Source organism: Chryseobacterium sp., from assembly GCF_041914225.1.
Classification (GTDB): Bacteria; Bacteroidota; Bacteroidia; order Flavobacteriales; family Weeksellaceae; genus Chryseobacterium.
This window is the reverse complement of sequence record NZ_JAYSDT010000031.1, coordinates 1-50,869: the sequence shown is the minus strand read 5'-3', so window position 1 is coordinate 50,869 and position 50,869 is coordinate 1. Positions and strand designations below refer to the sequence as shown.

Here is a 50,869-nt window from a genome sequence, read left to right as displayed (position 1 = left end):
AAACTTCTTTATTTTTAATATTTTTGAGGATTAAATCTAATTCTTTCATCTTATTAATGGAACTTCCAAAACTGAATTTTCAGGAAACTTTTGATTTTAAATTCAAGAAAGACAAAGATAAGTTTTTTATTTATGATTTGGTCCGCAAAACTTATCTTCTGCTCACTCCTGAGGAATGGGTCAGACAGCACTGGATTCATTATTACCTTACTGTAAAATCTTATTCCACTTCTGCCCTGATCACGGAAAAAAAGATTATTCTGAATGGTCTTACCAAACGTATTGACCTCCTTATCACTGAAAAAACAGAACCTGTAATTCTGATCGAATGTAAAGCACCCCAAATCAGATTAACGGAAAAAACATTTGAGCAAACCGCCAGATACAATTCAATTATCGGAGCAAAAGAAATTATTTTAACAAACGGTTTACAGCACATCAATGCCTATTATGAAAATGAGCAATACCAGTTTTACAGACCCGAGTAAGGCTTACAATATCAGATAATTTCTGAAAAGATTTAAATAATATTCTATTAATACTCTTTCTGAGTTATTTTTATTAATTTCGATAAGGTTTTCTTTAAACACTAATATCACAAATTGCTACACGAATTACACAATTGATATGTGTTGTATTTGTGAAAAGCATTAGTGTAAATTTGTGCTAAAATAAATTACAAAGTATGATACGTTCCATCTTTTTAACCGCAATGCTTATGGCTTCAGGAACCCTTTTCAGTCAAAAACTTAAACCTGTTTCCTACCAGGACGGTTCCCAGAAACTCAATGGCTTAATTAGCTCCAACGCAGGAAAAAAGCTTCCGGGAGTTCTGATCCTTCCAGCCTGGAAAGGTATTGATGAAGAAGCTAAAACGGCAGCTCTTGAACTTGAAAAGCAAGGTTATATTGCTTTTATCGCTGATATTTATGGTGAAGGAAAAATTCCTGCAGACAATGAATCCGCTGCAAAAAGCTCAGGATATTACAAACAGAATTATCAGGAATATCAGAAAAGAATATCTCTGGCATTAGAACAGCTAAAGAAAAACGGGGCCGTTCCTGACAAAATCGCTGTGATCGGATATTGTTTCGGAGGTACCGGTGCCCTGGAATCTGCAAGAGGCCACTTACCTGTTGCCGGTGTGGTTTCTATCCACGGAAGCCTGGCAAAGGATCAAACCAGAAAAAATGAAGCTTTAACGGCTAAAATTCTTGTTGAAAACCCTGCAGATGATAAAAGCGTTACCCCTGATGATTATAATAACCTCATCAAAGAGATGAATGAAGGAAACGCCGACTGGCAAATCATCACCTATGCACACTCAAAGCATACTTTTACAGACCCGAAATCTCCGGATTATAACGAAACCATGGCTAAAAGAGCATGGAATCATACTCTGATGTTTCTGAAAGAAATTTTGAAATAAACATAAAAAGGCAAACTCATATATCAATGAATTTGCCTTTATTTTTTTACCTGGATCAGTTATTATGGTTTAGCTTCCAGCTCAACGTCATATTTTTTGGGAGAATATTTGGTCAGTGATCCTGTTGCAGCATCAATTCCGACACCTATTGCTCCTCCAAGAATAATATTCAATAAAGTTACAGCATTAAAATTTTTCGTAAGTTTTACTTCTTTTTTCTCAAATCCTTCTTTTTCGAATGTAACCGTCTGCTTACTCAGAGATCTTGGGATCTTAGCTGTACAAGGTGTAGTACATTTTTCAATTCCTTTGTGAAATACTTTTGCTCCTTCGGGATTGGAAGAAAAAGCTATCGGATCCTGAGTTCCTGTAAAGATGGTTGCACATGAAGTGGTAGAAAGTGCAATACTCAGTGAAAGCACAACTGATAATTTGTTTTTCATGATTACTTAGTTCATTTTTTTAAGTCCGCGAACTTACGAAATAATTCAAAAATCAGAACTATCAATAGGAGCAAATATTCTAAAAAACATAATATTGATCAATGTTTTCATTACCTGCATCCTAAAATCCGACCTCAAAACACTCAATAACATAAGGTTACATTATTCTTTGAAAATTGAAAAAAAAAGCAAACCCGCTGATATGCAGATTTGCTTTATATTTTTTAATAGCTTTTTTAGTCTACGCCTTCCTCTTCCCTGTGCACCAGCTCCATAGAGAATGCGGGAAGACAGATTGCAAGGTATTCGCAAGGTTCAGAAAATGGATTGCTGTAGCGGATCCTTGCCCCTTTTTCAATAAGGATACTCTGACCTTTTTCCAGCGTAACAATCTCACCATCGATCTCAAATTGCTTTTTCCCGGAAATGATATAGGTAAATTCATCAAACTCGGGAGTCTGATGCGGCTCACTCCAGTCAGGAGGTGCTACCATATGAGCAATGGAAACATTTGAATTTCCGGTAGAATTCCCCCAGTGTTCTTCAATCAGTTTTCCATCTGTTGTGGGAACGATAAATGGAGATTGCTGAATTTTATATTTTTTCATAACCAGTCTTCTTTTTTGATTTCATAAACAAAATTAGTTCTTGTGGGTTCTGCAAAATAAGCCACTTCCTCTTCAGCAATTTTCTTTCCGCCAAGTCTTTCCATAGCCTTTTGAGAACGGAAATTTTCTTTTCCGACATGGAAATGAACTTTATCTACAAACTGAAAGATATAATCCAGCATCAGTTTCTTAACCTGCGGATTAATGCCTTTTCCCCATGACTTTGTTCCATAGAAAGTATAGCCTATGAAAATATGATTGTCTTTTTCATCAAAATCATAATAACGGCTGCTTCCCAATACATCTCCGGTCGCTTTCTCAACAATTTTGAATGCTCCCTTACTCTCTATAGCTCCCCTGAAAAAGTTTTCAAAAACCTCTTTTTTGTAACGGTCCTTATTCGGATGCTGTTCCCAAACCTCAGGATCGGAAGCTACTTCATATAAAGATTCAAAATCCCCTTGCTGTAAGGGGATTAATTGAAATTTTTCATTCTCTAAAACGGGCTGAACAGAAAAATTCATTGTTTAGCTTTTTTTAGCAGAATCTGATTCTATCTTTTTGATTTCTTTCAGCTTGTCGGAAATCTTAATTACTGTATCTAATTTTGAAGGCTTCAAAGGAACTTCTGCCTGTGCCATATCCCACTTGATCACCAGATTCCCTGAGTTTTCATCTGTAGGATTCAGGGTAATTTCAAACCATTCCTGCTTATCTGCCAGTTTGTTAACCGGTACCGTAACGTCTACAACATCTTGTTTTGGATCGTAAGTATAGGCACCCCACTGCTGGAAGTCTTTATTCAGGATCACTTTCCATTCTTTTTCTGTAGGAACGATAAATAATCCGTAAGTCCCGGCAGGAACTATTTTCCCTCCGAAACTAACCGATTGTCCAAAAGTAATTTTCGTAGATGAGTTCGCTCCTGCTCTCCAAACCTGGCCATAAGGAACCAATTCTCCGAAAATCTTACGTCCTTTCACTCCCGGTCTTCCATAATCAATGGTAATTTTAGACATTGAAAACTGCTGCTCTACCTTCTGACGCGGACTTACTGCCGGTACAGAATAATCCTGAGCAAAACTGAATGCTGAAACTGAAATGCAAACTGCTATTATTAACTTTTTCACGTGTAAATTTTTGTTTAAAATTACAAAAATCAAAACGAAATAACTTTCCCAAACTTCGTTAAATTTTGTTCTACCGATATTTTTCTATTAACATATTTTTAACTCGAATTCTTTTTCACCGATGAATTTGACCTCCATTTTTATCATAAAGGGGGAAAAAATTCTTAAAATAAAATAGCTTTTTCCAGTTCCAGTAATTTTTGTTTTCTCCATATTCCTCCTCCATATCCTGTTAACTGTCCATTGCTACCGATCACCCGGTGGCAAGGTATCAGAATGGATATTTTATTCAATCCATTAGCATTTGCCACAGCTCTTACGGATTTAGGATTGCCGAGAATATCAGCCTGTTCCTGGTAGCTTCTGGTAGCACCATAGGGAATTTGTTGTAAAATATTCCAGACTTCTTTCTGAAAAGCTGTTCCTACCGGAGAAAGGGGAACTGTAAATTCTGTTCTTCTCCCTTCGAAATATTCGGAAAGCTGCTTTTCCAGGGTTTCAAAATGAGCGTTTTCACCTTGAATAATATTGGCTTTACAATGAGCTGCAATGCTTTTCAGTTCGGTAGGAAGTGCTTTCCTGTCAGAAAATTCCAGAAGGCAGATTCCATTTTCATCAGCACAGGCGATCATGGTTCCCAGCATGGTTTCAATTCTCTTCAGATCAATAATTTTCTCCATGGTATTATTTTTAGGAGATACTCCAAAAATATTTTTAAAACTGTCGTTAAAACCACTGAGACTTTCATATCCTGTGTCAAATGCAACCTCTGTAACCGACTCTCCCTGCTGAAGTTTTTTAAATGCGGTATTAAGTTTAGACATTCTCTGAAAGGCATGAAATGTTATTCCATGGTGTTTCAGAAACCATCTGCGGACCGTCGCCGGTTCAAGTCCTCTTTTTACAAGATCATAATCTTTGAGCTTCAAGGCAGGATCATCCGCAATTTCTTTAAGCAGTTCTTTAATATATTGTGGGGTTACATTGAGGTTTTCCAAAGGCCTGCATACTTTACACGGACGGTAACCTTTCAGCATCGCATCTTTGGTACTGGAGAAAAACTCTACATTTTCAAATTTGGGTTTCCTGGCCGTACAGGTTGGTCTGCAGAATATTCCTGTGGTTTTTACACCCATCCAGAATATTCCTTCAAATGAAACATCCTTGGTAAAAGATGCCTCATACATTATTTTTCCTGTGAGTTCCATACTTAAACAAAAAGGGTTGAAAAGCTTTTCTCATTTGTAATCTTCTGACCCGTTTTTTCCAGCTCTTTATAAATGTGTCTGTACATAAAAGCGCCTGAAGTAATTCTGTTAACACCTAATTTTTTAAGCGTGTCAAAATCCGGTAAATCAGGAAGGCTCATCACATTTACAGGAAGATCAGTAGACGCCGTAATTGTTCTGATATCGTTTTCGGAAGTCACTCCGGGAATGAAAACGCCATCAGCTTTGAGTTCTTCAAAGAGTTTAATCCTCTCCAGGGTTTCCTCCAGCGCATTCTCCATATTCAGTAAAAAAGGATCTGTCCGTACATTGATAAATATCTTGTCTCTGTTTTCTCCTAATTTGATGAAAATTTCTTTCAATCTTTCGTAGAAGGTATCCTTGTCTGTTAGTTTTCTCTCTCCTTCAATCACATAAGTATCTTCAATATTGATTCCGGATACTCCTATTTCTAAAAGTTTCAGAATATTGGATACGACGGTATCATTTTCACTGCCATATCCTGATTCCTGATCTACAGAAAGAGGAATTGAAACTGAAGCTTTAATTCTTTTGATGATATAAAAATATTCTTCGAAAGACATCTGCTCTCCGTCCTCATATCCTAAACTCAGTGCAACTGCCGAGCTTGAGGTTGCCACTGCCTTATACCCTAGTTTTTCGTATACTCTGGCACTTTCTACATTCCATACATTACCCAAAAGTAATGGCTCTTCACCATGATGTAACTGTTTAAAACTGATCATATTTTTTTTATTCAAAAGTAGAGAGATTACAGAGTGTTATACAACCGAAAAATGAACACCTCTTTTTTAATAACTTTAAAGTGAAGCTCAGGTGTTAAAATAAAATAGCTTTTTCCAGTTCCAGTAATTTTTGTTTTCTCCAGATTCCTCCGGCATATCCTACCAGCTCTCCATTGGAACCTATCACACGATGGCATGGAATTAAAATGGCAATTTTATTGATTCCGTTCGCTGTTCCTACGGCACGTATTGCCTTGGGATTTCCCAGTATCTCCGACTGCTGTTTGTAGGTTCTTATTTCTCCCATTGGAATTTCACGCAGAAGCTGCCATACTTTTTCCTGAAATGCTGTTCCCGTGGTAAACAACGGAACTTCAAAATGACTTCTTTTTCCTTCAAAATATTCTTTCAGCTCTTCTTCCAGCTGTGCAAAATGAGGATGGTCTTTTTCTATGACATCTGCTTTCAAAGCCTTTGACAAGGCTTTCAGCTGTTTTTCAATATTCTTTCGGTCTGTAAATTCAAGCAGGCAGATTCCCTGATCTACAGCACAGGCAATCATTTCTCCCAGCGGGGTTGGTATGTTTTTTTGCGATATAATTTCCATTAGCTTAAAATTAAGCTTTTTAAGAGATTTTTCTTTCTTTTTTGTGCATTAAAATTCTTTTTAACCGTTCAAAATCTTCAGGAACTTATTCCGTCTGAATTTTTCTTCTCCCAATGGATTCCGCTTTGAAGCAGTTTTTCAACCATTTCATTTTATTTATTTGCTTTTCCAAAGATAATGGGTAATTTTAAAGTTCTAAAACACTAATCACGATAATGCTCAAAAGAACAGTCCTTTTCACACTGCTTTCTGCAGGATTCTGTACCATGAAAGCTCAGCAGACCATTCCCTTCAGGATTACAAAGCATAATAATATCATTGTGAAAACCCTTGTCAACCAAAAGGATTCGCTGGATCTGATGTTCCAGATTGCTATGAAAGATTATGCAATCTCTCCTGAACGAAAGCGGAAAGCCGATCATATCATTTTCAACAAGGAAGAACTCAGTGACCATAATACGGTTGAGATCGGAAAAATCACACAAAAGAATGTACGCTTTTTTAATAATCAGTTAGCAGGGCATGAAGCTGACGGAAAAATAGGAACCGGAATTTTTGAGGGTAAAGCTTTTAAAATTGATTATGACAACAATCAGTTTGTGATGTATGATACAATACCTGATGTGAACGGTTATCAGCCCATCAGTATTATCTTAGATCATGATGGATTTTATCTGGCAGCGGATAATATTATTGAAGGCGATCAACAACAGGAAGCTTATTTTGTACTGCAATCCGGATTCTCCGGAGCCATTCTGTACAGTAATGAATTTGCTGAAGAAAAGCATCTGGAGAAAAAACTGAAAGTAACGGGAGAAAAAACACTGAAAAATTCTGAAGGAAAAACTTTAACTACCAAACAGGCTGTTCTCCCCTATTTTAAATTGGGAAACAGTGTATTCAAAGATGTATCTGTAGGATTCTTTGCAGGAGAGCTGAAAACACAAAATGTAAGCTATCTCGGTGCTGATATGCTCCGCAGATTTATATGGATATTTGATGCCGACAGGAAAACGGCTTACATCAAACCCAGCAAATATTTCTCAGAACCTTATTACAAAATGAATTAGAAAATGATAAACACTTTAATGCTAAAAAAAATTATGAAACCCAAAACGGCTGCTGCTCTTTTGCTTTTATCATTGGCTGTTGTAAGCTGCAAGAAAGAAGAGAAAAAAACAGCTGCCACAGAAACAAAAATCAAGAATGACTCTATAAAAACGACAAAAGCAGAGGAGAAAATAGATTACTCGGATTTCAATATTTTTAATCTATCTGTCTTTTCATCAGCTGAAAAAGATTCTGATATAGATATTTTTATTTCGGTTTCGGATATTTATAAAGGGGTTCAGCCTGTTCCTGAAAATATTATAAAAAACCATAAGCAGATGACTTATGAAGAACTCCAGCATTTTGATCTGGATGCTCCCAGCAGAAAAAAACTGCTCAACGGAATTCAGCTTACCGAAAATGATTCCCTTTATATTTATGAGTATTGGTCTAATAAACTTCAGAGAATACCGGTAAGCCGATTAAAGGCGGTGGCTTATTTAAGTCCTTATTCAGATAGTGAAGATTTGGATCCGGATGCTTATATGATGGGATTTCAGGTAGCAACGCACCAAAAAACAACAGAGTATGACCGGTACGTTAACGCCATCGCTTATTTTGGAAATAAAAATCCTTTCGTAGCGAATAAAATGAAGGCTGTAAAATGGCAAAAAACAGGTACTGATGTTTCCAAAAAATACTTTAGCCATTCAAAACTTACTCAGGGAAATACCTACCAGGCAAAGTATGAAAACATGACCTATTATCTGCAGGATTATCTTGAAGAAGGAAATACGGTGGAACGCAGACTTGCAGTCATTAATGACCACCAGGAAAAGATTGCAGAAAAAACATTCAGCCTTGCAGAAAGTGATGGCGGGGAATTCCTTCCTCTTTATGGAATAGATACCGATGAAGCTAACATATTCCAATATACAGGCTACCTTTTTAAAGGAAAACCTCCGGTTATTTTCGGATTCATTGCACAGTCTTTTGGCTGTCCTTCCATTAGTTTTTTAGATAAAAACGAGAAAGATTTTTGGATCAACTGTGATAACAGGCATTAAGGGATAAAACAGAATTATAAAATGCGGTTTTGAACTTACCGTACATTATGAAAATACATTATCAGGAGCAGATTAACAGCAGACCACTACATGTATTTTCATAGTGTTCATCAATTATACAACTGCCGGAGCAATCATCGACATGTAATAATTGGCACAATGCAATGCATTGATCAGTAATATTTCTTTAGCCGGATACATTTCGAATTTTTCTGTGGTGGTAATCTGATATTCATAGTTCATGGAACTCCACTTCAGATGCGGTTTCATCACGAAAAGTTCATTTCCCTGCTGATCGGCAAGAACGAATGATTCTTTGAAAATTCCCCGGTGCTTAAAAAGAAAGCCTTCTTTTATGCTGTCAAAATACGTCTGTATTACAATTTCACCATTCCAGTTCATCCGAAACTTAAGGAGTACTTTTTCATTGTCTTTAAGTTCAATGGTGGTTCCCCAGAAACCTTTGGGTTCAATCAGATAATAACGGTTGGCAATTTCAATCTCAGCATTAAACTTAAACCAGCTTTCATAAATAAGCCTGCCTATAATCTGGCTTTCTTTGGTGATTTCAAAGGATAAAGAGTTGTGTGATTTTGCGTAATATTCTGCCATGGCTGTATTTTGGTTTGGTGAATTTTATTAGTTTTTCAAATAGTAATAACGGCCTGAATTTTAACGCTCTAATTTATAAATAATTCGGTAAACATAATGTATTTTTAAAAGTGATCTGATAAAAAACGATTAATTATTAACCATGGCCGTTTTTTTCCAGATTTCAATTGAAAAATGTTGAAAATTATTTCATAATTAGATTCAAACCTAACAGGCTTCTAAAACCTGTTAGGTTTAGCAGTTTAAATGATATTCCAAAAAAACACCCCGCAAGAAAACTTGCAGGGTGTATATCATTATTTTTTCGAAAATTACATCGTCTCCATTTTGAAGCTCATGCTTTCGATTACTTTTAAGATGGCTTCTACCGTATCCATTGAAGTTAAACAAGGAACACCATTTTCCACACTCATTCTTCTGATCTGGAATCCGTCTCTTTCTGCCTGTTTACCTTTTGTAGTGGTATTTACAACATACTGAACTTTCCCTTTCTGGATCAGGTCGATAAGGTTTACATCTTCTTCTCCTATTTTGTATCCGATCTTGCAAGGGATACCTTTTTCTTCGAAGAATTTTGCAGTTCCTTCCGTAGCCCAGATTCTGAACCCTACTTCATGGAATCTCGCTGCAAGCGCTGCTGCTTCTTCCTTGTGCTTATCTGCTACTGTGAACAGGATTGAACCGTGCATAGGAACTTTTCTTCCTGCTGCTACCAATCCTTTATATAATGCTTTTTCAAGGGTCGTATCTTTCCCCATAACTTCTCCTGTAGACTTCATTTCAGGGCCTAAAGAGATATCAACTTTCGTTAGTTTAGAGAAAGAGAATACCGGCACTTTTACAAAAACTCCTTCTTTGTTTGGAACTAATCCGTTTTCGTATCCTAAATCTTTCAGCTTTTGTCCTAAGATTGCCTTTGTTGCAAGGTTAGCCATCGGAACGTCTGTAATTTTAGATAAGAAAGGAACTGTTCTCGAAGAACGAGGGTTTACTTCGATTACATATACATTTCCCTCGAAAAGAACGTACTGGATATTCATCAATCCGATAACGTTCAGTCCTTTTGCCAGTCTCTTCGTGTAGTCTACCAAGGTATCGACTTCACTCTGAGAGATGTTTTGTGGCGGATATACTGCGATAGAGTCTCCGGAGTGAACCCCTGCTCTTTCAATGTGCTCCATAATTCCTGGAATCACTACTGTTTCACCGTCGCAGATGGCATCTACTTCGATTTCCTTTCCTACCATATACTTATCTACCAGTACAGGGTGCTCAGGGCTTGCATCTACAGCATGCTCCATGTAATGAGCCAGTTCTGATTCTGCATATACAATTTCCATCGCTCTACCTCCAAGAACGTAGCTTGGACGTACCAATACCGGGTAACCGATTTCGTTGGCAATTTTTATGGCTTCTTCTTTCGAAGTTGAAGTTCTTCCTTTTGGCTGAGGAATTCCAAGCTCCTGAAGTGCTTTTTCAAATTTATCTCTGTTTTCAGCCCTGTCAAGATCTTCCAGGGAAGTTCCCAGGATCTGTACTCCGTGAGCAGCTAGCTTATCTGCAAGGTTGATGGCAGTCTGTCCTCCGAACTGTACCACTACTCCTTTAGGTTTTTCAAGCTCGATGATGTTCATTACATCTTCTTCCGTAAGTGGCTCGAAGTATAGTTTATCAGAAATAGAGAAGTCTGTAGAAACTGTTTCAGGGTTGTTGTTGATGATAATTGCTTCGTAGCCCATTTCTTTGATTGCCCAAACTGAGTGAACGGTCGCATAGTCAAACTCAACTCCCTGCCCGATTCTGATTGGTCCCGAACCTAAAACGATGATCTTTTCTTTATCAGACACTACACTTTCATTTTCTTCTTCGTAAGTTCCGTAGAAGTATGGTGTTTCACTTTCAAACTCAGCAGCACAGGTATCTACCATTTTGTAAACCGGCATTACCCCGTTTTCTTTTCTGAAATTGAATACTTCACGTTCTGTCACATCCCAAAGAACTGCGATATTGACATCTGCAAAACCTAATCTTTTAGCTTCGATTAATGTTTCCTTATCAAATTTGTTGGCAGCGATTACTTTTTCGAAATCAACCAGCTTTTTCAGTTTCCAGATAAAGAATTTATCGATCTTACTCCATTCTACGATCTGCTCCCAGTCATACCCTCTTCTTAAAGCATCTCCGATGATGAATAATCTCTCATCATCACACACTCTGATTCTTCTTTCGATTTCCTCTGCAGTAAGTGCCTGAGCCTGTTTTGTCTTTAATCCTAAATGTCTGATTCCTGTTTCTAATGAACGGATGGCTTTCTGTAAAGACTCTTCAAGATTTCTTCCGATCGCCATTACCTCACCGGTTGCTTTCATCTGAGTGGAAAGTCTTCTGTCTGCCGTTTCGAATTTATCGAATGGGAATCTTGGGAATTTTGTTACCACATAGTCAAGAGCAGGCTCGAAACATGCATACGTTTTTCCGGTTACCGGGTTCATGATTTCATCCAGCGTTAATCCTACAGCGATCTTTGCAGCAATCTTTGCAATCGGATATCCTGTTGCCTTACTTGCCAATGCCGATGAACGGGAAACCCTAGGGTTTACCTCGATGATATAATAGTTGAATGAGTGTGGATCTAAAGCTAATTGTACGTTACATCCTCCTTCAATTCCTAAGGCTCTGATGATTTTCAGTGAAGCGTTTCTCAGTAACTGATACTCTCTGTCTGAAAGCGTCTGAGAAGGTGCTACTACGATAGAGTCTCCTGTGTGAACTCCTACCGGGTCTATATTTTCCATGTTACAAACCACAATGGCGTTGTCGTTTGCATCACGCATTACTTCGTATTCAATTTCTTTGAAACCTGCAATTGATTTTTCAATAAGACACTGTGTAACCGGGCTGTGCTTTAATCCCAGTTCAGCAATCTCTTTCAATTCAGCTTCTGTGGAAGCGATACCACCTCCGGTTCCTCCCATTGTGAAGGCAGGACGAACAATTACAGGATACCCGATTTCATCTGCGAAAGCAAGGGCTCCTTCTACCGTATTTACAATATCAGATTCCGGTACCGGCTCGTTCAGTTCTCTCATCAGCTCACGGAAAAGGTCTCTGTCTTCTGCTCTGTTGATCGCAGAAAGCTTAGTTCCCAGTACTTCCACTTTGCATTCTTCAAGAATTCCTGATTTCTCCAGTTCTACCGCCATGTTAAGACCTGTCTGTCCTCCCAATGTTGGTAATAATGCATCCGGACGTTCTTTTCTGATGATGTGGCTTACAAACTGTAATGAAATCGGCTCGATATATACTTTATCCGCGATTTCCACATCCGTCATGATCGTTGCAGGGTTTGAGTTGATCAAAATTACCTTGTAGCCTTCTTCTTTCAGAGACAGACAAGCCTGCGTTCCTGCGTAATCAAATTCAGCTGCCTGACCGATGATGATAGGTCCTGAACCGATTACTAAAATTGTTTTTATATCTGTACGTTTTGCCATTTTTCTTTTTTAATTGGGGTTAAGAATCAAATTCTTAAACTTCGTATTTTTTTACTTTATTAAGACTTACGATTGTACTTTGTCATTCCGTAGAATCTAACTCACTATAGTTGAGATTCTTCATTACGCTGCTGCTTCATTCAGAATGACAGGTTAAGCTCTTTGTATTTTGTCATTACGAGGAATCTTGTTTTGCTGTTGAGGTTCTTCACTCCGCTATTGCTTCATTCTGAATGACAAAAAGCCGTCTTATTTCTTAAAGTCTTCCATCATCTGAATGAACTCATCAAACAGGTAGTTTGCATCTTCCGGGCCCGGGCTCGCTTCAGGGTGATACTGAACTGAGAAACAAGGGTGGATTTTGTGTTTTAAACCTTCGTTTGTTCTGTCATTCAGTGCGATGTGCGTTTCGATAAGATCTGTTCCTTTTAAACTTTCCTGATCTACAGCATATCCGTGGTTCTGAGAAGTAATGGCTACTGTATTTTTCTCAAGGTCTAACACCGGGTGGTTTCCTCCTCTGTGTCCGAATTTCAGCTTGAACGTTTTCGCTCCGCAGGCAAGACCAATTAACTGGTGGCCTAAACAGATTCCGAAGATCGGAACTTTTCCTAATAATCCTCTGATCATATCTAAAGCGTGCGGTACATCTTCAGGGTCACCAGGACCGTTTGACAGCATGATTCCGTCCGGGTTCATCAACAGGATTTCTTCTGCTGTAGTATCCTGAGAAACCACAATAATGTCACAGTTTCTTTGGGATAATTCTCTGATAATTCCCAGTTTGGCACCGAAATCTACCAATACAACCTTGAAACCTCTGTTAGGGTTGGCATAAGGTGTTTTTGTAGAAACTTCCTCTACCTGATTGGTTGGGAAAACTGTTGATTTCAACTCTGAAGCTACAGTAGTTTCATCAGCATCAGCGTTTACAATTTTTCCTTTCACTACTCCGTGGTTACGAAGAACTCTGGTCAGTCTTCTGGTGTCGATTCCTGAAATTCCTGAAAGGTTTTTCTTTTTAAATAATTCATCTAAAGTAATCTGAGTACGGAAGTTGGAAGGAAGATCGCAAAGTTCTTTTACGATAAGCCCTTTGATTGCCGGCTCAATACTTTCATAATCATCACGGTTAATACCATAATTCCCGATAAGCGGATAGGTCATACAAACTATCTGACCGCAATACGACGGGTCAGAAATCAATTCCTGATATCCTGTCATTCCGGTATTGAAAACTACTTCCCCTGCAGTTTCCAATTCTGCTCCGAAACCTTCTCCATGAAACACTTCACCGGACTCCAGTATTAATTTTTTCTTCATTTTAAACTTTTATCTCTTATTATTTTATTTATATGTCATTAACAGGTCGCCCTTATGGGGTTTCTTTACCTTTTAACTTCTTACTTTTATCCTGGCTCTTTTATCTTGCCTACTTATTTAAAGGTGTACCCTTTGCTTTCCAGCGCATCTTTCAGAATAGCCATTCTTGCGAATACGCCGTTTTGCATCTGCTTGAAGACTCTTGATCTTTCGCATTCTACAAGTTCAGAGTCAATTTCTACACCTCTGTTAATTGGAGCCGGGTGCATGATGATCGCTTCTTTTTTCATCGCATGCTCTCTTTCTTTAGTCAGGCCGTACCTTTTATGGTATTCCGAAGCGGTGAAACTCATTGCAGAATCATGTCTTTCATGTTGTATTCTCAACAGCATCAGAACATCCACTTCACCAATCAGTTCATCTACTGACATATAAGTTCCGTTGATCAGGGCTCCTTCGTCAAACCACTGTTCCGGTCCTGAGAAGTATACTTTAGCGCCCAATCTTCTTAACGCCTCTGCATTTGAGTTGGCTACGCGGCTGTGTTTTACATCTCCTACAATTCCCACTTTCAGTCCTTCAAACTTCCCGAATTCCTGATAGATGGTCAGCAGATCCAGCATACATTGTGAAGGGTGGTTTCCTGTTCCGTCTCCTCCGTTGATTACAGGAATATTAATATTTTTCAGCTCCTCGAAGTATCTGTCTTTTTTATCGCGGATCACCACAAGGTTTACTCCTATGCTTTCAATAGTCTTTACTGTATCATAAAGACTTTCTCCTTTGTTTACCGAACTGTGTGATGCATCAAAGGGAACTACCTGAAGTCCCAGTTTTCTTTCTGCAAGGTCAAAACTTGTTTTCGTTCTTGTGCTGTCTTCGAAGAAAAGGTTTGAGCAAAAAACTTCTCCTTCAATTTTAGCAGTTTTACCGTTTGCAAAAGCCATTGCTTCTGTCAGTATACTGTTGATTCTCTCGGTGCTTAGTTCTGTAATCGTAAACATAATTCTTATTTTTTGGCATAAAAAAAAGCGAAGACAACTATCTTCGCTTAATAACAATAAATATCGTAAAGGGCGCTTTCGCCCGGTAAATCTAATGATATAAATGCTTTTTTATTCATTAGGTGCAAAGATACAACAATTTTATGAACCTACAAAAATTATGTTCAAAATAAATTAAAAACTTCCGTCCTTCCTTATTCTCATTAAAAATTAATATTTTTGTTATCACTCAAATATATTCTATGGATTTAAAAGACAAAATGATTCTCAGTATTATTCAGGAAGATTCTACACTATCGGTAAAGGAAATTTCCGAAAAGATAGGTCTTACCTTTACTCCTACGTATGAGCGCATCAAACAACTGGAGAAACAGGGGATCATTCAGAAGTATGTGGGGCTTTTAAACCGTGAAAAACTGGGTTTAAATATTGTAGTCTACTGTAATGTCCGTCTCAAGGAACAATCCAAGAAAGTATTGGAAACTTTTGAGAAACATATCGGGAAATATGATGAAGTGCAGGAAATCATCAGCCTTTCCGGGGAGTATGACTATATGCTGAAGATTATTGCCAAGGACATCAATTCTTATAACGAATTCGCTGTTAATGTTATTTCAAACATTCCCAATATCGGGCAGTACCACAGTTCTATCGTACTTCACGAGGTAAAAAAATCTACCAAATTCAAAATTGATCTGGAATAATCCTTCCATTTTTTAAACCATTAAGAACTTTTAAGAGGTGAAGAATAATTAAGGAATCCGCTTGCGGATTTGAAGCTATGTTGCTAAAAAATCGCAGATTTTCTTAACTTACCTTAAAGTCTTCATCTGCCTTAATGGTTCAGTTTATCAATCATCAAATTCAAAGAGCGGAATAAAATCAAACCATTAAGGTCACTTAAGCAGATAAGATTTATTAAGATTAAGGTTTCCACAATGAAAAGACAGCAGGCTAAAATAATTTAGAAATTCCACTGATTTTTGCTTAAGTTCTGATGACCTTAATGGTTTAGACTCTAACCCAATAATTTATTTTTCAGTTTATTGAACTGATATTCTATTTTGTCCAGACAAAGGTTTCCGATACTTCCCTGGTGAGTATGTTCAAGATTACCAGGTTCAAATTCAAATTCATTGTTTTCAATCTCCTGTCCCACTTTCACATACGCGTCACGGAATGAGCTTCCGTTTTTCACCTCTTCATTGATCTTTTCCACACTGAAAAGGTATTTATATTTCTCATCCTCCAGAATTCCGTCTTTTACCTGGATATTCGGTAAGGTATAGCTTAAGATTTCCAGACATTCTTTCAAAGAATCTATCGCAGGGAAAAGGATTTCTTTCGTCAGCTGTACATCTCTGTGATATCCTGAAGGCAGATTGCTTGTTAAAAGAATCAGTTCGTTCGGAAGAGACTGAATTCTGTTGCAACGCGCACGGACCAGCTCAAATATATCCGGGTTCTTTTTGTGAGGCATAATGCTGCTTCCTGTAGTAAATTCCTTTGGAAAACTGATAAAGTCGAAATTCTGGCTCAGGTACAGACATACGTCGTAAGCAAACTTCCCAAGCGTTCCTGCTAAAGTAGCCATAGCCATAGCAAGCATTTTCTCTGACTTCCCGCGGGTCATCTGAGCGTATACCGAATTATAATTCATCGACTGAAATCCAAGGTTATAAGTGGTACTTTCACGATTAACCGGGAATGAAGAACCGTAACCAGCTGCTGACCCCAATGGATTTTTATTAATGATATTCTTTACCGAAAACAACATTTCCACATCATCCAAAAGTGCTTCTGCATAAGCCCCAAACCACAATCCGAATGATGAAGGCATCGCAATCTGTAAATGGGTATAACCCGGAAGCAGCACATTTTTATGCTGATCTGCCAGTTGAATTAAAATCTGGAAAAACTCATCTGTAAGCGATGTTATTTCACGGATTTCATCCAGCAAATACAATTTGATATCTAATAAAACCTGATCATTTCTTGATCTTGCGGTATGGATTTTCTTTCCTGCATCTCCTAATTCTTCAATGAGGATTGCTTCTACCTGAGAATGGATATCCTCAGCATCTTTATCAATCTCAAAACTACCTTCTTCAATTTTAAATAAAATACTGTTTAAAACAGATAGCATCTGTTCTGATTCTTCCTGAGTGATAATCCCGGTTTCTGCCAGCATTTTGCAATGCGCCATAGAACCTTTGACATCATATTTGGCTAAACGTTCGTCAAAGTCAAGATCTTTACCGACTGTAAAGTTATTGACTAATATATTGGTGGCAAGGTCATCCTTCTGCCATATTTTTTTCATGATAATATCTGATTTAAATATTTGTTGGTTTTGACATGCCCGGCAAGGCAATCCTTATTACTATTAACTATAAAAAAACATTTCCTTATGTAAAGCCTTCATTTCTAATTTTCTTTTTGCATAAATCTTATTAAAAACTAAACTTCTAGCGCCTGCCGGACGGAGTCAAAACATATATTGAGCTGGAAGCCTGAGGCTGGAGGCTGGAAGCTAATAACATACTGCAATAACTTCCCTCTTCCTACACCCATCTTCCATTTTTATAACACTTTTTCTAAAATGCTGATGTAGATTTCTATTCCTTCTTCTATTTCATGGATATAGATAAACTCATCTGCCGTGTGGGAGCGCCTACTGTCTCCAGGTCCTATTTTCACTGATGTACATGGAATAATCGCCTGATCTGAGGAAGTCGGTGATCCGTAAGTAGTCCTTCCGATTTCAATTCCTGCTTTTACAAACGGGTGATCCATTTCGATCTTTGAGGAATTCAGCCTGAAAGATCTGGCAGTCAGTGTAGATTTCATCTGGGACTGGATAATTTCAAAAGCCTCCTGATTGGAATATTCATCCGTTACCCTCACATCCAGTGTAAAATTGCATGATTCCGGAACAACATTATGCTGTACCCCTGCATGAATTCCTGATAAGGTAACTTTAACTTCACCCAGATATTCCGAAACCTTTGGAAATTTAAAGGCAAGAATATTCTGCAGATCATCCATACATTTTATAATTGAGTTATCATCATTAGGATGAGCGGCGTGAGAAGGAGTACCTTTCATTTCTCCATCAATCACAAGAAGTCCTTTTTCTGCAATCGCCAGGTTCATCTGCGTGGGTTCTCCTACAATGGCGAGTTCTACATTGGGTAGCTGCGGAAATAAGGCCTCGATTCCATCAAATCCTGAAATCTCCTCCTCTGCCGTCAAAGCAATAACTAAATTATATTTTAAATCTTCTTTATCATAAAAATGTAAAAAAACCTGTGCCATAGCAACCAGGGAAGCTCCGGCATCATTGCTTCCCAAACCGAACAGTTTACCTTCTTTTTCAATGGGTACGAACGGATCAAGGGTGTAAGCTTTGTTAGGCTTTACCGTATCATGATGGGTATTCAGTAAAACGGAAGGCTTAAATACATCAAAATGCTTGTTCACCGCCCAGATATTGTTTTTAAAACGCTTGGTAGGAATCTGGTGCTTTTTGAAAAAATTCTCGATTTCTACGGATGTATTGAATTCATCTTTACTGAATGAAGGAATTTCAATCAAATTCTTAAGCAATCCGACCGCATTATTCAACAGTTCTTCTTTATTATAAACAGATTTCAGTTCCTGCATGATGATTTTCTATATGGTTTTTCAGTTCTGTTTCTTTGATCAGAAACACTTTATTTACATTATTCTTTATCGCCCCGAGAGCATTTTCAAGTTTGGGTAAAATCCCTTTATGAAGTTTCCCTTTTTCTTTTAATACAGTGAATTCTTCCTCATTTACACTTTTGATCACAGATTCCGGGTCGTTTACATCCTCCAGCACTCCTTCTTTATCAAAACAATACAACAGTTCAACTTCATATTTCTCAGAAAGCGCCTGTGCGATCACAGAAGCAATGGTATCTGCATTGGTATTGAAAAGATTTCCTTTTCTGTCATGGGTAATTGCAGAAAATACAGGAACAAGATCCAGCTTGATTAATTTTGAAACCAGCTTCCTGTTCACACTTTTCTTGGTAATATCCCCCACAAATCCAAAGTCTATTTCAGGATGTTCTCTTTTCTTAGCTTTGATCAGATTTCCGTCTGCTCCGGAAAATCCTATGGCATTGCATTTTTTCTGCTGCAGCTTTTCAACAATGTTCTTATTGATCCCTCCTGCATATACCATCGTGACAATATCCAATGTTTCTTTATCCGTAATCCTCCTTCCGTTGATCATTTTCTGTTCTATGCCCAGTTTATCAGCCAACGTTGTAGCCAGCTTTCCACCACCATGAACAAGAATTTTCTTTTCATTAATTTCGGAAAACTGTTCTAAAAACTGATCCAGCAATTGTTCATCATCAATGAGTGCTCCGCCTATTTTTATGATGTATATTTTCTGTTTCATTAGAAAGGATTAAATATTAAAATTATCGGGTGTATTACTACTTATTAATATCATTTAAAATTTCACTGAACACTGCCTGTGCAGAGAAAATACGGTTTTTAGCCTGCTGATAAATGATCGAATGTTCTCCATCCATTACCTCATCACTCAGCTCCACATTACGGCGAACCGGAAGGCAGTGCATTACTTTTGCATTATTGGTACCGGCTAGTTTCTCATTGGTAAGCATCCAGTCACCTTTCACTTCAGGCATTGCAGCATAGTCATCAAAAGAAGACCAGTTCTTCACATAGATAAAATCTGCGTTTTTCAAAGCTTCATCCTGATCATGGACTACTTTTACATCTTTTGTAAAGTTTTTATCTAAATCATACCCTTCGGGATTGGCAATGACCAACTCAACATCCATTTCCTGCATCCACTCGGCGAAAGAGTTTCCAACAGCGTGCGCAATAGGTTTAATATGTGGCGCCCATGTCAATACCACTTTCGGCTTGTGATCTTTTTTCCAGTTTTCTGTAATCGTGATACAGTCAGCCAGACTTTGCAGCGGATGACGAGTTGCAGATTCCAATGAAACGACAGGCACTTTTGCATGCTTTTCAAACTGGCTTAAGATGCTTTCATTCACATCATCTTCCTTGCTCTTCATTCCTGCAAAGCAACGTACCGCAATGATATCGCAATATTGATTCAACACTTCAATGGCATCTTTGATATGCTCTACAGTATCACCATTCATGACGGCACCGTCAGCAAATTCAAGATTCCAGGCTTCCTGCGCCGCATTTAACGTCAATACATTTAATCCCAGATTCTGAGCGGCAATCTGACTGCTCAGACGGGTTCTCAAACTTGAATTTAAAAATACAAGTCCTATTGTTTTTCCCTTTCCTTTTTCTGTTTCAGTAAGGGGATCTTCTTTTATCTGTAAAGCTTTTTTTATGATTTCCTGTAAGTTTTCCACATCACTTACAGAGGTAAATTTTTTCATTTTGAATTGATTTTAAAGGTTACTACCTATTAATTGTTAATTTAACCACAAAAGACACAAAAGTTTTATTTAAAACACTTTAGAAGACTTAAGTAAGTTTAAAATGAAACTGTATATTAAAGAAGAAAATCAAAGATTTTCGAAAACTTAAGTGTACTCCTTAAGCGTTTAGTAGTTTCTTAATATCATTTAAATACTTAACTCTTTTATGACTCTTGTGGTTAAAAGATTTTGAAAGCCAGTTACTCGGTTTAGATTCCTACGGAATGAAAATACTGCATTAAAATTTTATTTTCCTTCTCATTTTGCACTGTACCCTCTTAATCTTTTTAATTTTCGATGCTTTCCAATACCGTTTTCAAAGCATTGATGAAAAGATCCGTTTCCTCTTTTTTGATATTGAGTGCAGGAAGAATCCTCAACACTGTTTTATCATTCGAGTTTCCGGTGAAAATATGATGATCAAAAAGGAGCTCTTTCCTTACTTCTGAACAGTCCCTGTCGAGTTCTATTCCGATCATCAATCCTTTCCTTCGGATGGACTTAATATGTGGTAAATCTTTAATTTCATTTTCAATATACTCACCCATTTCCTGAGCATTTTTGATAAGATTTTCATCTTTCATCACATCCAGCACAGCAATGGAAGCAGCACAGGCAAGGTGATTTCCTCCAAATGTAGTTCCGAGCAAACCGTTGCTCGCCTGGAATTTTGGATGGATCAAAACTCCGCCCACAGGAAATCCGTTCCCCATCCCTTTTGCCGTAGTAATGATATCTGCCTCAACTCCGAACTCCTGATGTGCAAAGAAATATCCACTTCTTCCGTATCCTGACTGCACTTCATCCAAAATAAGAACAGCATCATATTTTTCGCACAGTTCTTTGATTTTAGATAAAAATTCCGGTGTTGGAATCATAATACCTCCTACTCCCTGAATTCCTTCGATGATCACAGAAGAGATTTCATTTCCAAACTTCTCAAAAGTCTCTTCAAGCTGCTGTACATCATTCCATTCTGATTTAATAAATCTTTCTGAAAAGTTAACCGGAGCAACAATTTTCGGATTATCGGTTACCGAAACTGCTGCAGAAGTTCTCCCATGGAATGAACCTGAAAAATACAGCACCTTGCTTTTTCCATTATGAAATGAAGCCAGTTTCAAAGCGTTTTCATTGGCTTCAGCTCCCGAATTACATAAAAAAAGGTTATAATCTTCATACCCAGAAAGCTTTCCTAGTTTTTCTGCCAGTTCAGTCTGCAATTCATTCTGAACAGAGTTGGAATAAAAAGATATTTTTTCCAGCTGATCTTTAAGCTTATTCTGATAATACGGATGGTTGTGGCCGATAGAAATCACAGCATGACCTCCGTAAAAATCAAGATATTTTTCTCCTTTGTCATCCCAAAGAAAAGATCCCTGAGCTTTCACCGGATTGATGTTGAATAATGGATATACGTTGAATAAATTCATGTCTTTTTATAAATGATAATTGATAAATGTTTAATGATACGGGATTCGAGATTTTGCGTTCCCGTACATTTTACTTGTACCTTAGAATGCTATCGGCTTCAAATTCAATCCTGCATTTTCTTCCCAGTTCATGGCCAGATTCATATTCTGGACCGCCTGTCCCGATGCACCTTTTAACAAATTGTCAATCGCTGAGTGAACAACGACAACATTTCCACTCTTTTCGATCTGAATCACACAGCGATTTGTATTGACAACCTGCTTTAAATCAACTGCCTTCCTGCTTACAGTAACGAAAGGCTCCTCCGCATAAAAATCCTGATACAATTGTTCTATTTCCTCCAGCTCCAGGTCCGTCTTCATGGTGGAACTTGTAAAAATTCCTCTTGCAAAATCTCCTCTCCAAGGAACAAAATTCAGGTTTACTTCTTTATTATTGAATGAAATCAGCTGCTTCAAAATCTCACCTACATGCTGATGAGTTAATGTTTTGTACGCTGATACATTATCGTTTCTCCAGGTAAAATGAGTTGTAGCCTGCAAGGACTGTCCGGCTCCTGTAGAACCTGTAATCCCTGTGGTAAAAACTTCATTTAACATTCCTTTTTCTGCCAATGGCAATAAGGCCAATTGAATTGCTGTTGCAAAACATCCCGGGTTGGCAATGCTTTTGGCACCTGCCAGTTGTTCTTTATTGATTTCCGGTAATCCGTAGATAAAATTTCTGTTTCCGAAATTTCCTTCTAAACGGAAATCATTTCCAAGATCAATTACCAGTGTTTCCTCTTTAACAGGATTCTGAGTTAACCAGTTTTGACTTTCTTTATGAGGAAGGCACAGAAAAAGAATATCCACTTCTTCAGGTTTATCCGTCAAAACCATTTCACAAACCGTCGTTAAATCCGGGTACAGATCTGAAATTTTTGTTCCCGAATTCGAACGACTATATAAAAAACTCAATGTCACATAGGGATGAAAAGCGAGTAAGCGTATCAGCTCACTTCCTGTATAACCGTTGGCACCAATGATTCCTACTGTTTTCTTCATTTTGATTCTGACAGAATATTGTTCTGCCTTTCATTAAATTGTCCCTTCGGAACTAGTTGATATTCTGGTTAATCTGGTGGTATATATTTAAAGAATTGCTGACAATCTTAGTATATCCTTTTACATCTTCCCCTGTCCATGCTCTGTTGGCTTCGCCATAGCTTCCGAATTTGTCGGACATCAGGTCATGGTCAGATTCAATTCCATTGAGAATAAATCTGTAGGGATAAAGCGTTACAAATACTTTTCCGCTCACTGTTTTCTGAGAGTCAGTCAGGAAAGACTCAATATTTCTCATCACAGGATCTAAGAAAAGCGCTTCATGAAGCCAGTTTCCATACCAGTCGGATAACTGTGACTTCATCATTTGCTGATATTTTGAAAGGGTATGTTTTTCTAATAAATGATGTGCTTTGATAATCACCGATGCTGCCGCCGCTTCAAATCCTACCCGTCCTTTAATCCCGACAATCGTATCGCCTACGTGAATATCACGGCCGATTCCATATGCTGAAGCAAGTTCTTCTATTTTTTGAATGGCATATACAGAATGTTCAAAACTTTCTCCATTTACTCCTACTACTTCACCTTTTTTAAACTCGATCTCCAGTTCTGAAGGCTGGGTTACTTTGATCTGAGACGGGAAAGCTTCTTCCGGCAGGTAATTTCTTGAAGTTAAAGTTTCTTTACCGCCCACAGAAGTTCCCCAAAGTCCTTTATTGACAGAATATTGCGCTTTCTGAAATTCCATTTTATAGCCATGTTCCTTTAAAAACTCAATCTCTTCTTCACGGGATAAAGCCATATCACGGATAGGCGTAATAATTTCAATATTCGGACACATTACCTGGAAGATCAGATCAAAACGAACCTGGTCATTTCCAGCTCCTGTACTGCCGTGAGCAATAGCATCTGCCTGTATTTCAATGGCATATTTTGCAATTTCCTGCGCCTGAATCGTACGCTCAGCGCTTACAGAAAGTGGATAGGTATTATTTTTCAGTACATTCCCGAAAATCAGATATTTCACACATGAATTGTAATAGTCTTCCTGAGCGTCTACACACCTGTATTCTTTTACCCCAAGGTTTAAAGCTTTTCTTTCCAGTTCTTTTTCTTCTTCTTTCGAAAAACCTCCGGTATTTACAGTGACTGCATACACATCATATCCCAGTGTTTCACTAAGATATTTAGCACAGTAGGAAGTATCCAAACCTCCGCTAAACGCTAAGATGACTTTCTTTTTCATCTGGATTTTTTTTATTTTTATTAATTGCCGCATTGTATTCCCCAACAGTATCCTGTACAGAATATTTTAAATCTGCCGGGTTCATTTCATTATATTTATTTTCCGGGCGGTCATTTACCGCCTCATCTTTTTTTATATTGTCAGGAACAAACAACATTGCTGTACATAAACAGTTTTTACGTTCCTTCATCATTAAGATTTCATAGTTCACACAGTTTTTACAGCCGTTCCAGAATTCCTCATCCTGAGTCAGTTCCGAATAGATCACCGGCTTATATCCTAAATCACTATTGATTTTCATTACTGCCAAACCTGTTGTTAAACCGAATACTTTCGCATCGGGATATTTATCTCTAGATAACTGGAAAACTTTCTGCTTAATCTGAGTCGCTACTCCTCCGTTCCTGAATTTCGGCGACACAATCAGTCCCGAATTGGCCACAAACTTCCCATGTGACCAGGTCTCTATATAACAGAAACCTACCCACTCACCGTTTTCAGTGGCTACCACAGCATTGCCCTCTGAAATCTTCTTGCTCAAATATTCTATGGAACGTTTTGCGATTCCCGTTCCTCTACGCTGTGCAGAATCATACATTTCCTGCTGTATTTCACTCACATACACTAGATGTTCGCATGAGGAAATTTCTATTTCCATTTATTTATCTAAATTTTTTGGCAAATTTAAAATATAATTTCTTTTATATCCAAATAAAAAAGATATTTTTTTTTGTTTTAAAACTTTAAACAGGTAAAATTATCTTTAAACAAAATTATACATTTGCTAATTTATTATATATTTGCTAAAATAATATAGCTATGGAAAATGCCTGTCCCAAATGCAAGAGTACCAAAGTGGTAAAAAGCGGCATTATCAATGACAAACAACGCTTTCACTGCAAAGACTGCAATTATTATTTTACCGTTAAAAAACTGGGGAAACAAATTGATGATTACTACGTCACCAAGGCCCTTCAGCTTTATTTGGAAGGGTTAAGTTACCGTGAAATTGAAAGAATCATCGGAGTTTCTCATGTTACCATAAGTTCATGGATTAAAAAATACAACATTACCAGACCTCCACACTCCGAATTCCATCCTGTATATAAAATATTAAAACAGAATGAGCTGATTGAGTATATTGCTCAGGAAGAAAACATTAAAAATTCCGGGATTATCATCACCCAATTTGCGGATAAGTATATGCTGATCAAGTGGGAAAGATTTAAGAAGTAGAGCGGGATGCGAGATTCGGGTTACGGGTTACGGGTTACGGTGAGAAATATCAAGTCTATGATTTAATACAATATTAAATATCAACTACTTACAAACTGTTTAAATTAAAACCCGGATCACGAAACCCGAAACTTATAACATAACGCCAACTATAACTATACCATTACCAATAATATATATTAAATTTTCATAAATAAATTATTAATTACAATTTGGCATTCACAAAAAACAACGCCAAAAATTGATAATTTATGAAGAAATTACTTACATTTATTGGAGTAGCCTTAATCAGCAGTTCTCTATACTCACAAGGTTCTCCTGATTATGGCAGCGGCTTAAAAATCAACCTTAATCCTGATGGTGATAAATTTGTCAGATTTATTTTATGGGACCAGCTTTGGTTAAGAAACACTTCAATGAACCCGGGAAGTATGGTAGGCGGTGAGCCTACAGACAATTCCTGGAGCATAGGAAACAGACGATTACGTGCTCTTACTTACGCACAGATCTCTAAAAGATACATGATTCTCCTTCACTTTGGAATCAATAACCAGACCTTTATCAATGGCGGAGCTACAGGCACTTCCGGGACAGGAGGTTACGGAAACGGAAAGAAAACCCAGTTGTTTTTCCATGATGCCTGGAATGAATATGCAGTTATTTTACCTGGAGAAGCAGGAAAATTCAGTTTATCTTTGGGAGCAGGGCTTCATTACTACATGGGACTTTCCCGTATGACCATGGCTTCTACCCTTAATTTCCTTACATTGGACTCCCCCGTTTTTTCATGGCCGTTAATTGATAATTCCGATCAGTTTGCAAGACAACTGGGAATGTTTGCCAAAGGAAAATACGGAAAACTTGAATACCGCTTCAGCTTAAATAAACCATTTGCTACGGATCTCGTTCCTGTGAATGTAACAGATCCTTCAAAAGCAGTGGCCGTTGACAATAATGGAAATCCCAGTTTTTCAAAGGCAGGATATGTGGAGTATCAGTTCCTTGATGAGGAGTCTAATACACTTCCATACAAAGTGGGATCTTATCTGGGAACGAAGAAAGTCTTCAATGTAGGAGCAGGTTTCTATCATCAGGCAGACGGTACGAGAACTTCCGTCAATTCCAATATTGAAAAACACGATATAACGCTTTTTGCAGTAGATGCCTTCGCGGATATTCCTTTGGGAGAAGCAAAAAATAAAATGGCTGTATCTGCATATGCAGGATATTATAACTACAATTTCGGTCCTAACTATGTAAGAAATCTGGGAACGATGAATATTGCAGCATCTGACCCTAATTTTATCGGGAATAAAGCCATCGCAGGACCCGGGAATCTGCAATCGACAATTGGAACAGATAATATTATCTACGCACAGGCAGGTTTACTCTTACCAAGTCAGGCAGAAAAGCCAAAGATCAGAATACAGCCTTTTGCAGCTTATACCCACAAAAATTTTGAGGCCTTTGATAAATCATCCTCTCAGTTTGATGTCGGAGCCAATTGGTTTATAGACGGACATCATGCGAAAATAACAACACAATATTCAACAAGACCGGTTTACACAAGTCCTACGGAAAGCCCATCTTCAAAAGGGGAATTTATTGTGCAGTTTCAAATCTACCTTTAAAATTTGAACCATTAAGAATAGTAAAGAATTTAAGATAAGTTCCATCAAAGATGGATAAAAAGAATACCGCTGAATAAAATAACTTAGATATAATCTTAATTATTCTTAACGCCTTAAAACCCTTAATGGTTCAAAAATTCAAATTAATAATCCTATTCCACTAACATCAAAAACTAATCAATATGAGCGAAAATCATCACGAAAGCTACGAAAATATGACCGACAGGCAGAAAAACCGCACCATATGGAGCGTAATCACAGCCTCTTCTCTCGGGACATTGATAGAATGGTACGACTTTTACATCTTCGGAAGTCTGGCCGTTGTTCTGGCTACTAAATTTTTCCCTGCAGACAATCCCACAGCAGCATTCTTATCTACCCTGGCAACTTTTGCAGCCGGATTTGTTGTAAGACCTTTCGGGGCCTTATTTTTCGGAAGACTGGGAGATCTCATCGGAAGAAAATATACTTTTCTTGTGACACTGCTGATCATGGGGTTTTCCACTTTCCTGATCGGTTGTATTCCAAGCTATGAAACCATTGGGTTTCTGGCACCGGTCTTAGTTTTAATTTTAAGATTGCTTCAGGGGCTTGCTCTTGGAGGTGAATACGGAGGTGCTGCTACTTACGTTGCAGAATACGCTCAACCTCACCGAAGAGGCTACTGGACATCATGGATCCAGACTACTGCAACAGCCGGGCTTTTCATTTCACTGATCGTTATTTTAATTACCAAAACCACTCTTTCTGCAGAAGAATTTGACACCTGGGGATGGAGGGTGCCTTTCTGGATTTCCATTCTGATGGTTGCCGTATCTTACATCATCAGAAAGAATATGAAAGAATCTCCCCTTTTTGCGAAAGCTAAAAGCGAGGGAAAAACGTCTAAAAACCCCTTAAAGGAAAGTTTCGGAAACAAATACAACTTCAAGTTTGTACTGTTGGCTTTATTCGGAGCTGCGATGGGGCAAGGGGTAATCTGGTACACAGGGCAATTCTACACAATGAGCTTCCTTCAGAAAGTAATGAATGTAGAATCTGCACAGGTAGATTCATTAATGGCCACCGCTTTATTCTTAGGAACACCTTTCTTTGTGTTTTTCGGATGGCTGTCTGATAAAATCGGAAGAAAGGCAGTGATGATGACCGGAATGCTGGTTGCCATTTTAGCATACAGGCCTATTTATGACAGTATGTTCAAAAGTGTGAGCCTTGAAAATAAAACTGTTGCCGCTAATGGAATTACTGAAAAAAGAACAGCAAAAATCCACAATGATATTGCAACAGACAGTCTGGTTACTTTCCACAAAGAAACACTTTATACAGATGGAACCCTGATCAAAAAAGACAGTATCGTTCACTGGTCACCTTCAGGGGTTGTTATGAAAGACGGAAAAGCCGAAGAGCCTAAAGTTTCCCAAAGCTTAAAATTAAGTGACAACACCAAATGGTACCTGGTCTTCCTTGTATTCATCCAGGTGATCTTTGTAACCATGGTATACGGACCTATCGCGGCATTCCTTGTTGAAATGTTCCCTGTAAGAATCCGATATACCTCAATGTCACTACCTTATCATATCGGAAACGGAGTATTCGGAGGGCTTCTTCCGGCCGTGGCAACTTATCTTGTAACCACCGGAAAAGAAGCAGGACATGCAACATGGTATCTTGAAGGATTATGGTATCCGATCGGAGTGGCTACAGTATGTCTCATCATCGGATTGTTTTATCTTAAAAATAAGAACAATAATCTTCACGATTAAGTACTGAATCACTCAAATTTTTATTAATTTTAAAACTACTAAAATGAACGGACTAAAAAAAATATTAGGCATTCTCTGGATCGCAATAGCGGTAATTGTAGGCTATTTCGGAATTACCGTACTAGGAATCCCGAAAATAACTTCCGGAAAACAGGAAGACCTGGTTTTTGGCATCATCATTCTCTTTGTGCTGATGCCGATTATCTCAGGTGGAATGGCTGTTTTCGGATATTACGCCTTAAAAGGAGAATATTCTGACGACAAAATTTAAAGCAATATAAAAAACAGATAATTGATGGATGCCGCATTCATCAATTATCTTTTATCAAAGAATCATTTATGAAAAAAAGACACGAGCAAAAACTTATCATACTGAGCATAGGGCTTATGATTGCTTTCAGTATTCCTATTTCACTGCTTTTCAATAGTGACAGGGAGGTTTTGGGCTATCCTATGATTCTTATTTATATGTTCGTGGTATGGATGATTTCCATTATCATTTCTTTTGTAATTGTAAAAAGATATGATGAGTAGTTTCGCCTTATTTTTTGTGGTTTTGTTTTATCTGGCTCTTCTGTTCTTAGTTGCTTATCTGGCAGAGAAGAAAAGAAGTAAGATCTGGATCAACAACCCCTATATTTATGCTTTGTCTCTTACAGTTTATTGTACTGCATGGACGTATTATGGAAGCATAGGCGTTGCTGCAACAAGCGGATTAAATTATCTTCCGATCTACATTGCCCCTATCATGATTATTCCGGCATGGATCTATATTAATACGAGGATTGTAAGAATTTCAAGAGTCAACAAAATAAGCAGCCTTGCTGATTTTATTTCATTGAGATACGGGAACAGCAGAAGCCTGAGTGCTATTATCACGGTAGTTTGTCTGCTGGCCATTGTTCCTTATATCGGACTGCAGATCAAAGCTATTTCTGAAACCTTCCATCTGGTAACGGAAACTCCGATGTCTAATGATATCCTGACCGATAATGCAACTTTTGTGGTAGTTTTAATTGCCTTATTTTCATCCTATTACGGAACTAGATATGTGGATGCTTCAGAAAAACGGCTGGGTATTATCTCAGCAATTGCATTGGAAAGCTTTTTAAAACTATTTTTTATCATCATTCTCGGTTTTTTTGTCATTTACTATGTCTTTGACGGATTCTCAGATATTTATGAAAAAGCCAGCAAATTTGCAGATTTTAAAGAAAAAAATACCTTTAACGGAATTGAAGGTGCCATGAACTGGATGGTTCTTTGTATGATTTCCGCTACAGCCATATGCATTTTACCAAGGCAGTTTCACACTGCGATTGTTGAAAACAGACAGGAAAAGCACATCAGAACAGCCATTTGGTTTTTCCCACTTTATCTTTTGATCTTCACCGTATTTATTTTTCCCATTGCCTGGGGCGGCAGGTTGATTTTTGACGGACAAAAAGTAAATCCTGAGTTCTACTCTATCCTGATTCCACAGCATTTTGACAACACCTTAATCACGGTATTTGTATTTCTGGGAGGATTGAGCTCATGCATTTCCATGATCATTATTTCTGCCATTACTCTATCTATCATGCTTTCCAATAACCTCATCATTCCTTATGGATTATTGGGAAAACTAAAATCTGAAAACGAGGAGCAAAATACCAGAAGCATCACCAATATCAGAAAATTCAGCATTTTTGCTTTGGTCATCATGGCTTTTGCTTTCTATAAATATTTCATTCTGAAAACTTCACTGGATTCTGTAGGACTGATCTCATTTGTGGTCATTGCACAGCTAGCTCCGGCATTTTTCGGGGCTTTATTCTGGAGAAGAGGAAGTTATAAAGGTGCCGTTACAGGACTTATAGCCGGATTAATAATCTGTTATTTCGGGTTGATTATTCCCCAGTATTATTTTTCTTACAACCAGGAGTTCAAAGGTGTGCTGAGAGATATGTATAATGCTTTCGGTTTTTTCACGATTCCTTATCTGGGAAGAATTCCACAGATTTTTTTCTGGTCGATGCTGGTAAATACCGGCTTGTTTACCATTATTTCCGTAAGCTCAAAAGGGAATTACCGAGAAAGGAACTTTGCTGAACTCTACGTTGATATTGACAAATACATTCAGAATCATGAAAATGCTTTCATCTGGCGCGGTACAGCCTATATTTCGGATATCCGGAATATCCTTGAACGTTTTTTAGGCAAAAATAAAACAGAACAGGCATTAAGAATTTTTAATTTAAAATATAACATCGATTCCAATACTGAGACTGCTGATTCAAGGTTTATCAAATTCTCAGAAAATCTTTTGGCAGGAAGAATCGGAACTGCTTCCGCAAAAATATTGATTGAAGGCGTCACCAAAGAAGATAAAATATCTTTAAAAGAAGTACTGAATATCCTTGAAGAATCCAAAGAAAATATCACCTTAAACAAAAAGCTTACAGAACAGTCTGAAGAACTGCAGAAACTTTCTGATGACTTAAGAAATGCCAACGAAAGTCTTATCATTAAAGACCGACAGAAAGATGATTTCCTGGATTCCGTTGCTCATGAGCTGAGAACCCCGATTACAGCCATCCGCTCTGCGGGAGAAATTTTAGCGGACGATGATGATATTCCTTTTGACATTAAACAGGAATTTTTAAACAACATCATTACAGAATCTGACAGATTAAGTGAAATCATCAACGATATCCTTTACCTGGACAAACTGCAGCATGGTGAAATCTCTTTACATATTCAGGAAAACAACATTCTTGAGACTTATAAAAAAGCATTAAATCCGCTTCTTCATCTGATACAGCAGAAAAACATTCATTTAAGTGAAGTAAATCTCCTGAATCAGTTTATATTTGAATATGATGAAGCGAGAATGATTCAACTGTTTCAGAACATCTGGGGAAATGCTTTAAAATTTACAGATGAACAAGGCACTATCCAGACCAAGTTATTTGAAAAAGACGAACAGCTGGTGATTACCATTTTACATATTCCCGAAGAGGATCTGGAAATGATTTTTGACAAGTTTTATCAGTCAAAGAATCAGAATATTTTAAAACCTACGGGAAGCGGACTGGGACTGGCCATTTCCAAAAAAATAGTACAGGCACTTGGAGGAAGTATAAAAGCAGAAAACAGCGGACTGGGCGTAACTTTCACCATAAGCATTCCCAAAAAAACTAAAAAAGAGATTACAAATGAAGTTGAACACCATTAAAACCTTTTTATGAGAAAGATCATTATTGCGGATGACGAACACAAAATATTAATGTCGCTGGAATACAGCTTTAAGAAAAACGGATATGACGTTTATATTGCCAGAGACGGCACAGAAGTCCTTGACTTCCTGAAAACAATGGTTCCGGATGTCATTCTTCTTGATATTATGATGCCGAACCTTGACGGATACAGCACTTTGGATATCATCAGGCAGGATGAAAAACTGAAAGATACCAAAGTGATCTTTCTGAGCGCCAAAAACAATCCCAGAGATATTGAAAAAGGAATGGAAATGGGCGCAGATGCTTACGTCACGAAACCCTACTCGATCAAAAAGCTGATGCAGCAGATTGAGGAGATGTTTTAGATTGCTTCGCCTCCGGCCCGCAATAGCACAGCTTAAACCCAACACAAGATTATTGACATGAAAACAGATACATTATTTAAACAAAGCATAGAAAATAAAGAAGGCTTCTGGAAAGAACAGGCCGGAAAAATACAATGGTTTGATTTTCCCCAACAGATCCTTTCCAAAGACGAAAATGGTTACCCACAGTGGTTTTCTGATGGAAAGCTCAATATGTGCTATTTATGTATCGATAAACATATTGAAGACGGATTTGGAGATCAGATTGCCATTGTTTATGATTCCCCTGTTACCAGCCAAAAGAAAACCTACACTTTCAACCAGGCGCAAGAGGAAATTGCAAAGCTGGCTGGTGGGTTGATTTCTTTAGGATTAAAAAAAGGAGATACAGCCGTTATTTATATGCCGATGATTCCGCAGACGCTTTTTGCTATGCTGGCATGTGCAAGAATCGGAGTCATTCACAATGTAGTTTTCGGAGGCTTTGCTCCCCATGAGCTTGTGGTAAGAATTGACGATTGTAAACCTAAAGTTTTAATCACTGCTACAGCCGGTGTGGAAATTGCCAAAAGAATTCCTTATCTGCCACTGGTAGAAAAAGCGATTGAACTGGCTCAGGATAAAGTAGACAATATCGTTGTATACAATAGAAGATTAGTGGATAATCAGGATGAAATGTTTGACGGACTAATTGATTATGAAGAACTGGTACAGAAATCAGCTCCGGCAGAATGTGTTTCTGTAGAATCTACCCATCCGCTTTACCTGCTTTACACGTCAGGTACTACCGGAAAGCCCAAAGGAATTGTTCGTGATACCGGAGGATATGCCACGGCATTACAATTCTCAATGACCTATGTGTATGGTGTAGAGCCTGGAGAAACCTATTGGGCTGCTTCAGACTTCGGGTGGGCTGTAGGACATAGTTTTTCTGTATACGGGCCATTAATCAACAGGAATACGACGATCATTTTCGAAGGAAAGCCTGTCATGACTCCTGATGCCGGAACTTTCTGGAGAATCATATCAGAATATAAAGTTTCGGTGATGTTTACAGCGCCTACTGCTATCAGAGCTATTAAAAAAGAAGATCCGAACGGGGAACTGGTAAAAAAATACGATTTAACCCACTTCAGAAAACAGTTTCTGGCAGGTGAAAGATGCGATGTAGCCACTCTGGACTGGTTTGCAGAGCATATTGGCGTTCCGGCAATAGATCATTGGTGGCAGACAGAATCCGGCTGGCCTATGCTTGGATTATTGACTCATGATGAAAATTATCAGATCAAAAGGGCATCTGCCGGAAAACCTGTTCCGGGATATGATATTAAAATCTTTGATGAAAATGGCTTTGAACTGGATCCCCATCATGAAGGTTACCTTGTAATCAAACTTCCTCTCCCACCAGGCGCCATGCTTGGAATCTGGAAAGACTATGGTCGTTTTGAAAGCAGCTATCTTTCTCAGTATAAAGGGTACTATTTCTCAGGAGACGGCGCCATACAGGATGAGGACGGTTATATATTCATTACGGGAAGAGTGGATGATGTAATCAATGTAGCAGGACACAGGCTTTCCACTTCTGAAATGGAAGAAATCGTTTCCTCACATCCGGATGTTGCCGAATGCGCTGTGGTAGGTATTGATGATGATTTAAAAGGACAGGTTCCTTTTGCAACAATAGTTTTAAAAAACGGCTCAGCTATTTCCGAAGAAGACATAGAGAAAGACATTATTCAGATGGTCCGCAACAAAATAGGAGCGGTAGCTTTTCTTAAAAATGCCATGATTGTCAAACGATTACCGAAAACCAGGTCAGGAAAGATTTTGAGAAAGCTGATCAGGACCTTACTGGACGGGAAAGATTTCCAGATTCCATCAACGATTGATGATGAAAAAATCATTGATGAAATTCAGGAAAAAATCAAAGAATATAGGCCTTAAACGGGAAATTAAACATAAATTTAAAATATAATAAATTCAAATTTCAAAAACGAAAGGGATATGAGAAATTACTTGATAGAAGATTTACCACAATATTTTGAAGACTATAAAAAATCTATCAAAAACCCAAAAAAATTCTGGGATAAGGTAGCGGATCAGAATTTCGTGTGGTACCAACGATGGAGCAAGGTTGTTAAGTACGATATGAATGAAGCCAAAATCACATGGTTTAAAAATGCAAAACTCAATATTACCAAAAACTGTATCGACAGGCATCTGGCGATAAGAGGAGATAAAACGGCTATCATCTGGGAACCCAATGATCCTAAAGAACAAGCACAACACATTTCTTACAACGAACTCTATACACGTGTCAATAAAACAGCCAATGTACTTCGTGACATGGGTATTGAAAAAGGAGACAGGGTCTGCATTTACCTTCCTATGATTCCTGAACTTGCCATTACAATGCTTGCCTGCGCCAAACTGGGTGCTGTGCATTCTGTTATCTTTGCAGGATTCTCAGCTTCAGCAGTAGCTTCCAGAGTGAATGACTGTGAAGCGAAAATGGTCATTACTTCGGATGGAAGCTATAGAGGAAATAAAGTTCTTGATCTTAAAAGCATAGTAGATGATGCATTGGAAAAGACACCAACTGTTGAAAGTGTTCTTGTGGTAAAAAGAACCCACAATGAAATCAAGATGAAAGAAGGAAGAGATCACTGGATGGCTGATTTGTATGAAAAAGCTTCTCCTGATTTCGTCACTGTCATTATGGATTCTGAAGATCCCCTTTTCATCCTGTATACTTCCGGGTCTACAGGAAAACCAAAAGGAATGCTTCATACCTGCGCCGGCTATATGGTGTATACCGCTTATACCTTTAAAAATGTATTCAATTATAAGGAAAATGATATCTATTGGTGTACTGCGGACATCGGTTGGATTACCGGACATTCTTATATCCTTTACGGACCTCTATTGAATGGCGCAACAACAGTAATTTTCGAAGGCGTTCCTACCTATCCTGAACCAGATCGTTTCTGGGAAGTGATTGAAAAGCATAAGATCACTCAGTTTTACACCGCCCCTACAGCTATACGTTCTTTAGCAAAAGAAAGTGCAGAATGGGTAGATAAGCATGATCTTAGCTCCCTTAAAGTAATAGGTTCTGTGGGGGAACCTATCAATGACGAAGCATGGCATTGGTTCAATGACCATGTCGGAAGAAAAAAATGTCCTATTGTAGATACCTGGTGGCAGACAGAAACAGGAGGAATTATGATTTCACCGCTTCCTTTTGTGACACCCACCAAACCTACCTATGCTACCCTTCCATTGCCAGGTGTACAGCCTGTCCTGATGGATGATAAACGAAATGAAATTACAGGTAACCAGGTAACCGGAAATCTTTGCATCCGTTTTCCATGGCCGGGAATTGCAAGAACCATCTGGGGAGACCATCAGAGATATAAAGAAACGTACTTCACAGCCTTCCCGGGAAAATATTTTACCGGAGACGGTGCATTAAGGGATGAAGTTGGTTATTACAGAATTACCGGACGTGTAGATGATGTGATCATTGTTTCAGGACACAACCTGGGAACTGCTCCAATTGAAGACAGCATCAACCAGCACCCTGCAGTTGCAGAATCTGCTATTGTAGGCTATCCTCACGATATCAAAGGAAATGCACTTTACGGATATGTAATGCTTAAAGAAACCGGGGAGAGCCGCGATAAGGAAAACCTGAAAAAAGAAATTAACCAACTGATTTCAGATCAGATCGGCCCGATTGCCAAGCTGGATAAAATACAGTTTGTTTCCGGGCTTCCGAAAACACGTTCCGGAAAAATTATGCGTAGAATCCTGAGAAAAATTACTGAAGGTGACTTCAGTAACTTCGGAGATATCACCACTCTTTTGAATCCTGAAATTGTAGAGGAAATCAAAAACGAAAGAATTTAATTAATCATTATTTAACCAATAGTGGGCCCTGGGAATTATTTTCCGGGGCTTTTTGTTTATGGATAAATAAACTCAGAAACTTTATCTTGCAAAAACACAAACATTATCCAATCACTAAAATTAAACACCTGTTCAATAATTATTTTCAAACATTATCTTTTTCTATTGAAAACAGAATGTTAATTAACAAATTATATTGCCTTAAATACAATGATAATCGGAAAATTATTACTAACTTTAGTCATAACTTTAAAACCAATTAACTATGTCAAATATATTAGCTGGACTATTTGAGCATCACAGCGACTACAAAAAACTGGAGGGTGATCTGGAAAATTCAGGATTTGAAAATGAAGATTACATTATATACCTTAATAGTGATTCTAATAATTCACAGTACCTGGCAAGTGTTACGGTAAAAGATAATACACAGATTGACCTTGCACGGAATGTATTTATTCAGAATGCGGCCCTGAAATCATACTTATTTGAAAATATGAGCGTCAGTGAAACAAATTATGATACGATCAAAAAATATATCGACGCAAGAAACAGAGCAGAAATTCATAACAGTCCTGATATTAAGATTAAAACATCAAGCGACGGGATGAATTCTGAAGTAAAATTCTAATCATATAAAAACCTGATAACCGGAGATCCGCAGTGTATGCTGCGGATCTTTTATGTTTGAAAAAAGTAAAAAATTTCGTATTTTCGTCTAATTATAGGCATGTGCACAAATGAGTTACGATTTAGAACAAGAGAATAAGGAAATCCTTGCAAGATATAAGGACCTGATTTCTAACACATACAGAACGTTGGATGAGGAAAATAATAAGCTCATCCGGAAGGCATTCGATATCGCTCTGGATGCCCACAAGGATCAAAGGAGAAAATCCGGGGAACCTTACATCTACCACCCTATTGCTGTTGCTAAAATTGTAGCGACAGAAATTGGTCTGGGTGCTACTTCTATTGCCTGTGCGCTTTTGCATGATGTGATTGAAGACTCTGATTACACTTACGAAGATCTGAAGAAAATCTTTGGAGAAAAGATCGCGAATATCGTGAATGGACTGACCAAGATTTCCATCATGAACCATCAGAATATCTCTGTGCAGTCTGAAAACTACAGAAAACTGTTACTGACCTTATCCGAAGACTTCAGGGTGATTCTGATTAAAATTGCGGACCGCCTCCACAATATGCGGACCCTGGAGAGTATGGCCCCGGACAAACAGAAAAAAATTGCTTCTGAAACGGTTTATATCTACGCTCCGATGGCTCACCGTCTTGGATTATATAACATCAAATCTGAGCTGGAAGACCTTTCTTTAAAATATAACAATCCTGAAGTATATAACGAAATCACGGAAAAATTGGAATTAGCCAAAGAAAGCCGTGAAAGGTATATCGAAGAGTTCAAAAAAGAAGTATCCGAAAGATTACATGAAGAAGGCTTAAACTTTAAAATCAAAGGCCGCGCAAAAGCCATTTCCTCTATCTACAGGAAAATGCTGAAGCAGGGAGTTTCCTTTGAAGAAGTTTTTGACAACTATGCCATCAGAATTATTTATAAATCGGATGCTAAAAATGAAAAATTCCTTGCCTGGAAGATCTACTCTATCGTTACAGACGTGTACCACAGTAACCCTTCAAGAATGCGTGACTGGATTACCCAGCCCCGTTCTACAGGGTATGAGAGTTTGCACTTAACCGTTTTAGGGCCTGACAAAAAATGGATTGAAGTACAGATCCGTTCAGAAAGGATGGACGAAATCGCTGAAAAAGGAGTTGCCGCACATTATAAATACAAAGAAGGGTATAAGCAAAGCTCCGATGACAGAAACTTTGAAAAATGGGTCACTGAAATCCGTGAAGTACTGGAGCAGCAGCAGAACCTTTCCACTTCGGAACTTTTGGACAACATTAAGCTTAACCTATATTCCAAAGAAGTATTTGTCTTTACGCCAAAAGGAGAGATTAAAATCCTTCCGACCAATGCTACGGCTCTGGATTTCGCCTTCTCTGTTCACTCCGATCTGGGAATGAAATGTTTAGGGGCTAAAATCAACGGTAAGCTTGTTCCTATTTCCTATATCCTTCAAAACGGAGATCAGGTAGACATCCTTTCCTCTCAGAATCAGAAACCAAAATCTGACTGGCTGGAATTTGTGGTGACCTCAAAAGCCAAGTCCAAAATCAAGAGTTACCTGAACTCTCAGAAAAATCAGCTTGTAGAAGAAGGAAAAGAAATCCTGCAGAGAAAGCTCCGTCATGCGAAAATCAATTTCAATGATGAAGAAATTAACAAGCTGCAAAAGTTCTTCAATTTAAAATCATCTCAGGAATTATTCCTTAAATTCCAAAGTAATGAGCTGGATGTCAGCAGCCTGAGAAGATATATAGAAAGTAAAAATGTATTCAACAACTTACTTTCAAGATTCAGAAAATCACCCAATAAAAGCCAGCATTTCGAGGAACCGAAAGAGGAAAACCTTGATATGATTGTCTTTGGAAAAGATGAAGAGAAGCTTAACTACAGCTATGCAAAATGCTGTACCGTAATTCCGGGAGATAAAATTTTCGGATTTATCACCATTTCAGATGGAATCAAGGTACACAGTGACAACTGCCCGAATGCCATTAATCTGAGAGCCCAGTACGACTACCGTGTAATTCCTGCTAAATGGGTGAATGCGGAAAGCTTCAAAAACAGGGTGAAAATTGAGATTGAAGGACTTGACAGAATGGGAATGATCAACGATATTACAACGGTCATCAGCGGAAGTATGGGAATGGATATGAAAAGTATGTCCATTGAATCCAACAACGGTGTTTTCACAGGAAATATCAATCTAGAAGTCAAAAATAAAGGTCAGCTTGAAGAGACCTTTAGAAAACTTAAAAGTATTAATGGTGTTTCCAGAGTGAGACGACTACAATCATAACATGAATTTATCTCTTTACTTTAAAAAATTTTTCAACAACAGTCAGTCATCAGGAATTATTCTTATTTTCTGTGTACTTATTTCATTGCTTATTGCCAACTCCTCTGCTGCAGAAAATTTTCAGCAATTTTTAGACAAGGAAGTGGGGACTCATCTTTTCGGGCTTGAATATCCTGTCAGCATCTGGATCAATGACGGGCTGATGGCTATATTCTTCCTTCTGGTAGGCCTTGAAATAAAACGTGAACTCATAGAAGGAGAACTTTCATCCTTTAAAAATGCCTCCCTGCCCATTTTTGCCGCTGTAGGCGGAATGCTTGTCCCGGCTGTAATTTACAGCATTTTCAATACCGGGACAGAATACAGCAATGGCTGGGGAATTCCTATGGCTACGGATATTGCTTTCTCTTTGGCTATCATTTCAATGCTGGGTAAAAAGATTCCGAATTCTATCAAAATATTTTTAGCAGCATTGGCTATTGTAGATGATCTGGGAGCTATTCTGGTGATTGCCATTTTCTATACTGAGCAGATTCACTGGAGTTATCTTCTGTTATCTTTTGGAGTAACGGCCTTACTTTTTATCTTAAACTTTTTAAAAGTAACCAGAATTATCTTTTATATCATTCCGGGACTGTTTTTATGGTATTTCCTTCATCACTCCGGAATCCATGCTACTATAGCAGGTGTTTTACTTGCATTTTCAATTCCTACCAACGCTTCCAATGTAGAAATATCACCTTTGGAAAAACTGGAGCATCAGCTCCATATTCCGGTCAGTTTTCTGATCATGCCGATATTTGCATTAACAAATACCAATATCACTTTTTCCAATGAAATGGTGACGGGAGTTACAAGTACATTAGGATTGGGAATTATCTGCGGACTGGTATTGGGCAAACTTCTTGGCATCAATTTATTCTCATTGATTGCCATCAAATTAAAGCTTAGTTCCCTGCCCCAGAACAGCAACTGGCTGCAGATGATTGGTGTAGGTCTGCTGGCTGGTATTGGATTTACAATGTCTATTTTTATTGCACTGCTCTCCTTCAAAGAAGAAATTCCGATTCAGGATGAGGCTAAGTTTGCCATTCTGATTGCTTCCTTTATTGCTGCAATTGCCGGATTTACGATCCTTAGCATAAGTTCAAAAGAAAACCCTGAGCTGGAGGAAAATTAATCTTTCTTCCGGTTCTCCAACTTTCTTTTATGTTCCTCATCGCCATCAAAATCCGGCTCAGTAATCTGAGCATGATATTCTGAGGCTTCTTTCCGGATTTCATCTGACAGCAGCTTTTCTATTCTGAGTTTTCTGATTGCCATATTCAGCTCATTCCCGAATAAAAGAAGATACACGTTTACATTCACCCAGACCATCAGCAGGATCATACTTCCTATGGACCCGTAAAGAACGTTATACCGTGCAATATCCTTTACATAAATGGCAAAAATATAAGTTGTGACCACAAACAGCACAGTAGTCAGGATTGCTCCCGGAACCGCCTGACGGAATCTTGTTATTTTCACAGTTCCCAGCCAGTAAAATAGTGTCAGAAGTATAAAGTAAAAAAGCGGAAAGGAAACGAAACCGATAATCTTGGAAAGGTTGTCCACAAGCCAGGTAATTTCATAAGCCGGCGTAAAAGGTTTCATAACAACTTCCGCATAGTAAACTCCAAAAAGGGCCAGAAATACAATGGTAATAAAGCCAATTGTAATAAAAAAGGAAAGGATGAATTCTTTTACATCGCTCAGCTTTTCATCCGAATTCTCATTAAAGCCATTAATCAGGGAAAAAGTTCCGTTTGTGGCAAAAAGCAAAGCCAGCAAGATGGTCAGATTACTGATCCCTTTCATATTGGGAACAATATTGGCCTCAATATATCCTCGTATATCCCCTTCCATGTTGGAAGGAAAAACATTGTGCATCAATACTTCAAAAATATAAAACTGCAGCTTGGCATAATGCGGCATATAAGGCAAGACAGAAAGCAGGAAGAGAATAAACGGAAACAGACTTATCGTAAAGCTCCACGAAATAGCAGCTGCTTTTCTTCCTATTTTCCCTTTAAAAATTCCGGAGATATAAATCTGAAACATCTGCCAAAGCGATATTCCCAAAACAGGAATATGGATGCTGTCGAAAAACTCTTGAATCTTTAAAATAAATTTAGGAACCTTTACACTCATCGATCTGTTTGTCTTTTATACAAAGGTAGGGGAATTAAATTAAATGGGAAAAGATAGAAGGTAATAGGTGGCAGGAATTAGGGGTTTTGAGTTTGAGAGTGGGAGTGTTTGAGAGTTAAGATTTTTTAAAGTTTAGGGTCTAAAGCTGGGTAACCAACAAAAAAACTAATCCCGGAACTAAAAAGCCAGCAACAAAAGAACCTCGCAACCAAAGCTTGAACTTTCCATCCCGAAACTCTATCTTTGCAGCCTGAAACTTCTTACAATGCGAATCAGCTTACTTTGTATCGGTAAAACAGATGATAAGGAAATTACATCTTTGATCAGTTATTATCTTAACCGCCTGCCCAAACACTGGAATTTTGAAATCATTGAAATTCCGGACGTAAAAAATGCCAAAAATCTGTCTCCTGACCTTCTTAAAAAAGAAGAAGCTAAATTATTTTTAAATCATATTGATAAAAACGATCTGGTTGTTATTCTTGATGAGAAAGGAAAACAGTTTACCAGCCGGGAATTTTCAGCAAAAATTGATGCATGGATGAATTCTTCAGTAAAAAAAATACATATTCTGATTGGAGGTGCTTACGGCTTTTCTGAGGAAATCTACAACAGAGCCAATGAAAAAATGTCTTTATCCAAAATGACTTTTACCCATCAGATGATCCGCCTGTTTATTGTGGAGCAGCTTTACCGTGCAGATCAGATTTTGCAGGGAAAACCTTATCATAACGATTAAAGTAAAAAAAGCTATTTTCAAAAGTTAAATAATTGGGCTTTTGTCATTGACAACATCGAATCTTCGATTTCTGACGAAGGAAGAATCTCATTGATAACCAGAAGCATGAGATTCTTCATTACATTCCATTTCATTCAGAATGACATTTTTGAGGCAACTTCTTTATTATTTCAGACTGAGCTGCCTCTTTGCTTCACCTATAACAAAAGCAACGGAATTGGCGATATTAAAACTCCTGATAAGTTTTGACATAGGAATGATCAGATGATTATCAAAACGGTCAAGAACATCTTTACTCAGCCCTGCACTCTCCTTTCCGAAAACCAGCCAATCCCCGTCCTGAAAATCAGTTTCCAGATAAGATTTTTCAGCATGTGAGCTCATTAAAAAAACACGTGACCTATCAGGAACAGTCTCAATCCATTCTTCTATATCTGCATATTCCGAAACATCAAGATGTACCCAATAATCCAATCCGGAACGCTTCAGGTTTTTATCATTAATTACAAATCCAAAAGGATGTACCAGGTGTAATCTGCTTTCCGTTCCCACACACAATCTTCCGATATTCCCTGTATTATTAGGTATTTCGGGTTCTACAAGAACAATATTCAACATTTTTCTATTTCTTAATTCTTTTTTTAACAGTTACACCAGTTTGGTTTTAGTATGGATTTAATTAAATGATTTGGAAGGAGTAGTTTTCTGTTATTTTTTTGAACATTTAGCGTAAAAATCAGTCAGCACTGCTTTTTCATATCCCAAAGCGACTGCTTTGTCAAGGTTTTCGCAGGCTTCTTTTGACTTGGAAGTATCAAACAGGATCATAGCCTTGCTCACATAAGACTGCGAAAATTTCGGGTCTATAGAAATAGCTTTATTAGCATCGGCTAACGCCTCCTTGTATTTTTTCATTTTAAAATAAACATCTGCCCGCCCGTTATAAAGTAATGATTCCGGTTTTTCTGCAAGAAGCTGATTATAATCTTTTAAAGCTCCATCCAGGTCGCCATTATTTTTTTTCAGATTGGCAAGCCCTGTTTTTGCAAAAATATTGTCAGGAGCAAAAGTCAGAATCTGGTTAAGATCTTTAATCGCAAGATCCTCTTTTCCCTGGCTATCGTAGATTTTGGAACGGGTAAGATATAAATCTGCTGTTTCAGGATTTACTTTGAGTCCTTTCTCTATATATTCCAGGGCTTTCACTTTGTTTCCTTTCTGGCTGTAAAGCGAAGACAAATTGACGTATACAGAAACTGACAAAGGGTTTGCTTTCAGAGCAGAATCATAAGATTTGAAAGCCTGAGTAGTTTTTCCAAGCCTTCTCTGTGCTGTTCCCAGATAATCGTAATATTCTGATTGAAATTTTTGGATCTGTTCTTTCTCTGCCAGCTTTAAATATTGCTCTTCAGCACATTTATAATCAGCTTTTTTAAAACATTCTTCAGCCAGTTTTTTATCCTGGGCATAGAAATTAAGAAAGAAACAGAAGAAAGTTACTAATAATAAAGTTTTTTTCATGAAGTTATAGTTTGTTTGTTGATCACTTTTTTGGCGAGTGCACCAAATATCACTCCCAATAAAGATCCAACAAACGCCCCCACCAAAATATCTATCGGGAAATGCACTCCTAAATATATACGGCTGTAGGAAACTACCACGGCCCATACAAATATAGCATATGGAAACCATTTAAGCTTATTTTTCAATAAAATACTTAAAAAGGAAGCCAAAAAGAATGTATTGGACGCATGGGCTGAATAAAAACCATACTGTCCGCCGCATTTCACGATTCTCATGTGATGTTCCAGAGTGGGGTCATGGCAGGGTCTGAGTCTTGCCACACCATATTTGAAGACACCGGCAAGCTGGTCAGAAACCGTTGCGCCAATTGCTAGGAATATAAGGATAAAAACTAACGATCTTAGTTTATAGTTTTTGTATAAAAAATAAAGAAAAATAATGTAAAGAGGCACCCAGATCCAGGTACTTGAAATCAGCATCCAAAACTGGTCAAAAGATGAATTGCCCAAATTATTAAGGTAGAGAAATACCTTCTTATCTTCCTGAATGATTTCCTCCATGGTTATCTGCTTACAGGTCCTTCGTAAGTCTCATCATCTGCCGGCTTAGGTTTTGGAGGCTCATTAGACGCAACAGAAGAAGGCTCTGTAAGAATATCTTTCTTGATATCATTCACAGGATTGAAATCTTTGGCAGCATCTTTCACCTTCTCGATTTCACGCTTGATTTCAGAAACAGGATTATCTGTTTCCTTCATGATTTCAGTTTTGATATCTTCTACTGCTCCACGCATTTTTCTAACGCCTGCACCTAGGTCACGCGCAATCTGAGGCAGTTTATCCGGACCGAATAATACAACGATTGCAATGGCAATGAGTGCCATTTCTCCAATGCTTAATTCCATGCGGTAAAATTACGAAAGATTATTCCATTTACAGACTGTAAACTAAAAATTTAAACAAATTTTAAGATTTTACATCAGGGTTGCGAGTTAAGTGATTCGGGTTTGTTTTGTTGCGGGTTAACTTATAATCCTAAACCTTGAACTTTAAACTTTAAACCTTGAACTTTAAGCTCCCTACCCCTTGCTACCTGCCACCTATAAATTAACAAATATTTAATTCAAAACAATGAGAATTAAACAATAATTCTGTATATTTATAACACACAAACCAATAAATATTAATTATGAAAAAACTAGTGACTACTTTTAAAGTTTTCGCCGTACTATCGGTATTGGCTCTCAACAGCTGCCAGAATGAAAACAACGAAATGAACCAACAGGAAACAGTTCAGTCAAAGGTAACTGTTGCCGATCTGAAGAAGGAGATCACTCCTCTTTCGACTCAAATTGTTCCTGAAGCTGTTCAGCACCAACTGGATGAATCCGGAAAAAATCTTGAAGCCTATCTGAAAAATGATTTACAGATTGCAGGAGTAAATGTACTGGGTAAAATTACAACACAGCAAGGCATTGAACTATCCAAAAAACTGATTACAGATAAAGACCAGTTTATTGCATCAGGAAACATCACGGATCCTTCTTCTGTAAAAATCGGGAAAATCAGAGACCTGTATGATGAAGAAAACCTGACAACGGCACAACAAGGATTAAATGAAGCAATCACAGAAGAACTAAAAGCAGGAATCAATGTTATGGAAATAACATGGAACAGCAAAAGCGGGAAATTTACCACATTTTGCTTTTATGGTGACACAGGTATTATCTGGGATAACATTTTCGGAGGTCTTGTTATGATGGATACCCGCGGACATTCAGCAGCATCTGACGAAGCTTCTAAAGTAGCTTCTAAATGGTATAAACAGTGGTGGACTGCTAACTGGCTATGGGGTTCCAAGCGAGGTGAAGCCGGATATCAGATTACCATTTATTATTCCGGTTCTACAGTGTCCAATGCAGATGTAAGTGATTGGGGCTATATCAGCTTAGGAAAGGCAAAAAGCGAAAGTAAAATTACAAAAAGGACAGGTGCTTACGGACAATGCCGCTATGCATTGGGACTTTGTACTCCTACAGGTTCTTTAAGCTTTAATTCCACTAATTTTTCTGTATCATTCTCCGGATTGGGCAGCAATATAGTAAGTAACGGGACAAAATCCCTTTATCCATAATTCTCATAAAAATCTGATTAACAAGACCGGGAAGCCTTTTACAAGCTTCCCGGTCTTTTATAGGTTATATTTTCTGATACTACCATATTCTGACTTTTGATTTCAGGGCTTCTATTGCATTTTCCTTCAATCCGAAAGTATTAATCAGTATTTCATACAACTGAATATCATTTTCTATCGTTACAGACTCTTTTGCACCATCATCAGACCTGATGTTCAGAACGTGATCCGTATAGGTATAACGGGCATTCTCATCTACTTTTGAGAGGATCAGCTTATTCTTAAAATGAGAATCCGGATGTGTAGACAGGTACCAATTCGAAATCTCAAGATCAATAGGCTCTACATGCTCAGGAATAAAGCGGTACACCGGAAGCCATTGCTCTTTCCACATCCAAAGGGTATAGGTATTTTCTCTATGGGAAACTTTAAATATTCCGTTGGGCGTTTGCTGCTGATCTTCTTCATTTAAAAGTATTGGCGAAGTAAGTGTAGCAGTTCCAAATCCGCAGTCTACAACGTACTTTTTATCTTCAAAATCAACAATAAGCAGTAAATGAGTCTGTGCAGCAACGCTGTCTTCCTGCCTTCCCCATACTACCCTTCCCAGCTGAAGCTTTACTTTAAATCCTAAATATTTTAAAACTTCACTTAAAAGCAGGTTTTGTTCATAACAGTATCCTCCCCTTGATTCAACAACCAGTTTTTTAAAGACATCACCAGCATTCAAAGAAGGTACTTTCCCTGTATAAGGGTCTATATTTTCAAACGGAATGTGTTTGGGATGAAGCTGATGAATTTTCTTCAATGTTTCCATATTCATTTCCGGAATACCGGAGAAATGAATCCGTTCGAGATACTTTTCAAAGTCTGATGCATTCATAATTTTGTTTTTCCTGTTTCAAAACTGAGTAAAACTGCTTCAGTAAAGTTATCGAATAGATTGAGCCCAAAGCTACAAATATATTCAGAATAGAACAGATCTATTATTTCTGAAAGTCTTTTTCAGAGGTTACATCAATCAGATCTTTTCTTTTTTTCTGAAAAGCAGAATAAGTAATCACAACGCTGAGAGCCATTAAAATAAATGCCAGGAAAAACGGTGCTCCTGAAAATTTGAATGGTGCTTCATCATGGGTAAAAAAGTAAAACAAATTCGTCATCATCGGAGGTCCGATAATAGATGTGGCACTCATTAAACTCGTTAATGCCCCCTGAAGTTCACCTTGCTCATTGGAAGGAACACTTTTCGTAATTACAGACTGTAAAGCCGGTCCGCAGATTCCTCCTAGACAATACGGAATCAGAAATACAAACATCATCCAGCCTTCTGATGCAAAGGCAAACAACAGCATTCCCACTGCGTAGAAAGCCAAACCGTAATAGATACTTTTCTGCTCTCCAAGCCTTGGAGTTGTCCATCTGATAAGACCACCCTGTACAAGTCCGACCAATAAACCTACTACTCCTAACGAAATCCCCACCATTCTTTCTGTCCAGCTGAACTTATACATGGTAAAGAAACTCCAGTTACTCTGTACTGCATGCCCTGCAATGTAAATTAAGATCAATGAAACGATAAGTCCGGAAATTTCAGGATGTTTCCCTAAAAATTTAAATGAGCCAATAGGATTCGCACGCTTCCAGTCGAATTCTCTCCTTTTATCTTTATCAAGACTTTCAGGAAGAATAAAATATCCGTACAGGAAATTAAGCAGACACAAACCTGCTGCGGCATAGAAAGGAACTCTGGCACCGTAATGTCCGAGAACCCCACCGAGAACAGGTCCTATGATAAAACCTAATCCAAAAGCGGCTCCTATCAGTCCGAAATTTTTCGCCCGGTCTTCATCCGTAGAAATATCTGCAATGTAAGCACTGGCGGTGGTTACACTTGCACCGGTAATTCCGGCAATAATTCTTCCCATAAACAGCCACCAGATCGTGGGCGCTAATGCAAGGAAAATATAATCCACAGCAAATCCGAAAAGGGAAATCAGGATAATGGGCCTTCGCCCGTATTTATCACTCAGGTTACCAACTAACGGCGAAAATATAAATTGTGTAAATGCATAGGCAAATCCAAGCCAGCCGCCATATTTTGCGGCTTCACTGATATCTGCATGAATAAGTTCTTCAATTAATTTAGGAACAACAGGAATGATGATCCCCCATCCCGTAATATCAATCAGTAAAGTAATAAATATGAAGCCTATAGCTGCTTTTTTCTTTGAATTTTCCATGATGGTGCAAAATTAATGAAATCTGAAAAATAATGATTCTAAATTAAGAGCTGCTCACATAAATACTAAAAAATCAAATGCTTAAAATAATGACAAATAATGCATTACATATAAAAAAGCTTTTTTTTTTTCATATTTCTTTATGTTAAAAAGAAAAAGGCCGTCTCTTTCGAAACGGCCTTTACTAATTTATTGTAGTTTGTATTACTTTGAAACAAGTTCTTCTTTTGCAGAAGTGGATCTGCCGTGTACCTCTTCTTCTTTTCCTGTTTTAAGGAAGTCATAAGCAATTGCAGATGCAACAAAGATGGATGAATAAGTACCGAAACCGATACCGATTAACATCGCAAACATGAATCCTCTCAGGTTATCACCACCGAAAATGAAGATCGCAAGGATAACCAGAATCGTAGTGAATGAGGTGTTGAATGTTCTACCCAATGTACTTGAAATAGAGTCATCAAACAGACCTGCCAATGTTAAAGATTTTTTCTCTCTCAGGTATTCTCTGATTCTGTCGAAGATAATTACCGTATCGTTAATGGAGTAACCCAATACTGTAAGGATCGCAGCAATGAAATCCTGGTTGATCTCCATGTTGAAAGGCATATACTTGTGAAGCAGTGAATATGCTCCTAAGATAATTACCGCATCGTGGAAAAGAGCAGCAACCGCTCCAAGGGAGAACTGCCACTTTCTGAATCTTACAAGGATATAAATGAAGATCATTGCCAGAGCAGCTAATACCGCATAGATACCGTGAGTCTGGATATCATCAGCCACTGAAGGTCCTACTTTCTCAGAAGAAATAATTCCTGCATGGTCTTTATCAGCAGATTTGAAATCTTTCAATGTTGTTCCTGCCGGTAACTGTGATTTTAATCCTTCAAATAATTTTTGCTCAATAATCTGGTCAGCTTTTAAAGATTCATCCTGGATCAGGTAATCTGTAGAGATCTTTAATTGTTTGTTGTTTCCAAAAGTTTTAGCTTCTACAGAAGAGTTTTTACCATCTTCAGTTTTGAATAATGCCACTAATTTTTCTTCAACATCTTCAGCTTTTACATCTTTATCAAATCTTACCACATAGTATCTACCTCCTGTAAAGTCGATACCGTATTTGAAACCGTGCGTTGCAATTGAAATGATACAGATAACTGTAAGAACAGCTGAAATGATGTAAGCATATTTTCTCTTTCCGATGAAATCGATCCAGGTATTTCTGAACAGGTTCTTCGTAGCCGGAGTCCATACAGAAAGACCTTTTCCTTTATTTAATCTTGAGAAGATCATTACTCTTGAAAGTAGTACAGACGTAAATAATGTCATTAAAATACCGATCATCAACGTCAGTGCAAAACCTTTGATAGGTCCTGTTCCGAAGAAGAACAATACAACTGCCGTAAGGAAAGTAGTAGTGTGACCGTCAATAATCGCGTTCAATGCATGTTTGAAACCATCTTTGTAAGCTTCAAGAATACTTTTCCCGGCGAATAATTCTTCTTTTGTTCTTTCATAAATGATAACGTTCGTATCTACTGCAACTGCCATCGTAAGAACGATACCTGCGATACCTGGAAGCGTAAGCGTAAAGTCTCCCGAATCCATAATACCGAAAATATAGAATAAGTTGATCACCATTGCAATTACCGCATATACACCAGCTCCACCGTAGTAGAAAATGATATAAACAATGATAATAGCAAATGCGATGATGAACGACATTAAACCAGAGTCAATAGCCTCCTGTCCTAAAGACGGACCTACAACCGTAGCCTGAACTACTTTTGCACCTGCAGGCAATTTACCGGCACCTAACACATCTACAAGCTCCTTAGCTTCTTCCTGAGAGAAGTTACCGGAAATCTGTGTTCTACCGTTAGGAATAGCGTTCACAACGTTCGGAGCGGTGTATACTCTGTTGTCAAGAGTTACTGCAACCGGTTTTCCAACGTTTTTCTCTGTTAATGTTTTCCACTCTTTTGCTCCTTTGGAATCCATCTGCATGTCTACCACTACTCTGCTTAGTTCATCATAACCGATGCTTGCAGTTTCAACAGCACCGTCTACCGGAGCTTTTTGATTGATGTTACCTCTGATCGCATACAATACCAGGCTTTCAGTATCAGTAGCTTCAGGTTTGTAACCCCACATGAACTGTGTATATTTAATGTTAGCCGGACGTAAAGACTGAGCTACTTTGCTGTTCAGAATTTTGTTTACAACTGCAGTATCAGATAATTTTACATTGGCAACACCATTGGTTCTTAATTTGTCAAGCTGTAAAAGGCTCATGAAGTTCACATTCTTTGCAACTCCCATAGAATCTCCTTTTGCAGCAACCATAGTTGTTAAAGTCTGGAAATAAGGCGCAATTTCAGGAACCTGCTGTACTTCCCAGAACTGAAGTTTTGCAGAAGTCTGAAGCATTTTTTTCACTTTATCAATGTCCTTCATACCAGGCATTTCCACAGAAATTCTAGCGGTACCAGGTACTCTCTGAACGTTTGGCTGGATGGCTCCAAGTTTGTCAATTCTCGTTCTGATGACCTCAAAAGCTGTTCCTACAGATGCATCGATCTTTCTTTTAACAATGCTTTTTACCTGATCATCAGGAGTGTTATACTTCACCTCAGTAAGGGTAGTATTTCCGAAAATTTCCGGATCTGCCAGCTTAAGATTTGCACCTTTAGCTTTGTTAATTGCATCGAACTGCTCGAAGAAGTTGTCGATGTAAGATTTTGTAGAATTCTTCTGTGCTTCATCCGTTTTGTTTAAAGCCTCGATAAGAACAGGATTTGTAGAATAATTCGTTAAATCATTCACAAGATCTCTTTGGTTGATCTCCAAAAGAACATTGATCCCCCCTTTCAGGTCAAGACCAAGTTTCATTTCCTTGTCTTTGGCTTTAGTGTAATAAAGTTTTGTGAATCCTAAATTCAAAGTATCCTTAGAAAGTCTTGCGATTTCTTTCTGATACTTCTCCGGATTGTCTCCTGCAATAGCAGTCGCCTGCTTT

At 38.0% G+C, this 50,869-nt stretch carries 46 protein-coding genes; 19 read left to right on the top strand and 27 right to left on the bottom strand.

The genetic code is table 11. The features are described 5' to 3' along the window. The first annotated feature begins 56 nt into the window (after nucleotides 1-56). Both ACE3RB_RS13965 and ACE3RB_RS13960 read left to right on the top strand, forming a co-directional pair. Nucleotides 57-488 (top strand): type I restriction enzyme HsdR N-terminal domain-containing protein, encoded by a 432-nt coding sequence (locus ACE3RB_RS13965; protein ID WP_374464770.1) that lies wholly within the window; start codon nucleotides 57-59, stop codon nucleotides 486-488. A 197-nt stretch (nucleotides 489-685) separates the two neighbouring features. Then, the gene (locus tag ACE3RB_RS13960; RefSeq protein ID WP_374464767.1) at nucleotides 686-1,429 is read left to right on the top strand and encodes a dienelactone hydrolase family protein; all 744 of its coding nucleotides are present in this window, start codon (nucleotides 686-688) and stop codon (nucleotides 1,427-1,429) included. Between the two features lie 62 nt (nucleotides 1,430-1,491). Here the strand turns inward: ACE3RB_RS13960 and ACE3RB_RS13955 are convergent, their stop codons facing one another. The 7 genes from ACE3RB_RS13955 to ACE3RB_RS13925 all read right to left on the bottom strand — a co-directional run bounded on the left by ACE3RB_RS13955 (nucleotide 1,492) and on the right by ACE3RB_RS13925 (nucleotide 6,192). Beyond that, a complete protein-coding gene (locus tag ACE3RB_RS13955) occupies nucleotides 1,492-1,872 on the bottom strand; it encodes a PEGA domain-containing protein (RefSeq protein ID WP_374464766.1) in 381 nt (126 codons plus the stop codon). Between the two features lie 236 nt (nucleotides 1,873-2,108). After that, nucleotides 2,109-2,480: a cupin domain-containing protein gene (locus tag ACE3RB_RS13950; RefSeq protein WP_002980258.1), complete on the bottom strand. Its 372-nt coding sequence runs from the start codon at nucleotides 2,478-2,480 to the stop codon at nucleotides 2,109-2,111. Further along, nucleotides 2,477-3,004 (bottom strand): GNAT family N-acetyltransferase, encoded by a 528-nt coding sequence (locus tag ACE3RB_RS13945; RefSeq protein ID WP_374464765.1) that lies wholly within the window; start codon nucleotides 3,002-3,004, stop codon nucleotides 2,477-2,479. The genes ACE3RB_RS13950 and ACE3RB_RS13945 overlap by 4 nt, the downstream gene beginning before the upstream one ends. A gap of 3 nt (nucleotides 3,005-3,007) precedes the next feature. Beyond that, the gene (locus ACE3RB_RS13940) at nucleotides 3,008-3,610 is read right to left on the bottom strand and encodes a DUF2911 domain-containing protein (RefSeq protein WP_374464764.1); all 603 of its coding nucleotides are present in this window, start codon (nucleotides 3,608-3,610) and stop codon (nucleotides 3,008-3,010) included. Nucleotides 3,611-3,774: 164 nt separating this feature from the next. After that, nucleotides 3,775-4,818 carry a bifunctional transcriptional activator/DNA repair enzyme AdaA gene (locus ACE3RB_RS13935; protein WP_374464763.1) on the bottom strand — a complete coding sequence of 348 codons (1,044 nt, stop codon included), beginning with the start codon at nucleotides 4,816-4,818 and terminating at the stop codon, nucleotides 3,775-3,777. A gap of 2 nt (nucleotides 4,819-4,820) precedes the next feature. Then, nucleotides 4,821-5,585 carry an isocitrate lyase/phosphoenolpyruvate mutase family protein gene (locus ACE3RB_RS13930; RefSeq protein WP_374464762.1) on the bottom strand — a complete coding sequence of 255 codons (765 nt, stop codon included), beginning with the start codon at nucleotides 5,583-5,585 and terminating at the stop codon, nucleotides 4,821-4,823. A 94-nt stretch (nucleotides 5,586-5,679) separates the two neighbouring features. Continuing rightward, on the bottom strand, nucleotides 5,680-6,192 hold the full coding sequence (locus tag ACE3RB_RS13925) for a methylated-DNA--[protein]-cysteine S-methyltransferase (protein ID WP_374464761.1): 513 nt from the start codon (nucleotides 6,190-6,192) through the stop codon (nucleotides 5,680-5,682). Between the two features lie 215 nt (nucleotides 6,193-6,407). Between ACE3RB_RS13925 and ACE3RB_RS13920 the strand changes: the two genes are divergently transcribed. Further along, the gene (locus ACE3RB_RS13920) at nucleotides 6,408-7,262 is read left to right on the top strand and encodes a hypothetical protein (RefSeq protein WP_374464760.1); all 855 of its coding nucleotides are present in this window, start codon (nucleotides 6,408-6,410) and stop codon (nucleotides 7,260-7,262) included. 33 nt (nucleotides 7,263-7,295) lie between these two features. After that, the gene (locus ACE3RB_RS13915; RefSeq protein WP_374464759.1) at nucleotides 7,296-8,309 is read left to right on the top strand and encodes a hypothetical protein; all 1,014 of its coding nucleotides are present in this window, start codon (nucleotides 7,296-7,298) and stop codon (nucleotides 8,307-8,309) included. A 114-nt stretch (nucleotides 8,310-8,423) separates the two neighbouring features. Here ACE3RB_RS13915 and ACE3RB_RS13910 read toward each other — a convergent pair whose 3' ends face one another. The 4 genes from ACE3RB_RS13910 to ACE3RB_RS13895 all read right to left on the bottom strand — a co-directional run bounded on the left by ACE3RB_RS13910 (nucleotide 8,424) and on the right by ACE3RB_RS13895 (nucleotide 14,742). Further along, nucleotides 8,424-8,921 (bottom strand): hypothetical protein, encoded by a 498-nt coding sequence (locus ACE3RB_RS13910; RefSeq protein ID WP_374464758.1) that lies wholly within the window; start codon nucleotides 8,919-8,921, stop codon nucleotides 8,424-8,426. Between the two features lie 311 nt (nucleotides 8,922-9,232). Then, a complete protein-coding gene (gene carB, locus ACE3RB_RS13905) occupies nucleotides 9,233-12,415 on the bottom strand; it encodes a carbamoyl-phosphate synthase large subunit (protein WP_374464757.1) in 3,183 nt (1,060 codons plus the stop codon). A gap of 249 nt (nucleotides 12,416-12,664) precedes the next feature. Next, a complete protein-coding gene (locus ACE3RB_RS13900) occupies nucleotides 12,665-13,738 on the bottom strand; it encodes a carbamoyl phosphate synthase small subunit (RefSeq protein ID WP_374464756.1) in 1,074 nt (357 codons plus the stop codon). Nucleotides 13,739-13,851: 113 nt separating this feature from the next. Further along, entirely contained in the window at nucleotides 13,852-14,742 is an 891-nt protein-coding gene (locus tag ACE3RB_RS13895; RefSeq protein WP_374464755.1) for an aspartate carbamoyltransferase catalytic subunit, read from the bottom strand. A 242-nt stretch (nucleotides 14,743-14,984) separates the two neighbouring features. Between ACE3RB_RS13895 and ACE3RB_RS13890 the strand changes: the two genes are divergently transcribed. Next, complete coding sequence (locus ACE3RB_RS13890; protein WP_045495405.1) at nucleotides 14,985-15,446, top strand: Lrp/AsnC family transcriptional regulator; 462 nt, start codon at nucleotides 14,985-14,987, stop codon at nucleotides 15,444-15,446. A gap of 314 nt (nucleotides 15,447-15,760) precedes the next feature. On the opposite strand, the gene argH is transcribed toward ACE3RB_RS13890, so the two are convergent. The 8 genes from argH to ACE3RB_RS13850 all read right to left on the bottom strand — a co-directional run bounded on the left by argH (nucleotide 15,761) and on the right by ACE3RB_RS13850 (nucleotide 24,600). After that, a complete protein-coding gene (gene argH, locus ACE3RB_RS13885) occupies nucleotides 15,761-17,065 on the bottom strand; it encodes an argininosuccinate lyase (protein WP_374464754.1) in 1,305 nt (434 codons plus the stop codon). 260 nt (nucleotides 17,066-17,325) lie between these two features. Next, nucleotides 17,326-18,408 carry a M20 family metallo-hydrolase gene (locus ACE3RB_RS13880; protein ID WP_374464753.1) on the bottom strand — a complete coding sequence of 361 codons (1,083 nt, stop codon included), beginning with the start codon at nucleotides 18,406-18,408 and terminating at the stop codon, nucleotides 17,326-17,328. Then, nucleotides 18,383-19,177, bottom strand: a complete 795-nt coding sequence (gene argB, locus ACE3RB_RS13875; RefSeq protein WP_374464752.1) for an acetylglutamate kinase — start codon at nucleotides 19,175-19,177, stop codon at nucleotides 18,383-18,385. The genes ACE3RB_RS13880 and argB overlap by 26 nt, the downstream gene beginning before the upstream one ends. Nucleotides 19,178-19,214: 37 nt before the next feature. Then, nucleotides 19,215-20,171, bottom strand: a complete 957-nt coding sequence (locus tag ACE3RB_RS13870) for an N-acetylornithine carbamoyltransferase (protein ID WP_374464751.1) — start codon at nucleotides 20,169-20,171, stop codon at nucleotides 19,215-19,217. Between the two features lie 329 nt (nucleotides 20,172-20,500). Continuing rightward, a complete protein-coding gene (locus ACE3RB_RS13865; RefSeq protein ID WP_374464750.1) occupies nucleotides 20,501-21,646 on the bottom strand; it encodes an aspartate aminotransferase family protein in 1,146 nt (381 codons plus the stop codon). A gap of 81 nt (nucleotides 21,647-21,727) precedes the next feature. After that, a complete protein-coding gene (gene argC, locus ACE3RB_RS13860) occupies nucleotides 21,728-22,693 on the bottom strand; it encodes an N-acetyl-gamma-glutamyl-phosphate reductase (RefSeq protein WP_374464749.1) in 966 nt (321 codons plus the stop codon). A gap of 52 nt (nucleotides 22,694-22,745) precedes the next feature. Continuing rightward, the gene (locus tag ACE3RB_RS13855) at nucleotides 22,746-23,942 is read right to left on the bottom strand and encodes an argininosuccinate synthase (RefSeq protein ID WP_374464748.1); all 1,197 of its coding nucleotides are present in this window, start codon (nucleotides 23,940-23,942) and stop codon (nucleotides 22,746-22,748) included. Continuing rightward, nucleotides 23,914-24,600, bottom strand: a complete 687-nt coding sequence (locus tag ACE3RB_RS13850) for a GNAT family N-acetyltransferase (RefSeq protein ID WP_374464747.1) — start codon at nucleotides 24,598-24,600, stop codon at nucleotides 23,914-23,916. Before ACE3RB_RS13850 ends, ACE3RB_RS13855 begins: the two co-directional genes overlap by 29 nt. Before the next feature lie 161 nt (nucleotides 24,601-24,761). On the opposite strand from ACE3RB_RS13850, the gene ACE3RB_RS13845 reads away from it, so the two are divergent. The 12 genes from ACE3RB_RS13845 (at nucleotide 24,762) to nhaA (ending at nucleotide 40,201) form a co-directional block, all read left to right on the top strand. Continuing rightward, the gene (locus tag ACE3RB_RS13845) at nucleotides 24,762-25,178 is read left to right on the top strand and encodes a helix-turn-helix domain-containing protein (RefSeq protein ID WP_374464746.1); all 417 of its coding nucleotides are present in this window, start codon (nucleotides 24,762-24,764) and stop codon (nucleotides 25,176-25,178) included. Nucleotides 25,179-25,429: 251 nt separating this feature from the next. Beyond that, nucleotides 25,430-26,809, top strand: coding sequence for a porin (locus ACE3RB_RS13840; RefSeq protein WP_374464745.1), 1,380 nt, complete (start codon nucleotides 25,430-25,432; stop codon nucleotides 26,807-26,809). A gap of 182 nt (nucleotides 26,810-26,991) precedes the next feature. Next, entirely contained in the window at nucleotides 26,992-28,572 is a 1,581-nt protein-coding gene (locus tag ACE3RB_RS13835) for an MFS transporter (RefSeq protein WP_374464744.1), read from the top strand. Between the two features lie 43 nt (nucleotides 28,573-28,615). Next, nucleotides 28,616-28,843 (top strand): DUF6814 family protein, encoded by a 228-nt coding sequence (locus tag ACE3RB_RS13830; RefSeq protein WP_062670707.1) that lies wholly within the window; start codon nucleotides 28,616-28,618, stop codon nucleotides 28,841-28,843. Between the two features lie 68 nt (nucleotides 28,844-28,911). Further along, the gene (locus tag ACE3RB_RS13825; protein WP_374464743.1) at nucleotides 28,912-29,106 is read left to right on the top strand and encodes a hypothetical protein; all 195 of its coding nucleotides are present in this window, start codon (nucleotides 28,912-28,914) and stop codon (nucleotides 29,104-29,106) included. Further along, nucleotides 29,099-31,789, top strand: coding sequence for an ATP-binding protein (locus ACE3RB_RS13820; protein ID WP_374464769.1), 2,691 nt, complete (start codon nucleotides 29,099-29,101; stop codon nucleotides 31,787-31,789). Before ACE3RB_RS13825 ends, ACE3RB_RS13820 begins: the two co-directional genes overlap by 8 nt. A gap of 9 nt (nucleotides 31,790-31,798) precedes the next feature. Continuing rightward, nucleotides 31,799-32,158, top strand: coding sequence for a response regulator transcription factor (locus ACE3RB_RS13815; RefSeq protein ID WP_374464742.1), 360 nt, complete (start codon nucleotides 31,799-31,801; stop codon nucleotides 32,156-32,158). Between the two features lie 57 nt (nucleotides 32,159-32,215). Further along, a complete protein-coding gene (locus ACE3RB_RS13810; RefSeq protein ID WP_374464741.1) occupies nucleotides 32,216-34,102 on the top strand; it encodes an AMP-binding protein in 1,887 nt (628 codons plus the stop codon). Nucleotides 34,103-34,132: 30 nt separating this feature from the next. Beyond that, nucleotides 34,133-36,070, top strand: coding sequence for an acetate--CoA ligase (gene acs, locus ACE3RB_RS13805; RefSeq protein ID WP_374464768.1), 1,938 nt, complete (start codon nucleotides 34,133-34,135; stop codon nucleotides 36,068-36,070). Between the two features lie 265 nt (nucleotides 36,071-36,335). Continuing rightward, complete coding sequence (locus ACE3RB_RS13800) at nucleotides 36,336-36,701, top strand: hypothetical protein (protein WP_332385486.1); 366 nt, start codon at nucleotides 36,336-36,338, stop codon at nucleotides 36,699-36,701. Nucleotides 36,702-36,810: 109 nt separating this feature from the next. Next, nucleotides 36,811-39,021, top strand: coding sequence for a bifunctional (p)ppGpp synthetase/guanosine-3',5'-bis(diphosphate) 3'-pyrophosphohydrolase (locus tag ACE3RB_RS13795; protein ID WP_374464740.1), 2,211 nt, complete (start codon nucleotides 36,811-36,813; stop codon nucleotides 39,019-39,021). 1 nt (nucleotide 39,022) lies between these two features. Continuing rightward, nucleotides 39,023-40,201, top strand: a complete 1,179-nt coding sequence (nhaA, locus tag ACE3RB_RS13790; RefSeq protein ID WP_374464739.1) for a Na+/H+ antiporter NhaA — start codon at nucleotides 39,023-39,025, stop codon at nucleotides 40,199-40,201. Here the strand turns inward: nhaA and ACE3RB_RS13785 are convergent. Beyond that, nucleotides 40,198-41,211 (bottom strand): YihY/virulence factor BrkB family protein, encoded by a 1,014-nt coding sequence (locus ACE3RB_RS13785; RefSeq protein WP_374464738.1) that lies wholly within the window; start codon nucleotides 41,209-41,211, stop codon nucleotides 40,198-40,200. The two genes, nhaA and ACE3RB_RS13785, sit on opposite strands and share 4 nt — an antisense overlap. Nucleotides 41,212-41,476: 265 nt before the next feature. Between ACE3RB_RS13785 and ACE3RB_RS13780 the strand changes: the two genes are divergently transcribed. Further along, a complete protein-coding gene (locus ACE3RB_RS13780; protein ID WP_374464737.1) occupies nucleotides 41,477-41,950 on the top strand; it encodes a 23S rRNA (pseudouridine(1915)-N(3))-methyltransferase RlmH in 474 nt (157 codons plus the stop codon). 165 nt (nucleotides 41,951-42,115) lie between these two features. On the opposite strand, the gene ACE3RB_RS13775 is transcribed toward ACE3RB_RS13780, so the two are convergent. The 4 genes from ACE3RB_RS13775 to ACE3RB_RS13760 all read right to left on the bottom strand — a co-directional run bounded on the left by ACE3RB_RS13775 (nucleotide 42,116) and on the right by ACE3RB_RS13760 (nucleotide 44,378). Then, entirely contained in the window at nucleotides 42,116-42,568 is a 453-nt protein-coding gene (locus ACE3RB_RS13775) for a tRNA (cytidine(34)-2'-O)-methyltransferase (RefSeq protein ID WP_374464736.1), read from the bottom strand. A gap of 90 nt (nucleotides 42,569-42,658) precedes the next feature. After that, entirely contained in the window at nucleotides 42,659-43,471 is an 813-nt protein-coding gene (locus ACE3RB_RS13770) for a tetratricopeptide repeat protein (RefSeq protein ID WP_374464735.1), read from the bottom strand. After that, nucleotides 43,468-44,034, bottom strand: coding sequence for a phosphatase PAP2 family protein (locus ACE3RB_RS13765; RefSeq protein WP_002980340.1), 567 nt, complete (start codon nucleotides 44,032-44,034; stop codon nucleotides 43,468-43,470). The genes ACE3RB_RS13770 and ACE3RB_RS13765 overlap by 4 nt, the downstream gene beginning before the upstream one ends. Before the next feature lie 2 nt (nucleotides 44,035-44,036). Continuing rightward, nucleotides 44,037-44,378 (bottom strand): twin-arginine translocase TatA/TatE family subunit, encoded by a 342-nt coding sequence (locus tag ACE3RB_RS13760; protein ID WP_002980342.1) that lies wholly within the window; start codon nucleotides 44,376-44,378, stop codon nucleotides 44,037-44,039. Nucleotides 44,379-44,662: 284 nt separating this feature from the next. Between ACE3RB_RS13760 and ACE3RB_RS13755 the strand changes: the two genes are divergently transcribed. Then, nucleotides 44,663-45,607, top strand: coding sequence for a hypothetical protein (locus tag ACE3RB_RS13755; protein WP_374464734.1), 945 nt, complete (start codon nucleotides 44,663-44,665; stop codon nucleotides 45,605-45,607). Nucleotides 45,608-45,686: 79 nt separating this feature from the next. On the opposite strand, the gene ACE3RB_RS13750 is transcribed toward ACE3RB_RS13755, so the two are convergent. From ACE3RB_RS13750 to secD, 3 genes are all read right to left on the bottom strand, one after another. Beyond that, complete coding sequence (locus ACE3RB_RS13750) at nucleotides 45,687-46,490, bottom strand: arylamine N-acetyltransferase (RefSeq protein ID WP_374464733.1); 804 nt, start codon at nucleotides 46,488-46,490, stop codon at nucleotides 45,687-45,689. Nucleotides 46,491-46,593: 103 nt separating this feature from the next. Next, nucleotides 46,594-47,850 (bottom strand): TCR/Tet family MFS transporter, encoded by a 1,257-nt coding sequence (locus ACE3RB_RS13745; protein WP_374464732.1) that lies wholly within the window; start codon nucleotides 47,848-47,850, stop codon nucleotides 46,594-46,596. Between the two features lie 204 nt (nucleotides 47,851-48,054). Then, nucleotides 48,055-50,869 (bottom strand): protein translocase subunit SecD (secD, locus tag ACE3RB_RS13740; RefSeq protein WP_374464731.1); only part of this gene is annotated, 2,815 nt, incomplete at its 5' end.

Excerpts from the sequence above, each read along its gene's own strand:
- ACE3RB_RS13965 (WP_374464770.1), top strand. The coding sequence starts at position 57 with ATGGAACTTCCAAAACTGAATTTTCAGGAAACTTTTGATTTTAAATTC.
- ACE3RB_RS13960 (WP_374464767.1), top strand. The coding sequence starts at position 686 with ATGATACGTTCCATCTTTTTAACCGCAATGCTTATGGCTTCAGGAACC.
- ACE3RB_RS13955 (WP_374464766.1), bottom strand. The coding sequence starts at position 1,872 with ATGAAAAACAAATTATCAGTTGTGCTTTCACTGAGTATTGCACTTTCT.
- ACE3RB_RS13950 (WP_002980258.1), bottom strand. The coding sequence starts at position 2,480 with ATGAAAAAATATAAAATTCAGCAATCTCCATTTATCGTTCCCACAACA.
- ACE3RB_RS13945 (WP_374464765.1), bottom strand. The coding sequence starts at position 3,004 with ATGAATTTTTCTGTTCAGCCCGTTTTAGAGAATGAAAAATTTCAATTA.
- ACE3RB_RS13935 (WP_374464763.1), bottom strand. The coding sequence starts at position 4,818 with ATGGAACTCACAGGAAAAATAATGTATGAGGCATCTTTTACCAAGGAT.
- ACE3RB_RS13930 (WP_374464762.1), bottom strand. The coding sequence starts at position 5,585 with ATGATCAGTTTTAAACAGTTACATCATGGTGAAGAGCCATTACTTTTG.
- ACE3RB_RS13925 (WP_374464761.1), bottom strand. The coding sequence starts at position 6,192 with ATGGAAATTATATCGCAAAAAAACATACCAACCCCGCTGGGAGAAATG.
- ACE3RB_RS13920 (WP_374464760.1), top strand. The coding sequence starts at position 6,408 with ATGCTCAAAAGAACAGTCCTTTTCACACTGCTTTCTGCAGGATTCTGT.
- ACE3RB_RS13915 (WP_374464759.1), top strand. The coding sequence starts at position 7,296 with ATGAAACCCAAAACGGCTGCTGCTCTTTTGCTTTTATCATTGGCTGTT.
- ACE3RB_RS13910 (WP_374464758.1), bottom strand. The coding sequence starts at position 8,921 with ATGGCAGAATATTACGCAAAATCACACAACTCTTTATCCTTTGAAATC.
- carB (WP_374464757.1), bottom strand. The coding sequence starts at position 12,415 with ATGGCAAAACGTACAGATATAAAAACAATTTTAGTAATCGGTTCAGGA.
- ACE3RB_RS13900 (WP_374464756.1), bottom strand. The coding sequence starts at position 13,738 with ATGAAGAAAAAATTAATACTGGAGTCCGGTGAAGTGTTTCATGGAGAA.
- ACE3RB_RS13895 (WP_374464755.1), bottom strand. The coding sequence starts at position 14,742 with ATGTTTACGATTACAGAACTAAGCACCGAGAGAATCAACAGTATACTG.
- ACE3RB_RS13890 (WP_045495405.1), top strand. The coding sequence starts at position 14,985 with ATGGATTTAAAAGACAAAATGATTCTCAGTATTATTCAGGAAGATTCT.
- argH (WP_374464754.1), bottom strand. The coding sequence starts at position 17,065 with ATGAAAAAAATATGGCAGAAGGATGACCTTGCCACCAATATATTAGTC.
- ACE3RB_RS13880 (WP_374464753.1), bottom strand. The coding sequence starts at position 18,408 with ATGCAGGAACTGAAATCTGTTTATAATAAAGAAGAACTGTTGAATAAT.
- argB (WP_374464752.1), bottom strand. The coding sequence starts at position 19,177 with ATGAAACAGAAAATATACATCATAAAAATAGGCGGAGCACTCATTGAT.
- ACE3RB_RS13870 (WP_374464751.1), bottom strand. The coding sequence starts at position 20,171 with ATGAAAAAATTTACCTCTGTAAGTGATGTGGAAAACTTACAGGAAATC.
- ACE3RB_RS13865 (WP_374464750.1), bottom strand. The coding sequence starts at position 21,646 with ATGAATTTATTCAACGTATATCCATTATTCAACATCAATCCGGTGAAA.
- argC (WP_374464749.1), bottom strand. The coding sequence starts at position 22,693 with ATGAAGAAAACAGTAGGAATCATTGGTGCCAACGGTTATACAGGAAGT.
- ACE3RB_RS13855 (WP_374464748.1), bottom strand. The coding sequence starts at position 23,942 with ATGAAAAAGAAAGTCATCTTAGCGTTTAGCGGAGGTTTGGATACTTCC.
- ACE3RB_RS13850 (WP_374464747.1), bottom strand. The coding sequence starts at position 24,600 with ATGGAAATAGAAATTTCCTCATGCGAACATCTAGTGTATGTGAGTGAA.
- ACE3RB_RS13845 (WP_374464746.1), top strand. The coding sequence starts at position 24,762 with ATGGAAAATGCCTGTCCCAAATGCAAGAGTACCAAAGTGGTAAAAAGC.
- ACE3RB_RS13840 (WP_374464745.1), top strand. The coding sequence starts at position 25,430 with ATGAAGAAATTACTTACATTTATTGGAGTAGCCTTAATCAGCAGTTCT.
- ACE3RB_RS13835 (WP_374464744.1), top strand. The coding sequence starts at position 26,992 with ATGAGCGAAAATCATCACGAAAGCTACGAAAATATGACCGACAGGCAG.
- ACE3RB_RS13830 (WP_062670707.1), top strand. The coding sequence starts at position 28,616 with ATGAACGGACTAAAAAAAATATTAGGCATTCTCTGGATCGCAATAGCG.
- ACE3RB_RS13825 (WP_374464743.1), top strand. The coding sequence starts at position 28,912 with ATGAAAAAAAGACACGAGCAAAAACTTATCATACTGAGCATAGGGCTT.
- ACE3RB_RS13820 (WP_374464769.1), top strand. The coding sequence starts at position 29,099 with ATGAGTAGTTTCGCCTTATTTTTTGTGGTTTTGTTTTATCTGGCTCTT.
- ACE3RB_RS13815 (WP_374464742.1), top strand. The coding sequence starts at position 31,799 with ATGAGAAAGATCATTATTGCGGATGACGAACACAAAATATTAATGTCG.
- ACE3RB_RS13810 (WP_374464741.1), top strand. The coding sequence starts at position 32,216 with ATGAAAACAGATACATTATTTAAACAAAGCATAGAAAATAAAGAAGGC.
- ACE3RB_RS13800 (WP_332385486.1), top strand. The coding sequence starts at position 36,336 with ATGTCAAATATATTAGCTGGACTATTTGAGCATCACAGCGACTACAAA.
- ACE3RB_RS13795 (WP_374464740.1), top strand. The coding sequence starts at position 36,811 with ATGAGTTACGATTTAGAACAAGAGAATAAGGAAATCCTTGCAAGATAT.
- nhaA (WP_374464739.1), top strand. The coding sequence starts at position 39,023 with ATGAATTTATCTCTTTACTTTAAAAAATTTTTCAACAACAGTCAGTCA.
- ACE3RB_RS13785 (WP_374464738.1), bottom strand. The coding sequence starts at position 41,211 with ATGAGTGTAAAGGTTCCTAAATTTATTTTAAAGATTCAAGAGTTTTTC.
- ACE3RB_RS13780 (WP_374464737.1), top strand. The coding sequence starts at position 41,477 with ATGCGAATCAGCTTACTTTGTATCGGTAAAACAGATGATAAGGAAATT.
- ACE3RB_RS13775 (WP_374464736.1), bottom strand. The coding sequence starts at position 42,568 with ATGTTGAATATTGTTCTTGTAGAACCCGAAATACCTAATAATACAGGG.
- ACE3RB_RS13770 (WP_374464735.1), bottom strand. The coding sequence starts at position 43,471 with ATGAAAAAAACTTTATTATTAGTAACTTTCTTCTGTTTCTTTCTTAAT.
- ACE3RB_RS13765 (WP_002980340.1), bottom strand. The coding sequence starts at position 44,034 with ATGGAGGAAATCATTCAGGAAGATAAGAAGGTATTTCTCTACCTTAAT.
- ACE3RB_RS13760 (WP_002980342.1), bottom strand. The coding sequence starts at position 44,378 with ATGGAATTAAGCATTGGAGAAATGGCACTCATTGCCATTGCAATCGTT.
- ACE3RB_RS13755 (WP_374464734.1), top strand. The coding sequence starts at position 44,663 with ATGAAAAAACTAGTGACTACTTTTAAAGTTTTCGCCGTACTATCGGTA.
- ACE3RB_RS13750 (WP_374464733.1), bottom strand. The coding sequence starts at position 46,490 with ATGAATGCATCAGACTTTGAAAAGTATCTCGAACGGATTCATTTCTCC.
- ACE3RB_RS13745 (WP_374464732.1), bottom strand. The coding sequence starts at position 47,850 with ATGGAAAATTCAAAGAAAAAAGCAGCTATAGGCTTCATATTTATTACT.